The sequence below is a fragment of the Roseateles chitinivorans genome (genome assembly GCF_050632145.1).
In the GTDB taxonomy this organism is placed as follows: Bacteria; Pseudomonadota; Gammaproteobacteria; order Burkholderiales; family Burkholderiaceae_C; genus Roseateles; species Roseateles chitinivorans_B.
Map to the genome: position 1 here is coordinate 4,846,981 of NZ_CP192577.1, position 54,283 is coordinate 4,901,263.

General features: G+C 70.3%; 58 protein-coding genes (2 of these 58 running past the window's edge). 22 read left to right on the forward strand and 36 right to left on the reverse strand.

The features are described 5' to 3' along the window. On the reverse strand, positions 1-1,482 hold the 5' portion of the coding sequence (locus ACQ86G_RS22240) for a helix-turn-helix domain-containing protein (RefSeq protein WP_431257347.1). The gene continues 156 nt to the left of window position 1, outside the view; the window shows 1,482 of its 1,638 coding nt (coding positions 1-1,482); its start codon is at positions 1,480-1,482; the stop codon falls past the left edge of the window. A gap of 380 nt (positions 1,483-1,862) precedes the next feature. Between ACQ86G_RS22240 and ACQ86G_RS22245 the strand changes: the two genes are divergently transcribed. The 9 genes from ACQ86G_RS22245 (at position 1,863) to ACQ86G_RS22285 (ending at position 9,912) form a co-directional block, all read left to right on the forward strand. Next, positions 1,863-2,618: a GNAT family N-acetyltransferase gene (locus ACQ86G_RS22245; protein ID WP_431257348.1), complete on the forward strand. Its 756-nt coding sequence runs from the start codon at positions 1,863-1,865 to the stop codon at positions 2,616-2,618. A 3-nt stretch (positions 2,619-2,621) separates the two neighbouring features. After that, on the forward strand, positions 2,622-3,713 hold the full coding sequence (gene sctU, locus ACQ86G_RS22250) for a type III secretion system export apparatus subunit SctU (protein WP_431257349.1): 1,092 nt from the start codon (positions 2,622-2,624) through the stop codon (positions 3,711-3,713). After that, positions 3,710-5,776: a type III secretion system export apparatus subunit SctV gene (gene sctV, locus ACQ86G_RS22255; protein WP_431257350.1), complete on the forward strand. Its 2,067-nt coding sequence runs from the start codon at positions 3,710-3,712 to the stop codon at positions 5,774-5,776. The genes sctU and sctV overlap by 4 nt, the downstream gene beginning before the upstream one ends. A 28-nt stretch (positions 5,777-5,804) precedes the next feature. Further along, positions 5,805-6,581, forward strand: a complete 777-nt coding sequence (locus tag ACQ86G_RS22260; protein ID WP_431257351.1) for a type III secretion HpaP family protein — start codon at positions 5,805-5,807, stop codon at positions 6,579-6,581. 82 nt (positions 6,582-6,663) lie between these two features. Next, positions 6,664-7,674, forward strand: a complete 1,011-nt coding sequence (locus ACQ86G_RS22265) for a FliM/FliN family flagellar motor switch protein (protein ID WP_431257352.1) — start codon at positions 6,664-6,666, stop codon at positions 7,672-7,674. Further along, positions 7,652-8,311: a type III secretion system export apparatus subunit SctR gene (sctR, locus tag ACQ86G_RS22270; RefSeq protein WP_431257353.1), complete on the forward strand. Its 660-nt coding sequence runs from the start codon at positions 7,652-7,654 to the stop codon at positions 8,309-8,311. Before ACQ86G_RS22265 ends, sctR begins: the two co-directional genes overlap by 23 nt. A gap of 10 nt (positions 8,312-8,321) precedes the next feature. Beyond that, positions 8,322-8,585, forward strand: coding sequence for a type III secretion system export apparatus subunit SctS (gene sctS / locus ACQ86G_RS22275; protein WP_088404105.1), 264 nt, complete (start codon positions 8,322-8,324; stop codon positions 8,583-8,585). After that, on the forward strand, positions 8,582-9,460 hold the full coding sequence (locus ACQ86G_RS22280; protein ID WP_431257354.1) for a hypothetical protein: 879 nt from the start codon (positions 8,582-8,584) through the stop codon (positions 9,458-9,460). Before sctS ends, ACQ86G_RS22280 begins: the two co-directional genes overlap by 4 nt. Then, a complete protein-coding gene (locus ACQ86G_RS22285) occupies positions 9,457-9,912 on the forward strand; it encodes a CesT family type III secretion system chaperone (protein WP_431257355.1) in 456 nt (151 codons plus the stop codon). The genes ACQ86G_RS22280 and ACQ86G_RS22285 overlap by 4 nt, the downstream gene beginning before the upstream one ends. A gap of 8 nt (positions 9,913-9,920) precedes the next feature. Here ACQ86G_RS22285 and ACQ86G_RS22290 read toward each other — a convergent pair whose 3' ends face one another. Continuing rightward, positions 9,921-10,844, reverse strand: a complete 924-nt coding sequence (locus ACQ86G_RS22290) for a LysR family transcriptional regulator (RefSeq protein ID WP_431257356.1) — start codon at positions 10,842-10,844, stop codon at positions 9,921-9,923. A 270-nt stretch (positions 10,845-11,114) separates the two neighbouring features. Here ACQ86G_RS22290 and ACQ86G_RS22295 point away from each other — a divergent pair, with 270 nt between their 5' ends. Then, positions 11,115-12,011 carry a YeiH family protein gene (locus ACQ86G_RS22295; protein WP_431261468.1) on the forward strand — a complete coding sequence of 299 codons (897 nt, stop codon included), beginning with the start codon at positions 11,115-11,117 and terminating at the stop codon, positions 12,009-12,011. Between the two features lie 34 nt (positions 12,012-12,045). Here the strand turns inward: ACQ86G_RS22295 and ACQ86G_RS22300 are convergent, their stop codons facing one another. Next, the gene (locus ACQ86G_RS22300; protein ID WP_431257357.1) at positions 12,046-12,696 is read right to left on the reverse strand and encodes an NAD(P)-dependent oxidoreductase; all 651 of its coding nucleotides are present in this window, start codon (positions 12,694-12,696) and stop codon (positions 12,046-12,048) included. Positions 12,697-12,850: 154 nt separating this feature from the next. Between ACQ86G_RS22300 and ACQ86G_RS22305 the strand changes: the two genes are divergently transcribed. After that, positions 12,851-13,234 (forward strand): winged helix-turn-helix transcriptional regulator, encoded by a 384-nt coding sequence (locus ACQ86G_RS22305; protein WP_431257358.1) that lies wholly within the window; start codon positions 12,851-12,853, stop codon positions 13,232-13,234. On the opposite strand, the gene sctT is transcribed toward ACQ86G_RS22305, so the two are convergent. The 16 genes from sctT to ACQ86G_RS22385 form a co-directional block, all read right to left on the reverse strand. Further along, positions 13,224-14,141: a type III secretion system export apparatus subunit SctT gene (gene sctT, locus ACQ86G_RS22310; protein WP_431257359.1), complete on the reverse strand. Its 918-nt coding sequence runs from the start codon at positions 14,139-14,141 to the stop codon at positions 13,224-13,226. The genes ACQ86G_RS22305 and sctT overlap by 11 nt on opposite strands. Next, a complete protein-coding gene (locus ACQ86G_RS22315; RefSeq protein WP_431257360.1) occupies positions 14,138-14,671 on the reverse strand; it encodes a hypothetical protein in 534 nt (177 codons plus the stop codon). The genes sctT and ACQ86G_RS22315 overlap by 4 nt, the downstream gene beginning before the upstream one ends. Then, complete coding sequence (gene sctN / locus ACQ86G_RS22320; RefSeq protein WP_431257361.1) at positions 14,671-16,020, reverse strand: type III secretion system ATPase SctN; 1,350 nt, start codon at positions 16,018-16,020, stop codon at positions 14,671-14,673. Before sctN ends, ACQ86G_RS22315 begins: the two co-directional genes overlap by 1 nt. A 99-nt stretch (positions 16,021-16,119) precedes the next feature. Further along, positions 16,120-16,827 (reverse strand): type III secretion system stator protein SctL, encoded by a 708-nt coding sequence (gene sctL, locus ACQ86G_RS22325; RefSeq protein WP_431257362.1) that lies wholly within the window; start codon positions 16,825-16,827, stop codon positions 16,120-16,122. Continuing rightward, positions 16,821-17,462 carry a type III secretion protein HrpB4 gene (locus ACQ86G_RS22330; RefSeq protein ID WP_431257363.1) on the reverse strand — a complete coding sequence of 214 codons (642 nt, stop codon included), beginning with the start codon at positions 17,460-17,462 and terminating at the stop codon, positions 16,821-16,823. Before ACQ86G_RS22330 ends, sctL begins: the two co-directional genes overlap by 7 nt. Further along, on the reverse strand, positions 17,459-18,292 hold the full coding sequence (gene sctJ / locus ACQ86G_RS22335; RefSeq protein WP_431257364.1) for a type III secretion system inner membrane ring lipoprotein SctJ: 834 nt from the start codon (positions 18,290-18,292) through the stop codon (positions 17,459-17,461). Before sctJ ends, ACQ86G_RS22330 begins: the two co-directional genes overlap by 4 nt. 1 nt (position 18,293) lies before the next feature. Next, positions 18,294-18,686 carry a hypothetical protein gene (locus tag ACQ86G_RS22340; protein ID WP_431257365.1) on the reverse strand — a complete coding sequence of 131 codons (393 nt, stop codon included), beginning with the start codon at positions 18,684-18,686 and terminating at the stop codon, positions 18,294-18,296. Positions 18,687-18,695: 9 nt separating this feature from the next. Continuing rightward, a complete protein-coding gene (locus tag ACQ86G_RS22345) occupies positions 18,696-19,172 on the reverse strand; it encodes an HrpB1 family type III secretion system apparatus protein (protein ID WP_431257366.1) in 477 nt (158 codons plus the stop codon). A 199-nt stretch (positions 19,173-19,371) separates the two neighbouring features. Continuing rightward, positions 19,372-20,604: a hypothetical protein gene (locus ACQ86G_RS22350; protein ID WP_431257367.1), complete on the reverse strand. Its 1,233-nt coding sequence runs from the start codon at positions 20,602-20,604 to the stop codon at positions 19,372-19,374. Between the two features lie 55 nt (positions 20,605-20,659). Next, positions 20,660-20,875 carry a hypothetical protein gene (locus ACQ86G_RS22355; RefSeq protein WP_088404090.1) on the reverse strand — a complete coding sequence of 72 codons (216 nt, stop codon included), beginning with the start codon at positions 20,873-20,875 and terminating at the stop codon, positions 20,660-20,662. 69 nt (positions 20,876-20,944) lie between these two features. Then, on the reverse strand, positions 20,945-21,142 hold the full coding sequence (locus ACQ86G_RS22360) for a hypothetical protein (RefSeq protein WP_331613472.1): 198 nt from the start codon (positions 21,140-21,142) through the stop codon (positions 20,945-20,947). Positions 21,143-21,290: 148 nt separating this feature from the next. Continuing rightward, on the reverse strand, positions 21,291-21,716 hold the full coding sequence (locus tag ACQ86G_RS22365) for a hypothetical protein (RefSeq protein WP_331613473.1): 426 nt from the start codon (positions 21,714-21,716) through the stop codon (positions 21,291-21,293). Positions 21,717-21,735: 19 nt separating this feature from the next. Next, on the reverse strand, positions 21,736-21,999 hold the full coding sequence (locus tag ACQ86G_RS22370) for a hypothetical protein (protein WP_431257368.1): 264 nt from the start codon (positions 21,997-21,999) through the stop codon (positions 21,736-21,738). Beyond that, entirely contained in the window at positions 21,999-23,030 is a 1,032-nt protein-coding gene (locus ACQ86G_RS22375; protein ID WP_431257369.1) for a hypothetical protein, read from the reverse strand. The genes ACQ86G_RS22370 and ACQ86G_RS22375 overlap by 1 nt, the downstream gene beginning before the upstream one ends. A gap of 59 nt (positions 23,031-23,089) precedes the next feature. Continuing rightward, complete coding sequence (gene sctC / locus ACQ86G_RS22380) at positions 23,090-25,213, reverse strand: type III secretion system outer membrane ring subunit SctC (RefSeq protein WP_431257370.1); 2,124 nt, start codon at positions 25,211-25,213, stop codon at positions 23,090-23,092. A 29-nt stretch (positions 25,214-25,242) separates the two neighbouring features. Continuing rightward, positions 25,243-25,434 (reverse strand): hypothetical protein, encoded by a 192-nt coding sequence (locus ACQ86G_RS22385; protein ID WP_431257371.1) that lies wholly within the window; start codon positions 25,432-25,434, stop codon positions 25,243-25,245. Between the two features lie 252 nt (positions 25,435-25,686). On the opposite strand from ACQ86G_RS22385, the gene ACQ86G_RS22390 reads away from it, so the two are divergent. From ACQ86G_RS22390 to ACQ86G_RS22400, 3 genes are all read left to right on the forward strand, one after another. Then, positions 25,687-26,049, forward strand: coding sequence for a hypothetical protein (locus tag ACQ86G_RS22390; protein WP_431257372.1), 363 nt, complete (start codon positions 25,687-25,689; stop codon positions 26,047-26,049). Continuing rightward, entirely contained in the window at positions 26,034-26,492 is a 459-nt protein-coding gene (locus ACQ86G_RS22395; protein ID WP_431257373.1) for a lytic transglycosylase domain-containing protein, read from the forward strand. The genes ACQ86G_RS22390 and ACQ86G_RS22395 overlap by 16 nt, the downstream gene beginning before the upstream one ends. A gap of 94 nt (positions 26,493-26,586) precedes the next feature. Beyond that, positions 26,587-27,285, forward strand: a complete 699-nt coding sequence (locus ACQ86G_RS22400) for a winged helix-turn-helix domain-containing protein (RefSeq protein WP_431257374.1) — start codon at positions 26,587-26,589, stop codon at positions 27,283-27,285. A 111-nt stretch (positions 27,286-27,396) separates the two neighbouring features. Here ACQ86G_RS22400 and ACQ86G_RS22405 read toward each other — a convergent pair whose 3' ends face one another. From ACQ86G_RS22405 to ACQ86G_RS22455, 11 genes are all read right to left on the reverse strand, one after another. After that, entirely contained in the window at positions 27,397-28,545 is a 1,149-nt protein-coding gene (locus ACQ86G_RS22405; RefSeq protein ID WP_431257375.1) for a hypothetical protein, read from the reverse strand. Positions 28,546-29,262: 717 nt separating this feature from the next. Continuing rightward, complete coding sequence (locus tag ACQ86G_RS22410; protein WP_431257376.1) at positions 29,263-31,842, reverse strand: ATP-binding protein; 2,580 nt, start codon at positions 31,840-31,842, stop codon at positions 29,263-29,265. Positions 31,843-32,237: 395 nt separating this feature from the next. Beyond that, a complete protein-coding gene (locus tag ACQ86G_RS22415) occupies positions 32,238-33,137 on the reverse strand; it encodes a hypothetical protein (RefSeq protein ID WP_431257377.1) in 900 nt (299 codons plus the stop codon). A 92-nt stretch (positions 33,138-33,229) separates the two neighbouring features. After that, positions 33,230-34,519, reverse strand: a complete 1,290-nt coding sequence (locus tag ACQ86G_RS22420) for an ABC transporter substrate-binding protein (protein ID WP_431257378.1) — start codon at positions 34,517-34,519, stop codon at positions 33,230-33,232. A 59-nt stretch (positions 34,520-34,578) separates the two neighbouring features. Further along, a complete protein-coding gene (locus ACQ86G_RS22425; RefSeq protein WP_431257379.1) occupies positions 34,579-35,541 on the reverse strand; it encodes a carbohydrate kinase family protein in 963 nt (320 codons plus the stop codon). Next, on the reverse strand, positions 35,534-36,811 hold the full coding sequence (locus ACQ86G_RS22430) for an AGE family epimerase/isomerase (protein WP_431257380.1): 1,278 nt from the start codon (positions 36,809-36,811) through the stop codon (positions 35,534-35,536). The genes ACQ86G_RS22425 and ACQ86G_RS22430 overlap by 8 nt, the downstream gene beginning before the upstream one ends. A gap of 17 nt (positions 36,812-36,828) precedes the next feature. Then, complete coding sequence (locus tag ACQ86G_RS22435; protein ID WP_431257381.1) at positions 36,829-37,818, reverse strand: LacI family DNA-binding transcriptional regulator; 990 nt, start codon at positions 37,816-37,818, stop codon at positions 36,829-36,831. Positions 37,819-37,930: 112 nt separating this feature from the next. Continuing rightward, complete coding sequence (locus ACQ86G_RS22440) at positions 37,931-38,536, reverse strand: hypothetical protein (RefSeq protein WP_431257382.1); 606 nt, start codon at positions 38,534-38,536, stop codon at positions 37,931-37,933. Further along, on the reverse strand, positions 38,533-39,312 hold the full coding sequence (locus ACQ86G_RS22445) for a DeoR/GlpR family DNA-binding transcription regulator (RefSeq protein WP_431257383.1): 780 nt from the start codon (positions 39,310-39,312) through the stop codon (positions 38,533-38,535). Before ACQ86G_RS22445 ends, ACQ86G_RS22440 begins: the two co-directional genes overlap by 4 nt. Positions 39,313-39,406: 94 nt before the next feature. Next, the gene (locus ACQ86G_RS22450) at positions 39,407-40,411 is read right to left on the reverse strand and encodes a Bug family tripartite tricarboxylate transporter substrate binding protein (RefSeq protein WP_431257384.1); all 1,005 of its coding nucleotides are present in this window, start codon (positions 40,409-40,411) and stop codon (positions 39,407-39,409) included. Positions 40,412-40,471: 60 nt separating this feature from the next. Continuing rightward, the gene (locus tag ACQ86G_RS22455) at positions 40,472-41,545 is read right to left on the reverse strand and encodes a tartrate dehydrogenase (protein WP_431257385.1); all 1,074 of its coding nucleotides are present in this window, start codon (positions 41,543-41,545) and stop codon (positions 40,472-40,474) included. Positions 41,546-41,710: 165 nt separating this feature from the next. Between ACQ86G_RS22455 and ACQ86G_RS22460 the strand changes: the two genes are divergently transcribed. After that, the gene (locus tag ACQ86G_RS22460; RefSeq protein ID WP_431257386.1) at positions 41,711-42,667 is read left to right on the forward strand and encodes a LysR substrate-binding domain-containing protein; all 957 of its coding nucleotides are present in this window, start codon (positions 41,711-41,713) and stop codon (positions 42,665-42,667) included. Between the two features lie 48 nt (positions 42,668-42,715). Here the strand turns inward: ACQ86G_RS22460 and ACQ86G_RS22465 are convergent, their stop codons facing one another. Then, positions 42,716-43,264 (reverse strand): hypothetical protein, encoded by a 549-nt coding sequence (locus ACQ86G_RS22465; RefSeq protein ID WP_431257387.1) that lies wholly within the window; start codon positions 43,262-43,264, stop codon positions 42,716-42,718. Between the two features lie 301 nt (positions 43,265-43,565). Here ACQ86G_RS22465 and ACQ86G_RS22470 point away from each other — a divergent pair, with 301 nt between their 5' ends. From ACQ86G_RS22470 to ACQ86G_RS22480, 3 genes are all read left to right on the forward strand, one after another. Then, a complete protein-coding gene (locus ACQ86G_RS22470; protein ID WP_431257388.1) occupies positions 43,566-45,050 on the forward strand; it encodes a serine hydrolase in 1,485 nt (494 codons plus the stop codon). Positions 45,051-45,177: 127 nt separating this feature from the next. Then, on the forward strand, positions 45,178-45,420 hold the full coding sequence (locus tag ACQ86G_RS22475) for a hypothetical protein (protein ID WP_431257389.1): 243 nt from the start codon (positions 45,178-45,180) through the stop codon (positions 45,418-45,420). An 85-nt stretch (positions 45,421-45,505) separates the two neighbouring features. After that, on the forward strand, positions 45,506-45,841 hold the full coding sequence (locus ACQ86G_RS22480; protein WP_431257390.1) for a YnfA family protein: 336 nt from the start codon (positions 45,506-45,508) through the stop codon (positions 45,839-45,841). 79 nt (positions 45,842-45,920) lie between these two features. Here ACQ86G_RS22480 and ACQ86G_RS22485 read toward each other — a convergent pair whose 3' ends face one another. The 3 genes from ACQ86G_RS22485 to ACQ86G_RS22495 form a co-directional block, all read right to left on the reverse strand. Next, complete coding sequence (locus tag ACQ86G_RS22485; protein WP_431257391.1) at positions 45,921-47,030, reverse strand: S-(hydroxymethyl)glutathione dehydrogenase/class III alcohol dehydrogenase; 1,110 nt, start codon at positions 47,028-47,030, stop codon at positions 45,921-45,923. 160 nt (positions 47,031-47,190) lie between these two features. Beyond that, positions 47,191-47,871, reverse strand: coding sequence for a response regulator (locus ACQ86G_RS22490; protein WP_431257392.1), 681 nt, complete (start codon positions 47,869-47,871; stop codon positions 47,191-47,193). After that, on the reverse strand, positions 47,861-49,429 hold the full coding sequence (locus ACQ86G_RS22495; protein ID WP_431257393.1) for a sensor histidine kinase: 1,569 nt from the start codon (positions 49,427-49,429) through the stop codon (positions 47,861-47,863). Before ACQ86G_RS22495 ends, ACQ86G_RS22490 begins: the two co-directional genes overlap by 11 nt. Before the next feature lie 173 nt (positions 49,430-49,602). Between ACQ86G_RS22495 and ACQ86G_RS22500 the strand changes: the two genes are divergently transcribed. Then, complete coding sequence (locus tag ACQ86G_RS22500) at positions 49,603-50,568, forward strand: hypothetical protein (protein ID WP_431257394.1); 966 nt, start codon at positions 49,603-49,605, stop codon at positions 50,566-50,568. A 118-nt stretch (positions 50,569-50,686) separates the two neighbouring features. Here the strand turns inward: ACQ86G_RS22500 and ACQ86G_RS22505 are convergent, their stop codons facing one another. Further along, positions 50,687-50,893, reverse strand: a complete 207-nt coding sequence (locus tag ACQ86G_RS22505; protein WP_431257395.1) for a c-type cytochrome — start codon at positions 50,891-50,893, stop codon at positions 50,687-50,689. After that, positions 50,857-51,630: a c-type cytochrome gene (locus tag ACQ86G_RS22510; protein ID WP_431257396.1), complete on the reverse strand. Its 774-nt coding sequence runs from the start codon at positions 51,628-51,630 to the stop codon at positions 50,857-50,859. Before ACQ86G_RS22510 ends, ACQ86G_RS22505 begins: the two co-directional genes overlap by 37 nt. 71 nt (positions 51,631-51,701) lie before the next feature. Between ACQ86G_RS22510 and ACQ86G_RS22515 the strand changes: the two genes are divergently transcribed. The 3 genes in view from ACQ86G_RS22515 to ACQ86G_RS22525 are tightly spaced (each overlapping or abutting the next) and all read left to right on the forward strand, a layout consistent with a single transcriptional unit that may run on beyond the window. Continuing rightward, on the forward strand, positions 51,702-52,076 hold the full coding sequence (locus ACQ86G_RS22515) for a c-type cytochrome (protein WP_431257397.1): 375 nt from the start codon (positions 51,702-51,704) through the stop codon (positions 52,074-52,076). Then, positions 52,073-53,086, forward strand: coding sequence for a cytochrome c oxidase subunit II (coxB, locus tag ACQ86G_RS22520; protein ID WP_431257398.1), 1,014 nt, complete (start codon positions 52,073-52,075; stop codon positions 53,084-53,086). The genes ACQ86G_RS22515 and coxB overlap by 4 nt, the downstream gene beginning before the upstream one ends. Next, positions 53,083-54,283 carry the beginning of a cbb3-type cytochrome c oxidase subunit I gene (locus ACQ86G_RS22525; protein WP_431257399.1) on the forward strand. 1,376 nt of this gene lie beyond the right edge of the window, so the window shows 1,201 of its 2,577 coding nt (coding positions 1-1,201); the start codon lies at positions 53,083-53,085; its stop codon lies beyond the right edge, outside the window. Before coxB ends, ACQ86G_RS22525 begins: the two co-directional genes overlap by 4 nt.

Below are 54,283 nucleotides of genomic sequence, written 5' to 3' on the forward strand. Positions count from 1 at the left end.
GGTCGCGGCGATCGACGGCAGCTCGGCGAAGCTCGGCAGGCTGGCCGTGGCGCTCGGCGTCTCGCCGAACTGCTGACGGTAGTTGTGGGCCAGCGTCGAGCGGTTGGCCATGCCCCAGCGCGCCGCCACCGCCAGCACGCTGTCGCGTCCGGCCATCTGCTGCAGCTCGGTGCGGATGCAGGCCATGCGCAGCTTGCGGATCACCTCGGCCGGCGTCAGGCCGAGGTTGGCGCGGAAGGCCATCTGCAGCGCGCGTTCGGTGACATCGATCTCCGCGGCGATGCGGCGGACCGACAGCGCGCGATCGTGCAGGTGATCCAGGATGTATTGATAGGCGCGGCGATAACGCGGCGGCAGGCGCAGTTGATCGGCGTCGGCCTGCTCGGCGCGTTCCTGCTGCTCGAGGAAGCGCGAGTACGGCACCCGCGTCAGTTCGAAGCGCAGCCGCGCCAGCGACAGCTGCGCATGCTGGCGGTAGCAGCGCAGCGCGTCGGAATGGCGGCCGTTCATCGCATGCAGCTTGGACGCGCAGTAGCGCAGTTCGATCGCATGGCGGTGGTGGAGCTGGCGCGCATCGTCGATGGCCAGCGGCCCGAGGATGTCGTAGGCGGTGCGCGCCTGGCCGCGGTCGAGCAGCGCCAGCGCGGCCTCGACCCGGGCGCGTTCTTCCATCGGGGCCAGGCGGCGGTCACGGTACCAGCGCACGCCGTCGAAGAGGCCGTCCACGCCCTCGGTGCCCTGGCCGGCATGACCGGCATGACCGGCCTGCGCTGCCATCGGCGCGGGCTCCTGCGCCACGAGCGCCACCAGGAACTCGAGCCGCGCGACCACCACCGGCAGCGCCGACAGCAGCAGCGCCGACGAGCGCAGCGCCGCGCGCACATCGCGGTCACGCGGCAGCTCCGCGCCGGCCATGTCGTCGTAGTGCCGCAGCGCGCGGCAGACCTGCAGCTCCAGCTCGATCGCCGTCAGCAGCGGCATCATCAGCGACGGCGCCGGCGCCGCCTCGACGAGCGCCATCGCGAAGGCCAGCGTGCGCGCGGCCCGACGGTGCTCGCCCATCGACTGCATCGCCTGCGCCATGCCGGCCAGCGCCTCGACCCGCAGCGCCAGCGGCGCGTCGTCCGCGTCGGCGACCACGTTGAAGGTCTCGGCCGCGCGGCCGGGCTTGTTCAGGTGCAGGAACAGGAAGCCGCGGTCCATCGACGACAGCCAGCGCACCTGCGTCCGCGGCAGGCCTTCATACATGCGCAGCTGCTTCTGGAAGAGCTCCTCGGCCTGCTCGTCGCGGCCCGCGGCCAGCAGCGCCTGGCCGAGCACCTGGCCCAGCGCCGCGAGCCGCTCGGGATCGCCGCCTGCCCCACGATCGAGCCGACCCAGTCCCAGCCGCAAGGCCTCCTGCACATCGCCGCGCGCCACCGCGGCGGCGACGTCTCCATCCTGCTCGGCAAGCCTCAGGCTGCCCAAGGTCAGCAACAACATGTGAACTCCTCTTCCATGCGTATCGAGTGCGTTGTCGGATACATCCTGATGCGCCTGAACGTGCATTGATCACGGTTCCGTCGCGGAGGCATCACCCGCCGTGTGCGTTTCGGCGTGGGCTCATGCTAGGCAGCGGTCCGCGTCGGGAGGCTCATGTCTTCACGATGAAATCCTCAACAATCCTCAACACGAAGTGATCGGAAGGGGGCGCGACGGGGCGGTCCCACCTCCACCTCCGCTGGCCCTCACCCCCGACCTCCCCTGCAAGCGGGAGAGGGAGTCGGCCCTCCCGATTTCGCGTCCGCGCAAATCGCTTCGCCCCCTCCCCGTCCCCCGTCGACGCCCGCAGGGACAGTGCGCCTCAACCCCGAGGAGCCGACGTGTCCCTAGCCCTTCCTCTCGCGGAGAAGAACGCCAACGCGGTCTCCGATGTCATCGCGCTGCGTCCCGCCACGACGCAGGACGCTGCGTCGGTCGCGGCGATCTACAACGCCTCGCTGCGCACGCAGCCCTACCAGCCCGACGGCGTCAGCGAGACCGACGCCGCGCGGTGGCTCGCCGAAGAGCTCGCCAAGGTGAAGGACAAGGACGCGGTGCGCCACACCAACTACGTCGGCCCGATGAGCGTGCCGATGGCGAAGCTGCAGATCGAGCTGCACCAGTTCCATCGACGCCCGATGATGGTCGCGACGCAGCGCGGCGAGACGCTGGGCTGGCTCGGCTCGCTGGGCCTGCACGACCGGCCGGGACTGGGCGGGCTCTTCGAGCTGGCCTACTACGTCGCGCCGCGCTGGCGCGGGCGCGGCGTCGGCACGCGGCTGATCAAGTACCTCGTCACGAACGCGGCGACCTGGCGCGTGGACCGGCTGATGGCCATGGTCTGGAGCGACAACGCCGCCAGCCTGTCGGTGCTGCGCCGCGCCGGCTTCAGCACCTGGGGCGAGCTGCCCGGCGCGGTGACCGCCTTCGGCAAGCGCCGCGACATGGTGCTGCTCGGCATGACACTCGAGGACATCGCCCGCGAACCCGACGACGACCGCGAACTCGCGATCCCGGGCGCCCCGGTCGCAACACACAGGGCCGATCCAGCGGTCGCGGCGGTCGCGGCACACACCACGAACGCCGCGGCTTCCTGAGCCATGGGGGAAAAGACCGAACAGCCCAGCCAGAAGAAGCTGGACGACGCGAAGAAGAAGGGCCAGTCGCCCAAGAGCCAGGACATCAACGCCGCGGCCGGGCTGCTGGTGATCACCGTCTGCCTGAGCGCCGCCAGCGCGACCGCGCTCAGCCATCTGGAACGGCTGTTCTCGCTGGCCAGCGGCGTCGGGCTGCAGGCCAAGACCGACAGCGACATGTTCGCGGTCGCCTACGACATCGCGATCGAGGGCCTGTGGATCGTGCTGCCCTTCGTCGTCGCGGCGGTCTTCGTCGGTCTGATCGCGTCCTTCGCGCAGGTCGGCTTCAACATCACCTTCGAGCCGCTGACCCCCAACTTCGACAAGGTCAACCCGGGCTCCGGGCTCAAGAAGCTGATCTCGATGCGCTCGATCATCGAGTTCATCAAGACCGTGTTCAAGGCCATCCTGGTCGGCAGCGTGATCGCGATCATCACGATGGGCCTGATCCCGCTGATGGTCGGCGCCGCCACGCAGACGCCGGTGGGCGTGGCCACCGTGGCATGGACGGCGATGCTCAAGCTCTTCGTCGCGACGGTGATCGCGCTGGTCGTGCTCGGTCCGGTGGACTTCGCGCTGCAGCGCTGGCTGTTCATCCGCGACCAGCGCATGGACAAGGACGAGCTCAAGCGCGAGTACAAGGAAATGGAAGGCGATCCGATGGTCAAGGGGCAGCGCAAGCGCCTGGCCTTCGAGATGGCCAACAGCGATCCGAAGAAGACGGTGCCCAACGCGACCGTCGTCGTCACCAATCCCACGCACTATGCGGTCGCGCTGCGCTACCAGCCCGGCGTGACGCCGCTGCCGCTGATCGTCGCCAAGGGCGCGGACGCGCAGGCGATGGAGATCCGCCGCATCGCCGAGGCGTCGGGCGTGCCCATCGTCGGCGATCCGCCGCTGGCGCGCGCGCTGTTCAAGATGCCGGTCAACGAGACGGTGCCCGAGGCGCTGTTCGAGGCCGTCGCCACCGTGCTGCGCTGGGTGGCGATGCTGGACGGCGTGGGGACCAAGGGTGGTGGTGGCGGTGGCGGTAAACCAAGCGGGAGCAAGGCATGAGCAAGGCACTGGGTGACAAGAGCACCCTCGGCAACGACCTCGCGATGAGCTTCCTGGTGGTGGCGATCGTGGGGCTGATGATCCTGCCGCTGCCCACGGTGCTGATCGACAGCCTGCTGGCGGTCAACCTCGCGGTCAGCGTGCTGCTGCTGATGACCTCGCTGTTCATCCCGAACGCGGTGGCGCTGTCGTCCTTCCCGTCGCTGCTGCTGTTCACGACGCTGTTCCGGCTGTCGCTGAACATCGCGTCGACCAAGTCCATCCTGCTGCACGCCGACGCGGGCCACCTGATCGAGAGCTTCGGCGAGCTGGTCGTCGGCGGCAACCTGGTCGTCGGCATCGTGGTGTTCATCATCATCACGGTGGTGCAGTTCATCGTGATCTCCAAGGGGTCGGAGCGCGTGGCCGAAGTCGGCGCGCGTTTCACGCTGGACGCGATGCCCGGCAAGCAGATGAGCATCGACGCCGACCTGCGCGCGGGCCTGCTCACCGGCGACGAGGCGCGCCGCAAGCGCGCGCTGCTGGGCATGGAAAGCCAGATGCACGGCGGCATGGACGGCGCGATGAAGTTCGTCAAGGGCGACGCGATCGCGGGCCTGATCATCACGCTGGTCAACATCCTGGCCGGGATCGTCGTGGGCATCATGTACCACGGCATGACGGCCGGCGAGGCGGCCAACCGCTTCGCGGTGCTGTCGATCGGCGACGCGATGGTGTCGCAGATCCCGTCGCTGTTCATCTGCGTGGCCGCTGGCGTGCTGATCACCCGCGTGGCCGACGAGCACCAAAAGAAGCCGCGCTCGCTGGGCCAGGAGATCGTCGCGCAGATGACCGCCAACGTGCGGGCGATGTACCTCGCGGCCGGGCTGACCGTGGCCTTCGCGGCGGTGCCGGGCTTCCCGGCGATCCAGTTCCTGGCGCTGGGCATCGGCCTGGCGCTGGCGGGCCGCTACCTGGCGCGCCAGCGCAAGAGCGGCGAGGCGCAGAGCGTGTCCGCCCCGATCGCCGCGTTGCAGCGCGAGGGCGGCAAGGGCGACGCGCCGTCCATCATGCAGGAGGCGCCGCACTTCTCGCGACCGCTGGCGGTGCGCATGTCACCGGCGCTGGCCGATCTGCTGCTCCCCCACATGCTCGACCTGGCGATGGAGCGCGAACGGCTGCAGCTGCAGTCGATGCTGGGCGTGCCCTTCCCCGGCGTCTGCATGTGGGTCGAGCCGACGCTGGCCGACCTGCGTTTCGAGGTGCTGATCAACGACGTGCCGGTGCGCCACATCGAGTTGCCAGGCCGGCTGCTGATGATCCCGGCCGCGCTGGCGGTCGAGCCCTGGGCCGCCTCCGCCGCGACGCACGGCGCCCTGCTGGACCAGCCCGACTCGCGCTGGCTGCCGCCGGCACAGGTGCCCGAGGCCGAACGCGTGAAGTGCCTGGACATCGAGCAGGTGATGGCACGGCAGGTGATGCTGCTGCTGCGCCGCAACGCCCACCAGTTCATGGGCGTGCAGGAGATCCAGTGGATCGTCGACAAGGCCACCGCGGACTATCCGGGCCTGGTCGCCGAGGTGCAGAAGATCCTGCCGGTGCAGCGCATCGCGGAGGTGATGCGCCGGCTGCTCGAGGAACAGGTGCCGATCCGCAACGTGCGGACCATCTTCGAGAGCCTCATCACCTGGGGCCCGAAGGAGAAGGACATGCTGCTGCTGACCGAGTACGTGCGCGGCGACCTCGGGCGCTACCTCGCGTTCGAGGCCAGCGGCGGGCGCAACTACGTGTCGGCGATCCTGCTGGACGCGGGCGTCGAGCAGGCGATCCGCCAGTGCATCAAGCCGACGCCGACCGGCAACTACCTGGCGATGCCGCCGGAGAGTGCCGCGGCCATCACCGAGAAGGTGCTGCGCATCGCCGGCGAGACGCCCGACGCCGGCGTGGCGGTGATCACGTCGATGGACATCCGGCGCTACGTGAAGAAGATCATCGAGACGCGCATGGAAGGCCTGCGCGTCTACTCGTACCAGGAGCTGGGCAACCAGGTCGAGCTGCGGCCGCTGGGCCGCGTCGCGGCCTGAACGTGGAACCGCACGTGATCGGGCGCGCATGAGCGACGAGGAGATCCGCCGCATCCGGCGCCTCGTCGTCGGCGATCCGCAGATCCCGCCGCCGCTGCCGGACCTGCGCCAGGCGGAGCGTTTCCATCGCGCGCTCGGCGCGGTGAGACGCGTGGCGTCGGCGAACGACGCCGCACCGGAATCCGCGACGGCCGCCGCTGTGCCGCCACCGGAACCCGTGCCGCCGCCTCGCCAGGAAGGAACGCACCCATCTCCTGCATCCGCCGCCGCGCCGCCGTCGCGCGAGCGCGCGGAACGCCACGAACGGAAGGACACGTCCCCGTCTTCCCGGAAGAGGGACCCGTCCCGCCCCGAGGGCGCCCTCGTCGTCGACGGCCATCGTCCGCGCCCGCCGGTCCTCGCCGCGGCGGAGGCCGGTGCGCGCGAGGCCAGCGAGGCACAGGAGGCCGACGCCGACCAGGACGTCGCGCTCGATACCGTCACCGCGCCGCCGATGCCCATCCCGCACGTGGCGTGGACCCCACTGCCCGAGGGCTGGGAGCGCGAGCTCGCCGACACGGTCGCGACGCTGTGCCGCAGCAGCGAGCCCAACTTCCACAGCTGGACCATCCAGGTGCCGGTCGACGCCGAGACCCTGCCCCACACCGAGCTGCGCCTGTCGTTTTCGCCTCACCAACTGACGCTTCGCTTCAGTACGCAGTCGACACGCTCGCTCGCCCTAATTTCGGCCCACCAGTCACAGCTGCGCGCGTTGCTGGTCCGCGCGCTGCCCGGCGACCGGCACATCGAGATCGACATCACATGAACCGGCCGACCTCCTCCGCATCGATCCCCCGCCGAGCGCCGCCGTGGCCGGATCGGCGACGCTCGCCGGCCGACTGCCGTCGATGAGCGCCGACGACGCCGCGCTGTCCCGCGTGGCGCATGACGCGCGCTTCGCCGACTGGCTGCGATCGACGCTCCAGCATGCCGGCATCGGCATCGCGCGGCAGCGCCAGGCGATGCCGTGGCGACTCACCGTCGAGTCGGCGCACGGCCGCTTCCGGCTCGGCCTGGACGCGGTGGATTCGCCGGCCCTGCAGCTCGCCTGCGCGCACCAGCCGCGCGACACCGCCTGCGCGGTCGTCACGCTGCTGCTGGCCGGCTGGGCCGAGGCCTTCGCGCCGATGCTGGGCGCGCTGCGGGTGGTCGACATCACGCCGCTCACCGAGGCGCAGGCCGACGCGAACGCGGACGGCACGCCGCGCCTCGCACCGATCGTCCTCGGCGGCGCGATGCCGGTGGCGCTGCTGGAGGCCGATCCCGCCGTGCTGGCGCGCGTCGCCGCCACCGCGGCCGCGTCCGGCGTCGACCTGACGCCGCTCGCGCCGCTGCCGCTGCGACCGGTCATCCGGCTGTTCGCGCGTGCCTTTCCCTTGTCGGTGCTGCGCGGGCTGCGTCCGGGCGACACCGTGCTCGCCGGCGGCCAGCCGGCCCTGCTGCGCTGCGGCGTGGGCCGCGTGCTGCGGGCTTCCCTTCACATCGATCCCCAGGAGTTCACCGTGCACCTTGCCGAGCCGCCCGCCCTCTCCGACGACCCGGCCGCCTACGACGCCGGACAGATGGACGCCCCGATGTCCGGCGCGAGCACGGAAGCGCCGCAGTCCGCGGGCACGCTCGACGAACTGCAGCTGCCGGTGGCCTTCGAACTCGACACCGCCCGCGTCAGCCTCGGCGAGCTGGCCAGCATGCAGCCCGGCTATGCCGTCGAGCTGGACGTGCCGCTGCGCGAGGCGACGGTGCGTCTGGTCTGCCATGGCCGCACGCTGGGCCAGGGCCAGCTGATCGCCATCGGCGACCACCTCGGCGTGCGCATCACCCGGCTGGAGTTCGCGCATGACGCCGCTGCAGCACGCTGATCCGGTTGCGCTCTTCCTGGTGCTGCTGGCGCTGGCGGCACTGCCGTTCGCGGCCATGGTGGTCACCTCGTACACCAAGATCTCGATCGTGCTGGGCCTGCTGCGCAATGCGATCGGCGTGCAGCAGGTGCCGCCGAACATGGTGCTCAACGGGGTGGCCATCATCATCTCCTGCTACATCATGGCGCCCGTCTTCATCGAGGCGACCAAGGGCATGAGCGCCGCGTCCGGCGGCGGCGGTTCCAGCACGCAGACGCTGATGGAGGCGGCCGACTCGGCGCGCGAGCCCTTCCGCAAGTTCCTCGACAAGCACGCCGAGGAGCGCGAGAAGCAGTTCTTCCTGAAGTCCGCCGCGATCATCTGGCCCGCCGACAAGGCCGCGGCGCTGAAGAAGGACGACCTGATCGTGCTGGCGCCGGCCTTCCTGCTGAGCGAGCTGACGGCGGCCTTCCGCATCGGCTTCCTGCTGTACCTGGCCTTCATCGTGATCGACATCGTCATCGCCAACGTGCTGCTGGCGATGGGCCTGTCGCAGGTGACGCCGAGCAACGTCGCCATCCCGTTCAAGCTGCTGCTGTTCGTCACGCTGGACGGCTGGTCGCGGCTGGTGCACGGGCTGGTGCTGACCTACCGATGAAGGCCCGTCCATGAACTACGACGTGGTGGTGCAGCTGACCTCCGAGGCGCTGATGATGTGCGTGCTGCTGTCGCTGCCGGCGGTGGTGGTGTCGGCGCTGATCGGGCTGATCGTGTCCTTCTTCCAGGCGATCACGTCGCTGCAGGACTCGAGCATCTCGCAGGGCATCAAGCTGCTGGCGGTGACCGGGGTGGTCGTGGTGACGGCGCCATGGGCGGGCTCGACGCTGATGAAGTTCAGCGAGAACCTCTTCACCGCGGTGTTCCAGAAATGAAGCTCGACCGCGCGCGCCAGGGCGCCGAAGCCCAGCAGGCGCGGGAGGCGCAGGAGGCCGCGGGCAAGGGCCAGACGCGCGGCAGCGGTTCGTCCGGGTATGCGGGCGGGATGCACAAGGGCAATGCGTACCGGCATGCGCCGCGGGCGCAGGTGCCGGCGCGGCGCAACACCGGGCCGGCGCCCAGGCCGCGGCCGCGGCCGCCGTCCAACGGCGCACAAGGGGCCCACCACGAGGACGAGCATCCGCAGATGCCGATGGACGATCCGCGGCAGATGGCCCTGGGCGGAGCCGGCGCGAACACGATGCGGCCGGTGCAGGGCAGCGGCGGCAAGCCGCAGAAGCAGGACGTGGGCGAGCGGCAGGAGAAGGGGTCGATGAGCTCTCCACCGCGCGCGCGCATGCCGCCCCCGCCACCGGAGGTCCGCGAAGGCGCGGCCTTGCGGCGCAGCGCGCTGCCGGCCGCGGTGATGCTGCGCGCGACGCCGACGCCGGAGGGCAAGCCGCCGACGACGCTGCTCGACGCCCTGGCGTCGCTGTATTTCAAGGGCGGCGGTGCGGGCATCGCGATCGGCGCGGTGCGGCTCGCGGCGATGACGGCGGTGGCCCGGCACCTGCCGACGGACGCGACGCCGTCGTTGCCGGTCGTCAAGGCCGCGGCGGTGGCCTGGCGCGAGGCCAACGGCCCGCCGCCCTCCGCGACTGAGGCGCAGCAGAACGCCAACCTGCTGTTCCCGCTGAACGGGCTGCGCGCCCTCTTCCGCCCGCTCGACGCACTGCGCGAGGTCGCGGAGGTGCGCAGCACGCAACTGCAACGCGCGCTGGCGCCGCTGCCGTCCGCCGTCGCGCCCCGCAACCAGGATCCCCAGCCATGAGCGTCGAGCACTACCAGCACCTGATCGTCGGCCTGTGCGAGGCCGTCGGCCTGCCCGACGCCGAGACCGCGCTCGCGCGCAACGCCATCGAGGTCGAGGGCTTCGAGGTGCTGCTCGGCTACTACGACAACGATCCCGAGGCGATGTACCTCAACTTCACCTTCGGGAGCGTGACGTCGGGGCGGAGCCTGCGGGTCTACCGGCTGATGCTGGAGGCCAACCTGAGCCTGTACGCGCAGGACCAGGCGCAGCTCGGCCTGGATGCGGACTCCGGCGTGGTGCTGCTGGTGGTCCGGGTGCCGATGATCGACGGCGTCGACGGGCCCTACCTCGCCGACACCATCAACCACTACATCGAGCACGGCCGTTATTGGCGCGAGAACATCCTGCTGGCGGAGGACGAGATGTTCGAGAGCCTGTCGCTCGGCGAGTACACCTGGATGCGGGCCTGAGCGACAGGCTACGCGCCGGCGCGCGAGCCCCAGGTATTCGCCATCTCCACGAACCTCGCCATCGCCCGCGTCGGCTGTTTCCTCGCCTGCGTCACGAGGTAGCACTGCCGGCGCATGACCGGAAGCGTGGTCGTCAATGCCACCACCTTGCCGCTGCCCAGCGCATCGTCGACCACCCAGCGGGACAGGCAGGCCACACCGATCCCGGACGCGGCCGCGCCGAGGATCGCTTCCGAGCTGCCCAGCTCCAGCGTGCGCCGATACCCGCGCAGATGGGGCAGCAGCAACTGATCGGTCACCTCTCGCGTGCCTGATCCCGATTCGCGCAGCAGCCAGACCATCGCCTCCAGCCGTTTCGGCGTGAACGCCCGCGTCGCGTCCTCCAGCAGCGACGGCGAAGCGACCAGCACCATCTCGTCCTGCAGCCACGGCGTCAGGACCAGCTCGCCGATGCGCGACGGCCCCTCGACCAGCCCCGCGTCCAGTTCGAAGGCCGCCACGGCCTCGCAGATCGCTTCCGTGTTGCCGATGCGCACCTGCGCCAGGCGCGACGGCCGTTCCCTCGTCAGATGGTCCCCGAGGAACTGCGGGAGCAGACGCGGCAGCACGTAGTTGCCGATCGTGGTACTCGCGCCGAGCCTCAGCGCCAGCGACAAGGGACCGTCCTCATCCAGCAGCCGTTCGATCGCCCCGGCCCCGTCGAGCTGCGCCAATGCCCTCGGCAGCAGCGCGCGGCCGTTGTCGTTCAACAGCAGCCGCTTGCCGGCGCGGTCGAACAGACGCAGGCCCAGCAGGCGCTCCAGTTCGTTGAGCGCCGAGCTCGTCGCCGACTGCGACAGCGACACCACGTCCGCCGCGGCCGAGGTGGATCCGGTCTGCGCCACCGCCGCAAAGATCTGCAACTGGCGCAGCGTCAGTCGCAAGGTCGACATCGTGGACGCGTAAGAGATTGAATCGCTTGATCCTACAAGGATTACTCGTTGGACGCATAAACAGCCAGTTCGTAATCTGACGGCCAGATAAGCCTCCGCCCTCGCCATGACCGTCAGCCTCCCCCTTGTCCACCCGCAGATCAGGCCTCGCCCGTCCATCCGGCATCGGCCAGCCGGCCGCTGCGCCCGCTGCCCCGCCTCTGCGCTCTGCCACCGCCGTTGCCACTGCTGCCGGGCCTCGCGACCTCGATCGCGTTGGCCGGTGCCTCGATGCTGCTCGGCAGCCGGCCCGGCATCGATCTCGCGAAGAAGCGGCTGCTCCGCCTCGGCGTCGTGCTCTACGGCTTGCGCCTCACGGTCCAGGACATCGACCATGTGGGCCATGCGGGCGTCCTGGTCGACGCGGCGATGCTGGGCTCGACCTTCCTCATCGCCTGCTGGCTGGGCCGTCGCTGGCTGGGTCTGGATGAGAAGACCTCGATGCTGATCGGCATCGGCAGCGCGATCTGCGGCGCCGCCGCGGTGGTGGCCGCCGAGCCGGTCGTCCGCGCCCGCGCCGAACAGGTCACAGTCGCGGTCGCCACGGTGGTCGTCTTCGGAACGATCGCGATCTTCGTCTACCCGCCGATTCACGCGGCGTTCGCTTCTGCCGGATGGGCACTTGCGAGCCCTGCGCATTTCGGCCTCTTCATCGGATCGACCGTCCATGAGGTCGCCCAGGTCGTCGCCATCGGCGGCAGCATCGGGGACGCCGCCGCGGACACGGCAGTCATCACCAAGATGGTCCGCGTGATGATGCTTGCGCCCTTCCTGCTCGGCCTGGCCGCATGGCGGTCGCGCGATCAGGGCGGCATGCGCTCCGGACACGCCGGGCACGACGGGCACCCTCCCCTGACCCGCGAGATGGTCCCGTGGTTCGCACTCGGCTTCGTCGCGGTCGTGCTCCTCAATTCGCTCGGCGTCGTGCCGGACGCGGCGCGACCGTTGCTCAACACGGCCGACACGATGCTCCTGGCCACCGCGATGGCGGCGCTCGGGATCTCGACGCGCGCAGGCGCCCTCCGGCAGGCGGGCGTCAAGCCGCTGGTACTCGGACTCGCGCTGTCCGGCTGGCTGACGATCGGCGGCGCGGCCGTCAACGCCGCGCTGATCCGGGTCATGCATTGACCGGACGCGCGGGGTTCAACCGGTGATTCGCGGGTCAGCCTTTCCCGATCGTGAGCACCTGCCCCACGTCACGGCGATGCAGGGCGCAGTCCGCGAGATACGCAGCCACCGAACGTTTCGATGCCGTCTCGAACGACGTCCACCGATCGCTCTTGTCGACCAAGGGAACCTCCTCCGGATCGTCGGTCAGGCCAGGCGGCCGGAGGATGGTCCACGTCGCGCCGGACGCCTTGATCACGGCCTCCGCCGCCGCATGATCCGCATAGGCATCCTTGAGACTGGTCATGCGCAGCACCGCGCGAAACAGCAGCGCATGCTTGGGAAGGTCGTCACCGACACCGAAGGCGCTGAGGTAGATCAGGTGCTGCCGTCCTCCGGCGATCGCGGCCACCGTCGCGGCGGCGGCCCGCTGAAGCAGATCCGGCGGCGATACGCGGGCCGCAAACAGGCTCTTGCTGCGGCGCCGTTGGCCGAGGCAGGAGATGACCGCATCGCAGTCGGCGAGGGCCTGCCGGAGAAATGCCGGACTGGTCACCTCCCCCACCCGTTCGACGACGTCTCCGTGTCCCGTCGCGTCCTGGCTTGAACGTCGAACCACACGCACGACCTGCGCGCCATCGCGGAGCAGGCGCTCCACCACCAGACGCCCTGTGGAGCCCGATGCCCCGATCACCGCGACTTTCATGCGCGACGCCAACCCACTGCTCATGCCACTGTCCTCAGGAACAAAATGTTCGTGGAAGTTAGCATCCGGTCCATCGAGGCCGCAAGAACGCATCAGAAGGTGCGTCACGCACATCGAGGTGCGTAAACAGCCTTGGCCCGTCCAGGAGTCAATGATGAAGAAGGAAACGAGTGCCGCCCCTCCCACCCCGGTCGAGGAGTGTCGAGGTCTGGCGCAGATCATCGATCGCGTCGGGGACAAGTGGACCGTGATGGTCGTCGGCCACCTGTCCAGCGGCACCTTGAGGTTCAACGAATTGATGCGATGCATCCCGGGCATCTCGCACCGGATGCTCACACTCACCTTGCGCGCGCTGGAGCGGGACGGACTGGTCGACCGCACCAGCTATCCGACCAGTCCACCGCGCGTGGACTACGCGCTCACCGCGCTCGGTCAGTCGCTCACCGAGCCGCTGCGGCTGCTGGCGGTATGGGCCTCGGATCGGCGCGAGGACATCGCCGCGGCCCAGCGCGCGTACGACGCCAGACTCAAGGGCTGAGTTCCGGGGCCGAGGCCGGCACGGAAGCCGGGGCCGGCTCGGCGGTCACCGTCGGTCCCGAGGCCGCCTGCGGCCCCGCCTTCGCCGCCTCGGCCTTTCTCGCCCACTGCGCCAGCTCCGCCGACAGGCTCTGCATCGACAGCGCCGGTCTCACCTGCTCGAAGAACACCGCCACCAGCAGCGACAGCATCGCGATCGCGACCGCGCCCTTCACCGGCTGCGCCAGGTTGTTGGGTTCGAGCTTCTCCGCCGTCTTCGACAGGATGCCGAAGCCCAGGTCGATCAGCATCAGCACCAGCAGCGCCGGCGCGGCGATCTTGACCATCAGCTCCAGGTAGTGCCCCGTCTGCACGCGGACGAAGTCCTCCAGGATCGTCGACCACGCCGGCGACAGGCTGCCGATCGGCCACCAGTGGAAGGAGTCGAACAGGATGCCCGTGAGCATCAGCATCCCGCCCAGCAGGTAGAAGCCGCTGATCGCCAGCTGCGACAGCAGGTTGCCCACCGGCGTGCTCTGCTCGCCGCTGAGCGGGTTGGTCTGCTGGACGTTGTTGTAGCCGGCCTGGTTGTCGATCAGCACGCCGACCCCCTCCGCCACCCAGAACACCGTCGACGCGGCGAAGCCCAGCACCACGCCGATCAGCGCCTCCTTGGCGATCGTGGCCACCAGCTGGACCATGTCCATGCCGTGCACCAGCCCCGCCGGCTGGCCCCACGCGATGAACAGCGCCAGGCAGATGCACACGCCGTTGCGGATCGGGCCCTGCAGCACCTGGTCCGTGGTCGCCGGCAGCACCAGGAACACCGCGTAGACGCGCAGCAGGCAGACCGCCAGCAGCATCACGCCGTCCTGCAGCGTCGTGCCGAAACCGATCACGCCCGCGAAGGTGTTGAACATCTCGTTCATGCGCCGGCCTCCGCCCTCGACGCGGCCGCCGCCGCTTCGGTCGCGCGCCGCTGTGCGACGCGGCGCGCGACCGCGGCCTCCTCGCTCTCTTCGTCCTGCGTGTCCTCGGCTTCCTGGTCGATCTCGACGAGGCGCTTGCGGCGCCGCTCCTCGAGCTGCTCGATCTGCTGCTCGGCACGCTGCAGCGCCTGTCTGGCCGCCACCAGCCTGGCCTCGGCCTGGGTCACCTGCGCCACGGCCGCCTGCACGCCCGCCTCGGCCTGCCGGACCAGTTCCTGCAACCCTTCGCGGACGTAGCTCAGCGTGACCGCATCCTGGGGATTGAAGGACACCGACGTGGCCAGCCCGTCGATCTTGGCCGCGCAGGCCTCCTCGTCGGCCACGCAGCCCTGATGGCGCGCCTGCGCCGCCTGGTGGGCCGCCAGCGCGGCGTCGCGCTGCGCGGACTCGGCCTTGACCTGCTGTTCCAGGGGTTCGAGCCGGCGGCGCTTGGCCCACAGCAGCAGCTTGAGCGAACGCAGGTCCTTCATCAGCCGTTCACCAGCGCCTGCAGCTCAGCCACCGTCTGCTCGATCGGCCGCAGGTCCGAGGTGGCCTGGTTCAGGAACTCGCGGATCGCGGCATGCTTGCGCACCGCCTCGTCGGCGAAGGGATCGTTGCCAGGCTTGTACTCGCCCATCTGGATCAGCAGCTCCATCTCGTCGTACTTGGCCATCAGCTTGCGCAGCCCGCCGTTGGCGGCCTGGTGTTCCTTGGGCACGATCTGCGACATCACCCGGCTCAGGCTGCCCAGCACGTCGATCGCCGGGTACTGGTTGCGCGCCGCGATCTTGCGCGACAGGATCAAGTGGCCGTCCAGGATGCCGCGCACCTCCTCGGCGATCGGGTCGCTGCCGCTGTCATCCTCGGCCAGCACCGTGTAGAGCGCGGTGATCGACCCCTTCGCGCCCATGCCGGTGCGCTCCAGCAGCCGCGGGATCTCCGCGAACACCGACGGCGGATAACCGCGCCGCGCCGGCGATTCACCCGCCGCCAGGCCGATCTCGCGCTGCGCGCGGGCGAAGCGGGTCAGCGAGTCCATCATCAGCAGCACCCGCAGCCCGCGGTCGCGGAAGTACTCGGCGACCGCCGTCGCGACATGCGCCGCCTTGGCGCGCTCGATCGAGGAGCGGTCCGAGGTCGCGCACACCACCACCGAGCGGGCCATCCCCTCCTTGCCCATGATGATCTCGATGAACTCGCGCACCTCGCGGCCGCGTTCGCCGATCAGCGCGATGACGCTGATGTCGCACTGCGTGCCGCGCGCGAGCATGCCCATCAAGGTGCTCTTGCCGACGCCCGCCGGCGCGAAGATGCCCATCCGCTGGCCCTCGCCCAGCGTGATCATCCCGTCGATGATCTTCACCCCGGTCGGCAGCGGATGCTCGATCATCTCCCGGTCCATCGGACTGGGCGGCATCGCGAAGACCGGTCGCCGTTCCTCGCAGACGATTGGCGGACCGCCGTCCACCGGCTGCCCGAGGCTGTCGATCACGCGCCCCAGCAGCTCGTCGCCGACGGCGATGCTCTGGATCTCGCCGAGCCCGACGACCTGCGTCTGGCCCGCCGCCACGCCCAGGATGGAGCCGAACGGCGACAGGATGGTCTGGCCGTTGGAGAAGCCGATCACCTCCGCCACCTGCAGCAGCCCGCCGTTGGCGTCGAGCAGGTGGCACATCTCGCCGAGCTTGGCCGACAGCCCGCTCGCGCGCACCAGCGTGCCGATCACCTCGACGACCTTGCCGGTGCGGTTCAGTGTCTCGGCGCCGGCGAGCTCGAGCTCCATCCAGCGACCCAGATCGTCCAGGTTCAGCGGTGCGAGGCGGTCAGGAGCGTTCATCGGGGGCAGTCTCTGCAGGAAGCACTGGGGATGAACTCGGAATGAGCCGGGGGAGTGAGCCGGGGAGTGAGCCAGGGATGAACGACGGTCGGCGCCCGGTCAGCTCTCGGCGACGGCACGCTTCACGGCGCGCGACATCGCGGACCGCAACGCGTCGAGCTGCGTCTTCAGGCTGGCGTCGACGACGCCCATGTCGGATTCGAAGAGGCAGCTGCCGGCGGGCAGCGCCGGATCGACGATGACCTCGACGGACAGTCCGGCCGATTGAAGTTCGGGCACCGCGGCGATGCCGTCTCGCGCGGCGTCGAAGTCGGCGCTGCTGACCTTCAGCGTCAGCGCCGTCGCCGAGCGCGACAGCGCCTGCACGCTGCGCAGCGCGCGCTGGTACAGCGCGGCCCGGCCCTCGGTCTGCACGATGCGCTCCACGGCGCTCGTCACGACCTCGGCCATGCGTTCATGCAGCCCGCGCACGGCATCGGCCTGGTCGACCGCGCGGCCGGCCTGACGCTCGTGCCAAGCGACCGCGGCTTGGCGTTCGCCCTCGGCGTGGCCCGCCTCGCAGGCAGCGTCGATCTGGGCCTGCGCGTCACGCAGCAGCGCCTCCGCCCGCGCCTGCGCGTCGGCCACGATGCGCTCCGCTTCCGCCTGCGCCTGCGCGAGCAGCGCCTCGGCACGGGCGGTCGCCGTCTGGCGGATCTCGTCCTCGTGCCGCAGCAGCGTCACCTCGCCGGCGCGCAGGATGCCGTGCGGCGCGCCCGCGGCAACGCCCTCGTCGGCGTGCGTCGATGTCTTCCACCAGATCAGCATGGCCACTCCACCTCGGCTTCCGCCAGGGCCGCGATCGACACGGCCACGTTCCGTTCCGCCGCGACCGGCGTGGCGGCCAGCACCTCATCCACCGCCGCGCGCGGCAGCGACCAGCGCACCATCTGCCGCACCGGGGCGTCGTCCGGGGTCAGCGCCGCGGACCAGTCCGAGAAGCCGACGCAGGCCCATTGCACCGGTGTCCATGCGGCCTGCTCGGCCTCGACCGGCCGGCCGCGCGCGCTCATCGCCACCAGCGGCGCGAAGTTGTCGCCGAGCGCGCGTTGCAAGGGCGCGCGCACGGCGCGGTCGATGCAGCAGCGCAGCACGCCGGGACGGCGCGCCAGCGCCAGCGTGCACAGCCGCTGCAGCAGTTCGCCGCGCGGCAGCAGGCCGAGCCGCGGCAGCGGGTCGGCGAAGCGCCCCAGCGCGGGCAGGCCGCCTTCCGGCGCCATGCGGTCGCGCCACAGCCGAGGCCACAGCGCCGCGGCGTTCTCGGGCGGCAGCGCCTCCAGGAAGCGCCACGGGCCGAGCAACTCGTCCTGCCAGCTCGCGTCCAGGTCGTCGACCAGACCGCGCAGCTTGCCGTCGAAGCTGACGGCCCAGGCGGCGAGCTGATCGGGCGCGGCCATCGTCATGCGCCGGCTTCGGCCACCGGCACCGCGGCCGCCCCCGGCGCGAGCCGTCGGGACAGCGCCTGCGGCAGCAGACCGGGCTTCTTCCAGGCGATCACGCCGATGGCGCCGCCGGCCAGCAGCAGCACCGCCAGCAGCCCGCCGGCGACCCAGGCCCAGGTGGCGTCGGCCACCGCGTGCCGCGGCGAGGTCGGCAGCATCGCGCCCGGCACCAGCGTCACGGTCACGTTCTCGTAGGTGAGGCCTTCCACGCTGCGCGCCACCATGCTCTTGATGGACGGCGCCAGCTGCGGCACGTCGATCTCCGGCCGGTACTTGACGAACACCGACGCACTGGACGGCTTCACCGTCGTCGCCATCGGGTCGTTGTTGGGCAGCACGATGTGCACCTTGGCCACGATCACGCCGTCGATCTTGGACAGCGTGCTGGAGAGCTCCTGCGACACGCCGTGGATGAAGCGCACCCGCTCCTCCGTCGGCGTGGAGATCAGCCCTTCCTTCTTGAACATGTCGCCCAGCGACACGTACTTGTCCGACGGCAGGCCGTTGGCGCGCAGGATGTCCAGCGCGTTGACCACCTCCTGCTCGTCGACGGCGACGTTCCAGGTCTTGCCCCCGTCGCCGCTCTTCTTCTCCGCTTCCACGCCGCGCTGCAGCAGCGCCGCGACCATGTCGTTGGCCTCGGCCTCGGTGCGCTTGGTGTAGAGGTCGGTCTTGCATCCGGCCAGCAGCGTGATCAGCAGCACCAGTGCCAGCATGTACAGCACGTGCCACGAGGCCCGCGACCGGCCGCCCGCATGCGCGCGCGGATCTGCAAGAGGATGGGCGCTCATGTCACTGGTTCTTCATCAGCGTCTGCAGGCCGTTCTTGCTGCTCTGCGCGACCGAGGTGCAAGCCGAGAACTGCAGGCCCTGCGTGGCCACCTGCAGGTTCAGCTCCATCGAGCGCGCGGTCAGCTCCTGCAGGTTCATGTTGGGGGCGTCGGCGACGTAGCGCTGCATGTCCGAGGTCACCTGGCGCGACGCGTCGTCCAGCGTGTGAAGCGTCTTGGTCATCGTCGAGTCCGTATGGCCGATCGCGTTCGCATGTGCCGCCGCCGGATCGGGCTGCGGCTCGCGCGCCATCAGCTGCTCGAATTTCTGCGTCTGCGCCTGGAGGTCGGGCGTCGGCGTCGCCGCCTGCCGGATCATCTCGTGAGCGGAAATGGCCTGGATGGGATCGGTCATGGCTGCTCCTCAGGCCCGCATGTAGGCCATCTGCGAGAGGTCGATCGTCAGCGCCGGCGGCGTGGTCGAACCGGACTCGTCGTCGGTGCCTTCCGAAGCCGCGGCGTCCTCTTCCGGATGCAGCAGCGAGCGCACCATGTCCAGCGCCTCGGCATTGGTGGAGGTGTGCAGCACGTCCTCGGCGGTCGCGCGCCATCCGGCGTCGCCAGTGGCGAACTGGCAGTAGGCGAGGAAGGCCTTCGCCGTCGACCATTCCGGTGCGGTGGCGTCGAGGTTGCGCAGCGTGCGCATCGCGTCGGCCCAGTGACCGCGTTTCATCGCGATCCAGGCCTCGAAGAAGTCCAGCTGGGACACCTTGGGGCGCAGCAGGCGCACGGCGCCCAGCAGCGTCTCGGCGTCGTCCAGCAGCTCGCGGTCCACCGCCAGGCTCACCAGGCCGACCAGGCCGGAGACGAAATCTTTGCGTTGCAACGAGGAATCGATCATGTCTGCTCCATGGCTGTGTCCAGCACGGCCGGTCTCAGGAAAGCATTGGGGCTCGGAGTTGAAGGATGCTCGGTAACCCATGGCGGACGGGGCCCCGACTGGGGATGCGGCGCTAGGCGCAGACCGGAGCCATAGCAGCGCTATGGCGAGGATCTGCAACGACGCGCCGCGCCCCAGCCGGGGCCCCGGCGGCCGTGGGTTAGCCGCGCTTGAGGGTCTTTTCCAGGTCAGCCATGCTGTACTTGTTGTCGCCCTGCTGGTCGAACTTGCCTTGAGAGGTCTGCAGCGCGACGTCCGTGCCCTTGTTGAGCGCGGTGTCGTTCACGAACTTCTGGGCGGCCTGTTGCAGCTCGAACGACGGCAGGATGCCGTTGGGCATCTGCTTGCCCTGGGCGACGTCCTTCATCGTGTCCAGGTCGAAGGTCTTGCCGTCCTTGGACAGCGCGTCGAAGTTGTTCTTCAACGTCGAGATCGTCGAGTGCTGGTCGGCGTTCAGACCCTGCTTCTGGATGGAAGCGGTCAGGTCGCCGATGCCGATCTTGTCGTCGCCGCCCTTGTGCTTCAGGGCCAGACCCATCTTGCCGAGCGCGTTGTCACGGTCGGCCGTGTCCAGCTCGCCCATCTTCTTCTCGCCGGCTTCGCTGCGCAGGAACTTCGCGGCCTGCTGGAATTCAGGCGTGAAGTCCTGGGGACGCATGCCCTTGGGGCAGATGCCGTTGGCGGCGTCGTCCAGTTCCTTGCCGCTGATCATCTTCATGCCGGAGTCCGACATGGCCTTGAACAGCGCGCGTTCCGCACGATTGCCGTCCATCGGACCGGTCTCGCCCTGCGGGCTGATCGATCCGCCCAGCGGGGCCGCGCCGCCGCCGGCACCGGCGCCGACCAGCGAGCCGGCCGCGCCCAGCGCATTGCCCAGGCCGCCGATGGCCTGGCTCAGGCCGCCCAGCAGCTGCTGGGCGCCAGCGCCCTGCCCACCCAGACCGCCCAGACCGTTCGCGGCCTGGCCCAGACCGCCGAGGGCCTGGTTCAGTCCGTTGAGGCCCTGCGACAGGCCGCCCAGTGCGCCCAGCGCGCCGGCGAGCGGGCCGCCCTGGCCGCCCTGCAGCGCGTTCAGGCCTTGCGTCAGGCCGCCGAGCGCCTGACCCAGGCCGCCCAGGCTCTGGCCGATGCCGCCCAGGGCTTGGCCCAGGCCGCCCAGCGGCGAATTCTGTGCTTGACCCAGCTGACCGATGGCCTGGCCGATGGCCTGCCCGGCGCCGCTCATCGCGGCCTGGATCGGGTTCTGCATCAGCTGCTCCAGCGGCCGCAGCAGCTGGGTCAGGCCTTGCAGACCTTGTTGAAGTCCTTGCAGCGCCTGCTGGATGCCGGCCAGGGGGCTCTGTGCCCCTTGCAGCATGTTCAGCGGCGATTGCAGCAGTTGTTGAATGCTCATGTATGTCGCTCCGACAGAGGTTGGATGCGGTGACGCGTCGTGCGCGCAGCGCGGGTCACACCAGTCCCTTGACGCTATCGCCGCCGGCCTTGAACTTCTTGCCCAGCGCTTCCGACATGGCGGCCTGCTGGCTCATGCGGCCCATCTCCAGGTTGTTGGCGATGGTCTGCTTGCTTTGAGCCTTGAGCTCGTCCATGAACATCCGCGACGACGCGGAGGCTTCGGCCGACTGGGACTGAACCAGGGGCGCTCCCGGGAAGGTTGCGGACATGGGGTTCTCCTTGCGGGGCACGGAGCGGCCGCGACGGACCTTGGCAGGCCCGAAGCGGCCGCCGCGGCGTCAGACCAGGCCTTTGACGCTGTCGCCGGAAGCCTTGAACTTCTTGCCCAGCGCTTCCGACATGGAAGCCTGTTGGCTCATGCGGCCCATTTCCAGGTTGTTCTTCATCTGCTCGGCGTTCTGGGCGCGCATTTCGCCCATCATCTGGTTCATGTCAGCCGACGAACCAGCGCCTTGGGTGCTCACGTTGTTTGCCATGGTTTCTCTCCTGTTGAATCCGGAAGCTCGCTTCCGGAATGAAAGTGCACGAGGCACCGTTTGCCCGTGGGACGAACCCTTCGTCCCATCGGATCCTGGGATCGACCGCCTCGCGTCCTGCGAGCCGGTCGACGTCAATGGGGATGTGTCACTGCAGCGTGGCGGCGTACTCGAGCACGCCGTTCGCGGCCTGTCGCACGTTGTGGTCGGCGCTCGTCGCCAGCACCTCGTCGAGCACGCCCTTCCAGCGCGCATCGCGCGCCAGCAGGAAGGCCGTGGCCAGCGCCACCTTCGCGCCCTCGTCCTGCGGGTGGTCCTCGACGTGCTGCACGAGCGTGGCCGACGCGTACTCGGCGTCGCCGCCGATGCTGTGCGCGATGGCGCGGCAGATGCGGAACGGCGACGGATCGGCCATCGTCAGCTCCACCGCCGCGCTCACCACCGCGGCGTCGTCGCGGGCGCGGTACACCGCACCCAGCAGCCCCACCGCCATGAGGTTGCGGTAGACCAGCGGGTAGCTTGCGGTCGCGCCGGCGGCGTCGGACGTCGAGGCATCAATGGGCAACGCGGACATACGGGAGCTCCTTGTGCGGTCAGGCCGGCAGCGACGCGGTGTGGATGGTTTCCCACACGTGACGGACGATGCGCTGCGAGGCGCGGAAGCCCTCGATCAGCTGCGAGCTCAGCTGGCGCTCGGCATCGGGCAGCGGCGTCTGCATGTGCGCCTCGGTGCTCTGCGCGACCTGGTCGAAGTAGCTCAGCATCGCGCGGGTGCGCTCACCGCTGAGGTCGTCGGTCAGGGTCTTCTCGATGTGCGCGAGATCCGCGAACACGGTCTGTTCCAAGGGGTTGTCCATCACGGTTCTCCGGTGGGGGATGAGGAAGACGGATCCCCGGCGGCGGCGGTGCCGTCGTCCACGGGAGTCCGGAGCGAAAGGTGCTTGGTGCCGTCGGCCGTCTGCACGTACTGCAGGCCGTCGTCGCCGGCCAGCATCGAGCCGACGCGCACGCGCGCGGTGGGGAGCGTCTGCTCGACGGCGACGTCGATGCGGCGCACCAGCGGGCCGATGTCGGCGGCGATGCGCCGGACCTCGTCCTGCAGTTCGGCGGGATCGAGCGCCTGGCCTTCGACGGCGAAGACGCCCTGGCCGCGGTGGACCACGCGCACGCCGGGCCGGTTCAGCGCGTCGCCGATCTGGCGGACGATGTCGCCGGCCGAGGCGTAGCGGTGCAGGAGCTGGCCCTCGCCGAACGGCTGCAGCGCGGCACGGGCACGGGCCATCTCGGCGCTGCCGGGCAGCAGGCCCTCGACCAGCAGCCGGCGGTCGACGCGGCGCACGGTGAGGCCCTCGACGCCGGCCTGGCGCAAGGCCACCAGGACCTGTTCCATCGGGCTGACCGGCGGCGCGGTCGACGCCGCGGTCTGCGTGCTGAGCACCGACGCGAGTCCGGCGATCAGGGCCGCGGCCGCGACCAGCGCGCTCAGCTTCAGGCCGAGTGCCGCCTTCGTCTGCGGGGCCGCGTCGGCCACCGCGGCGGCGGTGGCCTTGATCTTGGCGACGGGCCGCATCAACGCGTCCATCAGCGCCATGTCGCTGGGCCAGGCCGCGGCATCGGGGCCGGCGCACAGCACGATGTCGCCGAAGCGCCGCGGCAGGAAGTCCTCCAGCAGGCCCTGCGGATTCGCGGGCGTTCCGTCGTCGGCGATGAGGTGGAGCGCGGGAGACACGTCGGAGCCTTCTTCCTCGAACGTCAAAATCAGCGGAGCGTGGGCCCAGTCGCTGATCTGGAGGTCGGCGTCCTCATCGCTGGCGATGCGGTACTGCCGACGGGTCAACCGTAGCTGGACCCCGGCATGCAAGCCTGTGAGGATGCGAAGCTGCTTCATGGTTTGCGAATCCCGAACTTCTTTGTCGCTTCGTGGTGGATCGACAGGGGCGTCGCGGCTCAGCCGCCGCCGCTGCCCTGCAGGAAGGAATCGGTCGGCGGCGCCGATGCGCGGGACGGCCCGTTCAACGCCGGTTGCGATGGCGCCTGCGCCGGCAATGGCGAACCCGGCGACGAGCCCGATGCCGACGGGGCTTGCGGCCCGCGGCCGTCCGCCGTCATCGCCACCGCGCCCGACGTCGCGGCGCCATACGGCCCCGCCGGGAACGTCGGCTCGCGGATGATCCGCGGCGAGATCAGGAACAGCCGTTCGGTCTGCCCGGCGCTCTCGTTGGTATGTCGGAACAGCCCGCCGAGCAGCGGCACGCGGCCGAGCACCGGCACCTCGTCGCGCTGCGAGGACTGGCTGGTCGTGGTGATGCCGCCGATGAGCAGGCTCTCGCCTTCGCCCACATGGGCCTCGGTCATGATCTCGGTGCGCTTGACGATGGGCACCGTGTCGACGACGCGGTCCTCGAAGCTGCCGTCCTCGATGTAGAGCGACAGCTTGATGCGGCGCGACACGCCGCCGTTGTCGGGCACCGAGGTGATCTGCGGCGTGACCTGCAGCAGCGTGCCGGCCTCGACCTGGAAGAGGTTGGCCTCGAGGTTGCCGGCGACCTTGACGGTGACGACGCGTTTCTCGCGCATGACCGCGGGCCGGTTGGCCACGCCCAGCACCTTCGGCTTGGCGATCACGCGGGCCTTGCCGCGCGCGCTGAGCGCGTCGATGCGCGCCATCAGTTCGCGGCCGGCGTTGGACCACAGCGTGCTCAGCGTGAAGGTGCCGGGGTTGCTGCCCGGCGGCTGCGTGACGCCGAAGCTGCCCTTGCTGCCGCGCACGCTCCAGTCGATGCCCAGCGAATCGATGCTGTCGCTGCTGACGTCGATGATGGTGGCCTCGAGCTCGACGAGCACCGGCTGCACGTCCAAGCGGCGGATCAGCTCGACGTACTCGTCCATGCGCTGCGGCCGGCCGTGGATGATGACGGTGTTGGTGCCCTCGTCGGCCTGGAAGATCGGCGGCGCGTCGTCGTCGACGGGGCTCTGCAGGCCGCGCGCGCTGCCCTGCGGGGCGGCACCCGACCCGGGCTTGGCCGACTGGCCGGCCGTGACCTGCGACGGCTTGCGCGCGACGATGTCGGCGAGCCGCGTGTCGCGGCCCATGACGCCTTGCAGCGCGGTGAGCTTGCCCGGATGGATCTCGCCCGCGGACGCCGGGGTATCCTCGTCGCCCTGCGCGCCGCTGTTGGTGCCGCTGTAGAGCGAGGTCAGCACCGAGGCGACGCCGCGGATGCGCGTCTGTCCGAAGACGCGATCGCCGGCGGAGGCGAAGCGCAGCGGCACCACGCGCACCGACTTGCGGTTGCGCTCCATCGCGCCGACGTCGAGCGACTCGACCGCGGCGGCGATCAGCTCGACGTGACGCGGCGGGCCGTAGACCAGCAGCGTGCTCTCGGCCGCGTTGAAGCGCAGCGGGAAGCGCGCGTCGCCGAGCTGCAGCGAATCCAGCAGGTCGGTGACCTGCTCGCGACGGAAGCCCTTGAGCCGGAAGAGCCGGCTCTGCACCGCGCCCGCCGGATAGAAGTACAACGCGGTGCCGTCGTGGTACCAGATGACGCCGTAGGCCCGGTTCATCGAATCGAGGAACTTGTCGGGCGTGGTGTCGAAGTTGGCCTGCACCATGCCGTCGATGCCTTCGGCGAGCACGGCCGGCAGGCCCTGGCTCGCGGCGAAGTCGAGCAGCACCTCGTTCACGCGCTTGCCTTCGGCCTTGTAGACGAAACGCGGGCTGCGCCATTGACGCGAGACGTTCTTCGTCGGCACGCGGTCCGACCTGACGACCTTCGCCGCCGGTGGCGTCGACGAAGTCGGCGATGTCGCCGATCCGGCCGGCGTCGACGTCGACGTCGGTGCAGTCTGCGTCAAGGTCCTGGCCGGCGGTGCCGCCAGCGGCGCGGCGATCGGACTCACGCCGGATCCTGCAGCAGCACTGGCGCCCGGTGTCGACGACGGCGACGGCGACGGGGCGGACTCACCGACACGCGCCGACCAGCTGAGCGGCGCCGCGGCGCACAGCATCAGCGCAACCGGCAGGCGGCCGACCCGCATCGCGCGGCCCGGGGAACGAAGACGACGGGACATGAAGTTCACAGCGCGGGATGTCGATCGGCTTACTCGTCGTCCTGCATGGACGCCTTGATCTGGTCCGACACCTTGGTCATGGACTTGCTCATCGCCTGCTGACCCTGCTGCATGTTCATCATCATTCGCTGCGCCATCATCGATTCCATCTGCTGCATGTCGGTCGGCCCGGTGGCGGCGGCAGGCGTGGACGGGGCGTTGGCGGCGATGGGAGTGGTCATGGCAGGGCTCCGTGGATGGGATGGAGCGGAACATAGGGACCGGACGCCGGGCAGCATTGAGACCATGCGAAGGCGATGCGCGCCATGCGAAGGTGAGCGGCCAATGCCGCCTGCAGAGGCCGGGGCGTTGGATCTCGACAACTACCTCTGAAGAGTGGATTCGTTCGGTCGTCGCGCGCTTCGCGTCGCGCAGCACCGCCCTCTCCATCAAGACCTAGCGTCGCGCCCTCGCAGTCATCGATGGAGCGCCACATGAACGATCGTTCGTTCGTTTCCTTCCTCCGCACGTTCGTCGTGACGACCCTTGTCGTCCACGCGGCGGGCGCGATGGCGCAATCGATCGGCGCCACCAGCGTGGCCAGCGCCGCCAGCTTCAGCACCGCGAACGAGCGACCCGTGGAACAGGTGAGCCGCTATCGCTGCACGCTGATCGACGGCAGCACGCGACTGCTCATCGAAGATCCCCGCGAACGCCATCCCGGCCTCGCGGAAGACTGCACCGTGGTGCGCGTCGCCGTCGCACCGCTGCGCCCCGGTGCCGCGGACGACACGCCCCCTGGGTCGGCTTCGCCGCCCGTCTCATCCAGGGCCCGGGCGGCATGGCACCGGACCTGACCTCCTTCCTCCGCGAGGCCACACGGCCGATGCCGCCCGAGATGGCCGAGATGGTGCGCACCGCCAGCAATCGCCATCGTCTGGATCCGGCGCTGGTGTCGGCGCTGATCTTCGTCGAGTCGCGTTATCGCGCCGACGCCCGCTCGCCCAAGGGCGCGATGGGCCTGATGCAGCTGATGCCGGCGACCGCCGCGCGTTACGGCGTGTACACGCGCGCCGACCTGCTCGACCCGCGCGTGAACGTCGACATCGGCGTGCGGCATCTGCGCGCGCTGCATGACCGCTACGACGGTCGCGTGGACCTGATCCTCGCCGCCTACAACGCCGGCGAAGGCGCCGTCCAGCGCTTCGGCCAGCGCGTTCCACCCTTCCCCGAAACCGAAGACTACGTTCGCCGGATCACGACTTTGGCTGGCGTGCCTGAAACCGCTTTCACCCCCTGAACGAGGGGTCATAAATGAAAATGAATGTTCCGTAAAGGACATGAAATGCCGGCGTTGGCGACAGTGCGTCCGTCCTCCGGTTTTCAAGGTCCACGTGAAAGTCGCCACCCTCTGCCCTTCCCGTTCGCTGGAACACTTCGCCGCAGCCGCGCTGCGCGATGCCGGCTACGACCCCACCCCCCACACCCACCTGAGTTCGTTGATCTCGGCGTTGCGCACGCCAGGCGCCGACGCGGTGCTGCTGGAGGACCATGACACCCACATCGACGGCTGGCTGGCCGCGCTGCGCCTGCACGCGGGACGCGGCGTGCCGATCGTCGTGCTCGGACTGGGCGACTCGGTGGGCATCTCACGGGCGCTGCAGCGCGGTGCCGATGACTACGCGGTCATCTCGGACGGTGCCGGCCCGCTGATCCATCGGCTGCGCGCGCGCATCCAGACGCGCACCGACGGCGTGCGCGCCACGTCGCTGCGCGCGGGACCGTACGCGCTGCACGCGCCGACGCAGAGCCTGTCCACCGGCGTGCGCGAGGTCAGCCTGACGGCGCGTGAATTCGCGCTGGCGTGGACGCTGTTCGAGAACCTCGGCCGCGTCGTCAGCACGCACACGCTGTCGACCGAGATCTGGGGCCGCTCCAGCGACATCGGCAAACGCACGCTCGAGCAGCACGTGTACAAGCTGCGGCTCAAGCTGAACCCGGGCGGCCCGCGGTCGCGCGCGCGCACCATGGACGGCACGCCGGTGCCGCGCATCCAGACGGTGTACGGCGTGGGTTACCGACTCGACGTGTGAGAGGGAAGGCTTGGCCGCGGACTGCCGCGGCCGCCGGCCCTCACCCCTGCCCTCTCTCCGGTCCTCTCTCCCGCCCGCGCCTGCAAGCGGACAGGGCGCAGGAGGCAGCGATCAGGGCTGCGCGCGTTGCGCCGCGGTCCGCTGCGCGGCATTGCGGCTGCGCACCGTGTCGTTGAGCTGATACGACGCGACCGTCAGCGCGAGCAGCGTGCCGCCCACCAGACCGGCGACCAGCGCGTGCACGCCCGCCTGCGCGGCCTGCCGCTGGTCGGTGCTGACGCCGGGCTGGGTCAGCGTCGATTGCAGCGCCTGCACGACGCCCAGCGCGATGAGGCCCGGCACCATCGTGTTGAAGACGCGCGCATCGGCGCGCTCCGCCTGACGGCCCAGCTCGTTGCGGGTGAACGGGTTGCGCAAGTCGACATGCAGATGCCGCACGTGGGACGGATCGGTCTGCTGCATCCGGCGCGCCGAGGCGGTGTCGACCAGATGGTCCTCGACCGAGGATGTCAGCATGTTGCCCACGCCCGCGATGGCACCCGCACCGACGGCCAGGCCCCGCGCGGCCTGCCAGGCGGGCTGACCACCCAGCGTGCGCTGCATCAGCAGTTGCGCGCCCATGTCGATGGCCGCGGCAGCGGCACCGAAGGTGCCACGCATGGCGCCCGTGACATCGGCCGGGCGCAGGTTGCGCCCTTCCGGCGGCTGCGCGACGTTGCGGTCGCCGTTGCCGACGTGCACCGTGTTGATCGCGGGGCGGAGCGCCTCGCGGAACTGCGCCTGCAGATGCGCGACCACCTGGATCGCGGCGGCGGACTGCGCCACGCCCGCCAGCGCCGGGTGGCTGCGGGAGGCGATCGTCAGCGCCAGCGCGGCGAAGTCGCCGCCGGCGATGCCGGCCGACTGCACGCCTTGCCACAGGCGGCGCGGCAGGTTGTTATCCCGCTGCGCGACGTCGCCGCTGAACGCCTGGTTGGCCACCTGCGCGCTGCTTTCGCTGTGGATCTGCGAGACCACGCGCCGGCCCAGCGAGTAGGCCGTCAACGCGGTCTGCGCCGCCAGCGCGACGTCCGGGTGCGAGACCACGGCGCGCGCGAGCTCGGGCGCGATGACGCCCTGCACCACCGTCCGCACGGCTGCCACCGGCACCGCGTGGCGCACGTTCTGCGCCACGAAGAACGACAACGCGCCGGCCTCGCGCGGCGCGTGGCCATGACCGGTCGCCGCAGCGGTTGCGGGCCCCGTCGTGGTGGGCGCCACGGCAGTGGGTGCCACTGTGGTCGGCGCCACTGTGGTCGGCGCCACTGTAGTTGCCGGCATTGTGGTTGCCGACACTGTGACGGTCGGAACCGTGACGGCTGGAACTGCGGTGGTCGGGACTGTGGCAACCGGCACCGTGGGCGTCGGGACTGGGGACGCCGGGCGTGTCGATGGCGTCGTGGTCGGCGTGGCGTCTCCGCTGGCTGCCGCCGGTCGGCGCAGTTGCTCGAGCGGGCGCCGCGGCGCGAGCGCCGCATCGGTGCCCCGCGAGGGTCCGGGGTCGGAGTTGCGCCGAGCGTTCAGGCCGCCGAGTTCGGACGACATCCGGCGCGGCGGCGTCGCGCCGCCCTGCGAAGCACCTGGAGAGGCCGGCGACGTGGGCGTCGTCGGCGCACGCTGCAGCCGGTCGAGTTCGATGGCGCCGGCGTTGGTCGACAAGGCGGGCAAGCCGGCGGGCGGCGTCGTGATCGTCATGGGAGCGGTCCTGCAAAGAGCTGCCGCCACTCTCGACAGCCCGCATGACCCAACCGTGACGGTGGGAGCCGTGCGGAACGTGGTCCCGCCCGACCGCTTCGCACGGGCGCGAGCCGCTTCGCACGCCCCGGGGACCCCGGCCGTCCGCACGCGTCCCGGTCGATTCAGCCGCTCGATGCAGCCGCCGCCCTCAGCCGATCGTCCCGATCGTCCCGATCGCTCGCGCTGGCCGCGCCAGCCGCGTCAGCCGCCCCGGCCGCCGAACGACGCCGCGACCCCCGCCGTCCGCGCCAGCGCGGCGACCATCGCGCGCGGCTCGTCCCAGCGGTTGCCCTCGTCCTGCAGTCGCGCCATCGAGAAGCCGTCCAGCCGCGCGCGCATCCGATGCACCAGGCTGCCCCACGGCGGCAAGGGATCCGCCCGGATCGGCGAGTACGCCTGCCCCGCATACCCCGTCAGGCGCGCCGCGTCCTGATCGCGCCCCTCCTCGAACGCCAGCCAGGCGAAGACCGGCAGCAGCCGGTCGAAGGCATCGCTCTCGCACTCGCCCGGGCTGTCGGCCGGCCCCTCGCTCCGGCTGTCGCGATAGAGGCCGCGCGACGGCTTCGGCGTGACGATGCCGGTCAGCACGTCCCGTGCGTCCTCGGTGCATCCCTCGGCCAGAAGCACCGCGGCCAGGCACCCCAGCACGCGCTGGAGGAACTCGCCGTTGGCGGTGTTGATGCCGCTCGCGCGACTGGCACCGTCCTCCCACTGGCGCACCAGCGCCGCGGATCGCAACGGCTGGCCATGTCCGACCTGAAGCTCCATCAGCCGGTGCAGATCGTCCAGCACCCATCGGGACGCGCCGATCTCCTGCGCCAGCTGCAGCGAGGCGCACATCGCCTCGTCGGCTTCGGCCGCCTGACCCTCGACGCGCCACACATGCGCCCGCGCCGCCAGCCCCCACAGTTTCAGGCGCGCCGCATGCGCCCCCTCGCAGCGGCCCGCCAGCGCGACAAGCTCGCCCATCGCGTAACGCATCGCGGCCTGGCTCAGTTCGCGGTCCTCGACGACCTGGCGGCACAGCGCCAGGTAACGCAGGGCCGGATCGTCCGCCGTCCGCGACACCGTGACGCCGCGCCGGTACCAGATCGCGGCGCGCTTGGGATCGTGCGGCGCGAGCAGGCCCGCGTGATCGATGCAGTAGCGCGCCAGCACCGCCGGTGGCAGCTCCGCCGGCAGCTCGGCCTCGTAGGCGGCGTGCCGCCACGCGGTCTCCTGGGCCAGCTGCAGCAGCTCGAACAAGGCCCTCGAATGCGCGAGCAGTCCGAGCCCCCGCACCGGCTCGTGCTCCAGGCACCAGTCGAGCGCGGCCCGCACGTTGCCGAGCTCGGGCGAGAACTCCGCGATCCAGCGCGCGTCCGGCATCATCTGCAGCGCCCGCTCCGCACGGTCGAACAGCTGGCTCATCGCGCGGGCATGCTGGCACCGCGCGATGTCGACCTCGCCGGTTTCCTCGAGCAGCAGCAGCCCGTAGGCGCGGATGCCGTCGAAGAGCCGGTAGCGCGGGCGATCCTCCGCGTCGACCTGGACCAGCGAATGGTCCACCAGGCCCTCCAGCGCCTCCGCCACGGTCCACGCGTCGAGCTGCCGGTCCGACAAGGCGGCCGTCGCCATCTCCAGCGTGAAACCGCCCTCGAACGGCTCGAGCCTGCGCAGCACCAGCTGCTCCACGTCGTCGAGCAGCGCGAGGCTCGCATCCATGCAGGCCCGCAGCGACTGATGCCGGCGCGGCCCCGCCTGCGTGCCGCGGGTCAGCAGCCGATAGCGGTCGCTGAGGCGCTCGCACAGCTGGTCGATGCCGAACATCGCCAGCCGCCCCGCCGCCAGCTGCAGCGCCAGCGGAATGCCGTCCAGCCGGCGGCACAGCGCCGTCACCTGGGCCACGTTGTGCAGGCCGAGCGCGAAGGGCTGACCCAACGCCCGCACCTGGTCGACGAACAGCGCGACGCTGCCGTGCATCAGCGACTCGTCCACGCCCGCGCCGGCCGGCGGCACCGACAGCGGCGGCGTGCGCAGCACGCGCTCGCCCGGCACGCGCAGCACCTTGCGGCTGGTCACCATCAGCGCGACGTCCTCGGTGTTCTCGAGCACCGCGTGACAGAAGGTGGCCGCACGGGCGCCGGCGATCTCCGCGTTGTCCAGCACCAGCAGCAGCGACATCGGCCGCAACAGCGCCAGCAGGGTCTGCAGGTCGGTGCCGGGATCCAGCCCGAGCGCACTCGCGACCGCGGGCAGCGGATCCGACGGATCGTCCCCGCTCAGCAGGTCCACCCACACGGCACCGTCGCGGGCCGCCTGGCGGCGTTCATGCGCGCAGGCCAGCGCGAGCGTCGACTTGCCGACACCCGGCGCGCCGACGACGGTCACCAGCCGATGTCGCACCAGGCGGCTCAGCAGCGCCTGCAGGTCGGCGCCGCGACCGTGCATCGCGACCGGCACCGACGGCAGCGCCCGCGGACGGACGATGGGGGACGGCGGTTCGACCGGCCGGTCGGTCGAGTCGAGCGACGTGTCCTCGTCCTGCCGCAACGGCAGCGCGAACCGGTACCCCTGCCCGGCGACCGTGGCGATGGCTTCGCGACCCAGCGCGCGCCGCAACGCCGACACGTGCACGGCGGCGTTGTTCTCTTCCACGGCCTGCCCTGGCCAGACCCGGTTCAACAGCTCGTTCTTGGACACCACCGCACCGCGATGCGCGACCAGCACGCCCAGCAGATCCAGCTGCCGGCCGCTGAGCGGCACGGGCACGCCCTCCGACAGGAGGACGCGCGAGGCCATGTCAAGCACGAACCCTTCGAAGCGAAAACGACTCGTCACTTCAGCTTGCCCTTCATGGCTGTCACCGACGGCAGGACCCTGCACGCCGTACGCCATCGCACCCCGGAAATCCTCGCCGTCTGCGAGGAAGGGGTCACGAAAGTGGGCGCGAGTTTAAGGGTGCGTCATGACAACGTCCAGGGAACTCGGGACGTACCCGAAGGGGTCAGGCCTTGACAGCGCTGACTGTCGCGCACATGTCCGCGGCGTGACGATCGAGGCCGCAAAAGGCGTGCGGATTCCCGCACAGCTGTCAGGAGGATGTCAGAGCGCTGCCACGCAGAACGGCCGGGATCTGCGTGTTCATGGGGCATCCGGGCGATCGCGTGCGCAGACATGGTGCGACTTTGGTCATGTCAGCGACGGGCGCCCAGGTCGTAGTTCCAGCGCAACTCACGACCTGCGGGAATGTCCTCCGACGCGCGGAACGCGTGGATGCGCGCGGTCCAGCCATGACGCAGACGGACAGGGAACGACTCGCCGCGCACGTTGTAGCCACTGGTCGGATGACCGTCCGGCCGCCCTTGCGCATCGAAGAGAAACAAGGTGTTCATCAGCGACAGCAGGTTCTCGCCATTGACGGCCACCTGACCGATCGGATCGGAGGCCGACATCAGGTAGCGGTCGTCGTCCAGCAGGAACAGGTCGACCTCGTCGAGCAGCTGGCCGCCGTACACGCCGAGGCAGGTGCCTGCCGCGATGTCGTGACGCGCGAAGAGCCCGCGCTGCCCGATGAGCGCGGCCTCCTGCGGCGAGCGCAGGTCCGCGGCCTCGATGCGACGGGGCTCCAGCAGCCGCAGCGCCTGCGCGGCGCGGGTGCGTCGACCGATGCCGGCGTCGGTGTAGGGGGCGACGTCCGCGAACGCCTCCGCGCGATCCAGCACGTCCACCACGTGGACGACGCCGTGATCGGCATCGCGGAACGGCGGGTCGCCAGCGGACTCGGCGGCGTACTCGCGACGCGCCACGCGCTCGCGATGGCGCAGCCGCACCTGCGCGAGCAGCGCGAGCCAGCGCTCGGTGCCGTAGGACATCAGCGCGAGCTGGCGCGCGCGCTCGTCGGTCGGCGTGGCCGCCTCGTCCGTGGGCATCAACGCCAGCACGCGGTGCTGGCAGTCGAGCACGTGGGTCATGTGCGCGCGGCGCCGCTGCGGCGAATCCGGCATCGTATCGATGCGACGGTAGCCGTCCCACAGCCAGCGGTCCACGTCCGCGCGGTCGTGCGGCCGTACCGTATCGATGAGCACCTCGTCCATGGGGCCTCCGGAGGATGGAGGACCGAGTCTGGTCCTCCCTCCGCCGAAGACCCCGTCGCAGGCGAAGCGAACGCCTCGCCCGCGAAGCGCGCTTACTGCGTCTTCGCCGCCGAGACCAGCCGATCCATCGCCTGCGCCGGCGTGATCGAGTCGCTGTTCCAGAACTGGCTGACCACGTCCTTCATCGCGCCCTCCGCCGATGCCCGGACCGCCATGCCATGGGCGATCGACGGCAGCAGCGTGTTGGCCTTGCCGGCTTCCGCGAAGTCCGCGGCCGAGGCCTTGGCGCAGTCGTCGTACTTGGCGAGGCTGACGCCCTTGCGCACCGGGATCGAGCCCTTCTCGAGGTTGAAGGATTCCTGCACTGCCGGCGACAGGATGGCCGAGGCCATGTCGCGCTGGGCCTGCTGGTTCGCGTCGCCCTTGACCTTGAACATCGCGAACGAGTCGACGTTGAAGGTATAGGACTTGGCCGTGCCCGGCGCGGGCACGCACAGGAAGTCCTTGCCCGCGGTCTTGCCGGCGGCCAGGAACTCGCCCTTGGCCCAGTCGCCCATGATCTGCATGGCGGCCTCGCCCTTCATGACCATCGCGGTGGCGAGGTTCCAGTCGCGGCCCGGCGCGTTGCGGTCGGTGTAGGCCTTCAGGCGGCGGAAGGTCGTCAGCGACTTCTCCATCGTCGGGCTCTTCAGGCTGGCGGGGTCGAGCTGGATCAGCGCCTTGCGGTAGAACTCCGGCCCGCCGGTGCCCAGCACCACGGTCTCGAAGGTGGTGAAGTCCTGCCACGACTGGCCGCCGTGGGCCAGCGGCGTGACGCCGGCCTTCTTCAGCGCGTCGGCCGCGACGAAGAACTCGTCCCAGGTGGTCGGCGGCTTGACGCCGGCCTTGCGCATCACCTCGGGGTTGATCCACAGCCAGTTGACGCGGTGCACATTGACCGGCACCGCGATGTAGTGGCCCTTGTACTTGACGATGTTGCTGATCACCGGCAGCAGCAGGTCGTCCCAGTGCTCGGCCTTGGCGACGTCGTCGATGTTGGCGAGCATGCCCTCGGCCGCCCAGTCCTGCAGCAGCGGGCCCTTGATCTGCGCGGCGGTGGGCGCGTTGCCCGAGATCGCCCGGGACTTCAGCACCGTCATCGCCGCGTCGCCGGCGCCGCCGGCCACGGCGAAGTCCTTCCACTTGTGGCCCTTGGCCTGCAGCTGGTCCTTCAGGCCGGAGATGGCCTTGGCCTCGCCGCCGCTGGTCCACCAGTGCAGGACTTCCAGGTCGCCCGCGCGGGCCGGTCCGGCCGCGACCGCCAGCGTCGCCATCGCGGCGGCGGCCAGCAGGCCTCGGCGGGTCCACGGGGTGGTCGTTGTCTTCTTGATCGATGTCTTCATCGTTGTCTCCTCTTGTCTCCGGGGATGGAGTGGTTGTCGTTGATCGACGGGATGGAAGGTCAGGCAACCCCTTCCGCTTGAAGCTGGTCGTACAGGCGCGAGACGGTCGCCGCCTCCGGCGGCGTGGCGCCCCGCTGCAGGCAGGCGGCGGACCCGGCCGCCAGCGCCGCATGCAGATGCGCGCGCAGCGGACGGTCCGGGTGCCGGTGCAGGCTGTGAAGCAGCCCCGCGACCGCCGCGTCGCCCGCGCCGACGGTGTCGGCCACGGTGACCGCCGGCGCGCGCGCCATGCAGGCCGCGTCGCCGCGGGACAGGTAGGCCACCCCGCCGCCACGCGTCAGCAGATAGAGCGCGTCGGGATTGAAGGCGCGCAGCCGCGTCATCGCGTCGTCGAGCCCGAGTCCGGGGAACAGGCCGCGCAGATCGTCGTCCGACACCTTGATCACGTCGGCCACCGCGCACATGCGGCGCAGCGTCGGCTCGTAGCCGTGTGCCATCAGGTTGCGGAAGTTGGGGTCGTAGCTGATGGCCACGCCCTGCTCTTTCAAACGCTCGGCCAGCGCGATCAGCCGCGACGCCAACGGCTCGCGCGCCAGGCTGATGCCGCCGAAATGCGCGCGGCGCGCTTCACCGGACCAGCCCTCGGGCAGCGCGTCCGGATCGAAGTGCAGGTCGGCGCTGTCACCACCGACGAAGAAGTAGCGCGGCGGTTCCCCCTGCTCGACGATCGCGAGCAGCGGCGCACGATCGACCTGCTGCAGCAGCCGTGTATCGAGGCCCACCGCCGCGCTGGCGCGCACGAGTTCATCGCCGAACAGGTCGCGGCTCACCGCGCCGGCGAAGGCCGTGCGCGCGCCCAGCGCCGCCAGCGCGCGTGCCACGTTCCAGGTCGAGCCACCGACGCGGCTGATCCATTGGTCGGGCGCCTGCTGCAGCATGTCGGTCAGCGCCTCGCCGATGCACAGCAGTTCGGGCGCATCGGGCATCGCGCCCGTCGCCGTTCCGGACACCACGTCACGCATGGCGGGCTCCCGGATCGACACCCCGCATGCCCACGCCGTCCAGCACGTCGACGATGTCGTAGCACGCGCCCATCGTGTGGTAATCGACCTTGCCCGCCGGACTCTTCTCGTCGCTGTACTTGCGGTTCTCGCCGTCGAGGATCCGATACCACGCGCCGTGCGCGTGATCGACGAAATGCGTCCAGCTGTAGCCCCACAGGCGCTGGTACCAGTCCCAGTAGACGCCGTCCCCGGTCCGCGCGGCCAGACGCGCCGCGGCGGCGGCGCTTTCAGCCTGCACCCAGAAGTACTTGTCCGGATCGCACACGCTCAGGTCCGGCGCCAGGGAGTAGCAGAGCCCGCCGTGCTCGGCATCCCAGCCGCGCCGCACGGCCACGAGGAACAGCCTGCTCGCGGTGGGCAGCACCCAGTCCAGGTCCTGGTCGAGGTGCGCCGCACGCGCTTCCAGCTGGAGCAGCAGCTTGGTCCACTCGGTGAAGTGGCCCGGCTGGTAACCCCACGGGCGGAAGAGATTGGCCGGATCGTCGCGGTTGAACAGCCAGTCCGGCTGCCAGTGCGCGTCGTAGTGCTCCCAGACCAGGCCGCCGCAGCGCTCGGCCTGGCGGCGGGTGATGTTCTGCGCCAGCAGCGCGGCGCGCGCGAGGTAGCGCTGCTCGCCCGTCGCGTCGAAGGCCGCCAGCAGCGCCTCGCACGCATGCATGTTGGCGTTCTGGCCGCGGTACGGCGACAGCTCGTGCCACTGTGGGCTCGCTTCGTCGGCGTAGAGGCCGCCAGCCTCGTCCCAGAAGTGTTCCTCCAGCTGCGCGAAGGTCTCGGCAATCCACGGCCGCGCCTCCTCCACGCCGGCCATGGCCGCATGCGCGTAGGCCAGCAGCACGAAGGCCAGGCCGTAGGCGTGGCGCGTGGCGTCGAGCACCTGCGCCTGGCCGTCACGCCAGTCCAGCAGCCAGGCGTAGCCGCGCAGCGCGTCGTCGTAGTGCGCCTCGCGCAGGAAACGCACGCCGTGGCGCACGCCGTCCAGGTAGGCCGGATCGCCGAAGCGGCGGTAGGCCATCGCATAGGTGAACACGTAGCGTGTGCTGCTCACCAGGTGGCGCTGATGCGCGTCGTAGACGGTGCCGTCGTCCTTGAAGAAGTGGAAGAAGCCGCCGCTCGGATCGATGCAACGCGGGTGGTAGAAGTCCATCGTGTGCCGCGCATGCGCGAGCAGCACGTCGCGGGAACGGAAATCGGGCAGGTCGCCGGTCACGGAGGAAGTTGTCTGTGTCATGCGATGGAGGGATGGGGTCAGTCGTTGCTGCTGGTGCTGTCGCGCACGACCAGTTCCACCGGCAGGGTCAGTTCTTGAGGCTCGTCCGCCGATGTGCCGAGCAGCAGCGCCACGCCCTTGGCGCCGAGCGACTCCTTGTCGACGCGCACCGTGCTCAGCGGCGGATGGGCGACGGAGGCGCCGCCGATGTCGTCGAAGCCGACCACGGCGATGTCCTCGGGAATGCGCAGCCCCTCGTTCAGGCACTGGCGCATGGCGACCAGCGCCGCGCTGTCGTTGAAGCAGACGACCGCGTCGGGCCGCTTGCGGCGCCCGAGCAGCTGGCGCATGGCCTCGATCACGCCGGCCTCGCCGTCGCCGAGCTGCGGCGCGATGACCTCGAGGTCGGGATCGGCCTGCACCTGGGCTTCGAACAACGCGCGGCGGTAGCCGCAGGCGCGCTGCTCCAGGCTGTAGTGGGCCGGCGATCCGGAGATCAGCCCGATCGTGCGCCGCCCGCTGCGCAGCAGGTGGCTGGTCGCGAGGAAGCTGCCGTGCTGATGGTCCGGATTCACCGAGGTCATCCCGCGGCGGTGCATGTCGACGAGCACCGTCGGCTTGCCGCTGCGCTTGAGGGCCTCGAGGACCTCGGGCTCGAAGTAGCCGACGCACAGGAAGGCGTCGAGCTGGTGGCCGCGGGTCTGTTCCACGATGGGCTGGCCCGGGCCCGCGACGATGAAGGACAGCGACAGGCCTTCGCGCCGGCAGACCTGCTCGGCGCCGTGCAGCACGGCGGAGAAGAACGGGCTCGATGCGAGCGTGTTGTGCTGGCTGTGCAGCAGGAAGCCGATGCGCCGGATCTTGTTCTTGCGCAACTGCGTGAAGTCGTAGCCCAGGCGCAGGGCGGTGTCGCGGACGACCTGCCGGGTCTCCTCCGACAGGCCGGACTGGTTGCGGAGACCGCGCGACACGGTGCCGATGGACAGGCCGGCGGCCTTGGCGATATCGCGGATGGTGGTGCTGCTCATGGGTGGGGACGATTCTTGAAGTGCCCTTTTCAGGGGTCAACAAAGTCCCGCGAGTTTCCCAAGTGTTTAGGCCGCCGCGCTAAACACCCCTTCCCGACCTCGACATCCGTGTTCAGCGCCCCTGCCCTGGCGCCTCCGGCAGATAGGGCCACGCCACCACGATGGCGATCATCATGGGCGCGGCGACCAGCGCGGCCGCCAGCGGCGGCTCGAAGCCGACCGCCAGCAGCCCCGTGGTCACGAGCGCGCCGCCCGCGCCCGCGAGGCCATAGACCGCCCGGAGGGCCGGCGTGCAGCTCCGGCGGATCGACACGGCGAGCGCTTCCGCCGACGCCTGCATCGCCACGTCCAGCGCGCCGCCGGCGACACCGGCGGTGAACAGGCCGGCGGCCAGCAGCGCCGGAGATCCCGCGAACGCCAGCGTGGGCGGCAGCAGCGCCGCCCCCAGGCCCGCGACGAGCACCTGCCGCCGCGCACCGGTCCGGGACCATCCGGTGCCGAGGCCCCGGGCGCCGAGCCAGGCGCCCGCCATCAGCGCGAGCACGGCCGTGGCGAGTTCCATCGCGTCGAGTGCCAGGTGATGCGCCAGGCAGGGCAGGAGCGCCAGGACGCAGGCGATCCCGCAGCCGGCGACGATGAAGGCCAGGCGCACGGCCAGGCGAGCCTCCGGCCGGTCCGCGGCGGGATCGAGGGACCAGCCGTCGTCCAAGGCGCTCACTCCGCCGGATCGACCGGGAGGACCTCGGCCCCGGTCTGGCGTAGCGCGTCCAGCACGCTCGCGCCGACGTCGCGCTCGATGACGACGGTGTGCAGCGCCTCGAGGCCGGCCACGCGATGGGCCGCCCCGGCCTGCAGCTTGTCGCGGGTCACGAGCCCGACGACATGGCGGCTGCGCTCGATGAGGGTGCGCTTGAAGGCGGCCTCGCGGAAATGCGTCGTGAGGATGCCGTCGCTCATCGACAGCGCGCAGACGCCGACGAAACCGCGGGCGATGCGCAGGCGCGACAGGCTGTCCACCGCGGCCGCGTCGACGCAGCCGCCCAGGTGCGGATCGACCTCGCCGCCGATCATCAGCAGGCGCAGGTCCTGGCGCCGCAGCACCGCGGCGGCGACGTCCACGGCGTTGGTCGCCACCGTCAAGTCCGCGTCCTCGGGCAGGAACTCGACCAGCGCGAGATTGGTACTGCCGGTGTCCAGGAACAGCAGCTCGCCCGGCCGGACCGTGGCCGCGCCGGCGCGCGCCAGGGCGGACTTGCGATCGGGCGCCTCCTTCATCCGCGCCGCGAGCGGCCGGTCGTTGGCCGCGATCGGCACCGCGCCGCCGTAGACCCGCCGGCACAGGCCGTCCGCGGCCAGCGCACGGAGGTCACGCCGGATGGCGTCCTCGGACAGGTTGAACTCCGTGGCGAGGTCGGCGGCGACCACCGCCTGACCGGCGGAGAGCCGGTCCGCGATGACGTGCCGGCGGGCGTGAGGAAGATCGGACTGCGACATGACACCCCAGGGAGCGAGTCGCGATTGTGCACGTTATTTCATGTTCATGCACGATCATGCACAGCCCGATGAACGATCGGTGGGCCGATCGCCCTCACTCGATCTGCACGTTCGCCTCCTTCACGAGCTTGGCGAACTTGCCGGTCTCATTGCGGATCTGCGACGCCAGCTGCTCGCTGGTGCCACCGGTCGTCTCGGCGCCGATCTCCTCCATGCGCTTGCGGAATTCCGGCGCCTGGAGGACCTTGACCATCTCCGTATTCAGCTTCGCGACGATGTCCTTGGGCGTGGCCGCCGGCGCCAGCACGCCGAACCAGGTGCCGATGTCGAAGCCCTTCAGGCCGGACTCCTCGAGCGTGGGGACATCGGGCAACGCGCTGGAGCGCCGGGCCGTCGTCACCGCCAGCGCGCGCAGCTTGCCGGCCTTGACGTGCGGCAGCACCGGCGTGACGGTGTCGAAGGACATCTGGATCTGCCCGCCGAGCAGGTCCGTCGCCAGCGGCCCGCTGCCCTTGTAGGGCACGTGCAGCAAGGTCGTGCCGGTGAGGTTCTGGAACTGCGTGCCGATCAGGTGCTGCGCCGTGCCGTTGCCGTTGGAGCCGTAGGTCCACTGGCCGGGCTTGGCCTTGAGTTGCGCGACCAGTTCCTGCACCGTCTTGGCGGAGGTCTGGCTGGCGTTGACGACCAGCACGTTGGGGACGAGCGCGATGCCGGTGATCGGCACGAAGTCCTTCTGGAAGTCGTAGGGCAGTTTCTTGTAGACGCTGCTCGCGATGGTGTGGTGGACCGCGCCGATCAGCAGCGTGTAGCCGTCGGGCTTGGCCTTGGCGACGTAGTCCGCGCCCAATGTCGCGCCGGCGCCGGGCCGGCTCTCGACGATCACCGGCTGGCCCAGGCTCTGCTGGAGTTTCTCGGCCAGCGCGCGGGCCAGCACGTCGGTGGTGCCGCCGGCGGGGAACGGCACGATCAGGGTGATGGGCTTGGCGGGCCAGGGTTGGGCGGAGGCCGGTGTCGCGATGCCGAGGGCGGCGATGCCCACTGCGATCGCCGACACCGCGATCAACGACCGGCGGCCCGAAGAGGTCGGAACTTGACTCATGGTTTGTCTCCTGGTCGATGGCTCTGACGGCCATTCGAAGGGTGGTCCTGCGTGAGACCGTCAGTCGGTCTGGCGCAATGCGGCGATGACCGCCGCGGTGACGTCGGTCGTCTTCGCCTTCCCGCCGAGGTCGCCGGTGTGCAGCGACGGGTTCGCCGTCACGGCTTCGATCGCCCGCATCAGGCGCTGGGCGGCGTCGGGCTCGCCGAGGTGTTCCAGCAGCATCACCGCGGACCAGAAGGTGCCGACGGGATTCGCCAGGCCCTGGCCCATGATGTCGAAGGCCGAGCCGTGGATCGGCTCGAACATCGAGGGATAACGGCGCTCCGGATCGATGTTGCCGGTCGGCGCGATGCCCAGGCTGCCGGCGAGCGCGGCCGCCAGGTCGCTGAGGATGTCCGCGTGCAGGTTGGTCGCGACGATGGTGTCCAGCGTCGCCGGCTTGTTGACCATGCGGGCGGTCGCGGCGTCGACGAGTTCCTTGCCCCAGGTGACGTCGGGGAAGTCCTTGGCCACCTGCGCGGCGATCTCGTCCCACATCACCATCGCGTGGCGCTGCGCATTGCTCTTGGTGATCACCGTCAGCAGCTTGCGGGGCCGCGACTGCGCCAGCTTGAACGCGTAGCGCATGATCCGTTCGACGCCGGTGCGCGTCATGATGGACACGTCGGTCGCGGCCTCGATCGGATGCCCCTGGTGGACGCGGCCGCCGACGCCGGCGTATTCGCCCTCCGAGTTCTCACGCACGATGACCCAGTCCAGGTCCTTGGGCCCGCAGCGCTTGAGCGGCGCGTCGATGCCGGGCAGCACGCGGGTCGGGCGCACGTTGGCGTACTGGTCGAAGCCCTGGCAGATCTTCAGCCGCAGGCCCCACAGCGTGATGTGGTCGGGGATGTCCGGATCGCCGGCGGAGCCGAACAGGATCGCGTCCTTGTCGCGCAGCGCGGCCAGGCCGTCGGCCGGCATCATCTCGCCGTGCGCGCGATACCAGTCGCCGCCCCAGCCGAAGTCCTCGAACTCGAAACGGAAGCGGTCGGTCGTCGCGGCCAGCGCCTCGAGCACCTCGCGACCCGCAGGGATCACTTCCTTGCCGATGCCGTCACCGGGGATGGTGGCGATGCGATAGGTCTTCATGGGGGTCTGTCTCCAGGTGATGTCGGGAATGGCCTGGTCCGACTCTAGGAGCGCCCTGCCCTGCGGATCGCAGCTAAAGTCAATCCGTCTTCAACCTGGATTCAACAATCGGCAGGGTTCCTCCATGGCTTCAAAACCTCGCAGCGCGCTTCGGCCGCTGGCGCCATGAGCAAGATCGTCACCACGAAGGCGCCCAAGGCGTCGACCAACGCTGCGGCGATCGCACCGGCCGATCTGGGCTTCTTCTCGGCGCTGTGCAGCGCCGGCAGCCTGAGCGCGGCGGCACGCGAGCTCGGCATCACGACGGCGGCGGTCAGCAAGCACCTGACACAGATGGAGAGCCGGCTGGGCACCGCGCTGCTGAGCCGGACCACGCGCCGGATGAGCCTGACGCAGGAAGGCGAGCTCTACCTGGAGCACGCGCGGCGGATCCTTGCGGCGATCGATGACCTGCAGGAAGTGATGAGCGCCAGCGGCGGCACGGCGAGCGGTCTGCTGCGCGTGAACGCGACGCTGGGATTCGGGCGGACGCACATCGCGCCGCTGATCTCGGGTTTCGTGCGCCAGCATCCGAAGCTGCAGGTGCAGTTGCAGCTGTCGGTCAATCCGCCGCCGCTGAACGAGGATGCCTTCGACGTCTGCATCCGATTCGGTCCGCCGCCGGATGCGCGGGTCATCGCGCGGCGCATCGCCGCGAACCGCCGGTTGCTCTGCGCCTCACCCGCCTATCTGCGCTCGCACGGCTCGCCGAAGACGCCCGCGGAACTCGTGCGGCACGACTGCATCGGCATCCGTCAGGGCGAGGAAGCGTACGGCCTGTGGCGGCTATCGTCCAAGCGCGGTCGCAAGACGGTCACCGAGGCGGTGAAGACCCGCGGTGCGTTGACGACCAACGACGGCGAGATCGCGGTGAACTGGGCGCTCGACGGTCACGGGATCCTGATGCGCGCGGAATGGGACATCGCGCGTTACCTCGCGACGGGACGATTGGTCCAGGTCCTGCCGGAGTGGGAAACGCCCGATGCAGACATCTATGCGGTGTACCCGCAGCGGGTCCAGGGCACCGCGCGGGTCAGGCAGTTCGTGGCGCATCTGGCCAAGGCGCTGGGGAAGACGAGTTGATCGGTCTCATGCCGGCCCATCGAAGCGGCTTCGTCGCCTTCACCGTCGTCAGTGCGACTTGATGAAGGGAGACACGGCGGCGAACACCGTGGCCGCCAATCCGATCAGACCGAACACGAAGCCGACGGACCACTTGATCGCGCCGAAGATCACGCCCTGAGTCGCCAAGTGATGGTCGCTGGTCGTCTTGTGCATCTCCGCCCGGCCCGCTCCCAGCCCCTCCTTCATTTCCGCACGCAGTGCACCGATCGTCTCGTTCACGGCCGCAGTGCCATCCTTCATTTCCGCACGCAGCGCGCCGATGGTCACGTTGACGGCGGCAAAGCCGTCCTTCATCTCGGCGCGCAGACCGCCGATCTCCGCTTTTGTTTCGGTGCGGAGCGCGCCGATCTCGGTGCGCAGAGCTCCGGCCTCTTCCTTCAGCTCCACACGGACCGCACCGAGACCTTCCTTCATCTCTCCGCGGAGCTGCTCCAGCTGGGCTCGCGTGGCGAGCGTCGGCAGGACCGTCTCGATCGCTTGCACCCGGGCGATCAGCTCCGGATCAGACCGAGCGGCGCGCTCGGCCGTGCTGCTCTCATAGGGATTCACTGGCATCGTCTGTTCCTCGATAACGGCGGGCCCCTGCCCGCCATGGAGAGCGACTCTGCCACCGCAGACGCGGCCCGAAATCGAATTCGGCCACCGTTCCCCCATCAGTCGGTCTCAATCTCGGCGCTCATTGCGGCGCGTCAAAGGTCAGCAAGAAAACTTCATCCCGATGGGGGTGACACGACCGCACAGACAGCCTAATGAGGGATGGAGGCAAGACCCGACACCGTCCTACACTTTGCTGGCACCCGGTCCTCGGCGGCAAGAAGTGACGTTGACGCGACCGGTATTCTGGGAGTCTTTTCACATGCGCAAGATCACCCGTCGCGCCAGCCTGACCGCCTCGGCGGCGCTGGCCACCGCGAGCCTCTCGTCGCCGTGGCGCGCGTTCGCCCAGCCCGCCGCGCCGGCCGCCAGCGGCGCATCGGGTCCCGCGATGAGCGACGCCGCGTCATCGCCTGGGCCATTGCCATCTGCCGCATTGCCGTCCCGCGAGACTCCCCTGCACGACGGACCGCAGGGCGCTCTGCTCGCCGAGCGCCTGAAATACGAGGGCGTCGCCCTCGCCGCCATGCGCATCCGCGACGGCGCGACGGCCTTCAGCGGCGCAAGCGTCCGCGGTCCGGTCCCCGATCCACAGGCGCTGTTCGAGCTCGGCTCGATCACGAAGACCTTCACCGCGCTGCTGCTGGCGGATGCGGTGACGCGCGGCCTGATCAAGCTCGACGACCCCGTCGAGGCGGTATTGCCCGATCGTCTCCCACTGCGCGACAGCCAGGATGCACCGCTGCGCTGGGTGGACCTGGCGACGCAACGCTCGGGCCTGCCGAGACTGCCCTCGAACCTGGCCGTGCGTCCGGAGCTTACCGATCCCTATGCCACCTACGACTGGACGCAGATGGCCGCCTTCCTGTCCGGATGGAGGGCGGACAAGCCGCGCGACACCGCCTACGAGTACTCGAACCTCGGCTTCGGTCTGCTCGGCCAGGCCTTGGGCTTCCTGCAGCAGCGGGACTATCCCGCGCTGCTCCGCGAGCGCGTGCTGGTGCCGCTGGGTCTCGCCGACCAGATCTTCCTGAGTCCACCGCCCGGCCGGCGCTTCCTCGACGGGCATGACAAGGCCGGCAAGACGGTCGACCACTGGACCTTCCGTCCCGCCATGGCGGGCGCGGGAGCCTTGCTCGGCAGCACCCGCGGCATCGCGCGTTATGCGCAGGCGGCGCTGGGGCAGTTCGACCATCCGTTGAAGGAGGCGTTCGCCCTCTGCCTGCGTCGCCACGGCGCCCGCGACATCCCGGGCGCCAGCATCGGCCTCGCATGGAATGCCGGCGTGCTGCCTGGGCGTGTCGCGTTCAATCACGACGGCGCGACCTTCGGCTTCAGTACCTCGCTGTGGCTGGATCCCTCGAAGGGCAATGCCTCGGCGGTATTCGCCAACGCCGGTGTCGGCGTCGTCGATCTGGCGCTGCATCTGCTGGAACCTGCGATCCCACCGTCAGACATGTCCCTGACGCGCCAGTCGACGGTCACGCTGTCGGCAGGACAGCTGAAACCCCTGGTCGGCGTCTACGTGCTGTCGCCGTCGATGAAGATCACGGTGCACGCGGACGGCAACCGGCTGTTCGCGCGGGCAACGGGCCAGCAGGGGTTCGAGCTCTTCGCGAAGTCTCCGCTGACCTTCTTCGCCAAGGTCACGCCGCTGGAGATCGTCTTCGAGCCGGGTGAGGACGCCGCGCCGGCGCTGACCGTCAGGCAGGCGGGCAGGAATACCAGAGCTCCGCGCGAGCCTTGACCGCTGGCGGTCTCCTGACGCCGGCAGTCGGGCCATCCCCGGCGCATGCATCCTGTCGACCCCGCAAGCCGGTCTGTCGCCTGATCGACGCGTCGACCCGCCACGCGCGCTAAGGTGCCGATGTGCCGTGCCAACCGATCACGGCCTCACCAAGGAGTGCGTCATGGGCTTCGTCGGCCTGCTGTTCTGGTTGGTCCTCTTCGTGCTGTGCTGGCCGCTGGCCCTGCTGGCGCTGGTCCTGTGGCCGATCGCCTGGCTGTTGACGCTGCCGTTCCGGCTGATCGGACTGAGCGTGGAGGCGGTCTTCGCGCTGCTCAAGGCCCTCCTGTTCCTGCCGGCCCGGGTGCTGGGCTGGAAAGAGTCGCGCTGACCGGGCGCCTGGCGCTGGTCGCGCCGGGCCGGTCGTCGTCGATCGGTCGTCGTCGATCGGTCTTGTCGGGCGCGAGAATCCGCAGATGGACCTGCTCAAGACCTTCCTGCTTTTCGCCTTGACCGCACTGGCCGAGATCGTCGGCTGCTACCTGCCCTACCTCTGGCTGAAGCAGGACAAACCGGTCTGGCTGCTCGTGCCGGCGGCCGGCAGCCTGGCGCTCTTCGCCTGGCTGCTGTCGCTGCACCCCACCGCCGCGGGCCGCGTCTACGCCGCCTATGGCGGGGTGTACATCGGCGTGGCGATGGTCTGGCTGATGCTGGTGGACAAGGTGAAGCCCTCCACCACCGATTGGATCGGCGTCGCCGTCAGCCTGGTCGGCATGGCCATCATCATGCTGGGGCGGAGGACGCCGGGCTGAGCTGAGCTGAGCTGAGCCGGGCCAAGCCCGGCCGGGCCGGCGCCTCCGCCAGCCGCCGCGTCCCGCAACGGCCTCCAGCTCAGTAGTGCACCACCGAGCGGATCGACTTGCCCTCGTGCATCAGGTCGAAGGCCTCGTTGATGCCGGTCAGCGGCATCGTGTGGGTCACGAACGGCGCGAGCTGGATGTCGCCGCGCATCGCCTCCTCGACCATGCCCGGCAGCTGCGAGCGGCCCTTGACGCCGCCGAAGGCCGTGCCCTTCCAGGTCCGGCCCGTCACCAGCTGGAACGGCCGCGTCGAGATCTCCTGACCCGAGCCCGCGACGCCGATCACGATGGACTGGCCCCAGCCGCGGTGCGCGCACTCGAGCGCCGCGCGCATCACATGGATGTTGCCGATGCACTCGAACGAATGGTCGACGCCCCAGCCGGTCATCTCGACGATCACCTGCTGGACGGGCTTGTCGAAGTCCTTCGGGTTCACGAAGTCGGTGGCGCCGAAGACCTTGGCCAGCTCGAACTTCGACGGGTTGGTGTCGATCGCGATGATGCGGCCGGCCTGCGCCAGCTTCGCGCCCTGGATCACCGCCAGGCCGATGCCGCCGAGGCCGAACACCGCCACCGAGTCGCCCGGCTGCACCTTGGCCGTGTTCTTCACCGCACCCAGGCCGGTGGTCACGCCGCAGCCCAGCAGGCAGACCTGCTCCGGGTTGGCGTCCGGGCTGATCCTGGCCAGCGACACCTCGGCCACCACGGTGTACTCGCTGAAGGTCGAGCAGCCCATGTAGTGGTAGATGGGCTTGCCCTGGTAGGAGAAGCGCGTCGTGCCGTCCGGCATCACGCCCTTGCCCTGCGTCGCGCGCACGGCCACGCACAGGTTGGTCTTGCCGGACTTGCAGAACAGGCACTCGCCGCATTCGGCGGTGTAGAGCGGGATCACGTGGTCGCCGGGCTTGACGCTGGTGACGCCCTCGCCCACCTCGACGACGATGCCCGCGCCTTCATGGCCGAGCACGGCGGGGAACAGACCTTCCGGATCGTCGCCGCTGAGGGTGAACGCATCCGTGTGGCACACGCCGGTGTGGGTGATCTTCACCAGCACTTCGCCCTTGCGGGGTGGCTCGACGTCGATCTCGACGATCTGCAGCGGCTGGCCGGCTTCGAACGCGACGGCGGCACGGGATTTCATGGGAGGGCCTTTCGGAACTGTCGGAGGAATGGAAACGGGGCGCGGGCACACGGGAACCCGGGAACCCGGCGGCGGCGGCGAGGCGGGCGTGCGGATGCGCCCGCCGGGGCGCGCCGTTCCGGGTCAGTCTATCCCGATGGACCGGGCGCGTGCGCGCTCCTCAACCGGTGCGATCGTCCCTGTCTGTCCGGCCGCCGAGCCCGGTCTCGCCGTGGCGGCTGGCGAGCAGCGCCGCCTCGACGCGACTGCGGACCTGCAGCTTCTGCAGGATGTTGGTCACGTGGTGCTTGATCGTCTTCTCCGACAGGAACAAGGCGTCGTCGATCTCGCGGTTGGTCCTGCCCGCGCCGATCAGCGACAGGATGCTGCGCTCGCGGTCGGTCAGCTCCTGCAGCGGATCCGGCGCCTTGCGCTGGGTCAGGGACACCAGCATCTCCGCGGCGATCGACGGCGACACGTACACCTCGCCGGCCACCGCCGCGCGCAGCACGCCGGCCAGTTCCTTGCCCGACACGCCCTTGAGCACGTAGCCGCGCGCACCGGCCTTGAGCGCCGCGAGCAGCTTGTCCTTGTCCTCCGACATCGTCAGCATCACGATCGCCGTCGCCGGGCAGGCCATCGCGATGCGCTCGGCCGTCGTGATGCCGTTCCAGCCCGGCATGCTGATGTCCAGCAGCACGGCGTCGGGCAGCAGCGCCTGCGCCAGCGCCAGGGCCTCCTCGCCGGAGGCGGTTTCCCCCACGACCCGGAAACCCGGATCCAGCGCCAGCGAATGCACCACGCCCTGGCGGAACAGCGGATGGTCATCGACCACCAGCACCTCGATCGCATCAGCGCTCATCAACCGTCCTTGTCACGTTCATGCCGTCCTCTCCGCCAGGGCGCGCCGTCAACGGCAGGTCCACGCGGATGCTCGTGCCCGCCCCCGGCGCGCTGGTCACGCCGAAGGTCCCGCCCTGCGACTCCACGCGCTGGCGCATGCCGCTCAGGCCCAGCCGCCGACGGGCGCTCGCCTGCGCGGGATCGAAGCCCGGGCCGTCGTCGTCCACGGCCAGCCGGATGCCGGACGCATCGGTCCGCAACGCGACGCGGCAGCGGCTCCCGCGCGCATGCCGGAACACGTTCGCCAGCGATTCCTGCAGCAGCCGGTACAGCGTCGTCTTGATGCGCAACGGCGAAGGCAGCGCCGGATCGACGGCGGTCTCCAGCGTCACCGGCACGACGCCCTGGGTCTTCGCCTCGAAGTCGCGGACCACGCGCGCCGCGACGGCGTCGAGCGACAGCGGCTCCAGTTCAGGCAGCTCCAGGTCCGCGGAGATCGCCCGCAGGTCGCGCATGGCGGCCTGCACGGCGTCGCTGATGCGGTCCAGATCGCCGGCCAGCGCCGCACCGGCGCTCGTCCCCGCCGCCGCCGCGCCGACCTTCGCGACGGAGGCCGCATCAGCCATCGCATCGTCTATCGCATCGTCTATCGCATCGGACGTGCGAGCCGCCTGGGCGTCGCGCAGGTTCTTGATCTGCATCAGCGCGAAACCGAGGTCCTGGCTCGGGCCGTCATGCACATCGGCGGAGACGCGCTGCAGCAGCGCCTCGTTGATCGAGATCGCATCCTCCGCCGCGCGTCGGACACGGGCGTTCAGGGCATCGTTCTGCACATGCATCGCGGTCAGTTGCGCCAGCTTCTCGCGCAGCTCGTTGCGCTGCGCGACGATGGTGAGGCTGCCCCGGCGCACGAGCAGGAACAGCAGCAGGTAGGTCGCCAGCATCGTGCCCGCGACGATCAGCCAGCCGCGCCGCTGCGCGCTGCCCGCTTCGCGGTCGATCTCGTCGGGCATCTGGTAGAACTCGGCGATCGCACCGATGTGCCCGCGCCCGGCGGTGTGGATCGGCGTGTAGGTCTCGATCATCCGCTCCAGCGGCTGGCCATGATCGGCCTGCTGACGGCCCCGTCGCACGGTGATCTCCGAATAGACGCTCCCGGCCGCGGCCACCTCCAGGCCTTCGTCGACCTCGAGCTTCTGGCCGACGCCCTCGCCGTCGCTGCTGAACAGCACGACGCCGTCCGGGCGCCAGATCCGCAGCGACACGATGCGACGCGCCCAGTCCGCGTCGACGACCAGCGCTTCCAGAGCGCGCCGGTCCGCATCGCCGATCTGGCCCGTGCGATTCAGGCCGTCGAGATGCGGCGCGATGAAGCCGTCCACGTACAGCGCCGTGTCGCCGCCGATGCGGTGGACGACGCTCTCCTCGACCTGTCTGCCGACCCACCAGCCGATGACCAGCGTGGACGCGAGCAGCACCGGGAAGCTGACCAGCAGGAACTGCTGCGACAAGGACAGGGACGACGACAGGGACGACGACAGGCGCCGTGGCGTCTGGAGCGGGGCCGGTGAGGTCATCGGGCGGCACTGTAACAGCGTGCTTCCGGCCCGCCCATGGACCAAGGTCCCGACCGGTCGCGACCTTCGTCCCATCGCGATCCCGCCCTTGTGCCCTGGGCGCGGAAGCGACGGATTCCTAGCATCGCGCTGTCTTCAGACACCCTTTGCGCACAACCTCCCGGGAGCACTCCATGACCTCGACCCGTTCCTCCTCTTCCCTGCGTCGCGGCCGCGCGCTGCTGACGGCCCTGGCGCTGACCGCCGCGAGCGGCCTGGCGATGGCCGCCTCCTCCAAGGGCTGCGACGGCGGCGGCTTCCGCGTGCTCGGCCTGAGCGGCAAGGCCAACCAGACCGTGGCCGCGGGCAGCGTGCCGGCGCGCTTCCTCGTGCAGGGCAAGTACGTGCAGTTCGAGGTCGACGCGGCCAGCTTCGGCATCCGCGACTACGTCCTGACCGGCGCGGCCAATCCGCTGGACATGACCGGCGGCGTGCCCACGCCGGTGTTCGCCTCGAAGCTGCCCGACCACCGCGGCGCCGCGCTGACCGGCGGTGTCGACGTGGAACTCGACACCACCGACATCGTGCTGATGCGCGAAGGTCCGCAGGTCGCGATGAAGATCCAGGCCAAGGACTGCGCCAACGGCGGCGTGTTCCAGATGGAAGTCGCCCGCACCGACGGCACCTCGACGGTCTTCACGCACGTGCTGGCCACGCACCCGTCGAATCCGAGCCTGAACGCCTTCTACTTCGACAACCGCAACTTCCGCAACCTGGAGGGCGACGCCCTGCCCTACAAGGACACGACCGTCGTCGTGACGCCGCGGGTGAACTTCGGCAACGACTACTCGTCGCGCTTCGTCGGCCGCGACAGCCCGCAGGTGGCGACGCGCATCAGCGATGCGGCCTGCGTGAACCCGATCGTCAAGCGTGACGGCACGATCGCCAAGGTCAGCCATTGCGGACTGACCTCGCGCTGGGACGTCAGCAGCGGCGGTCGCATGGGCATGGTCTTCGGCGAGGACGCGACCGAAGTCGCGCCGCCCGCGACCATCTGCACGCACAAGTGCCAGGCGCAGAACCAGGTCAAGGGCCAGGCCCGCTCGCTGGGGTCGCCGTTCCCCGTCGCGCCCGCCGACCGGTTGCTGCCGCGTCAGTGAGGCCTCGTCCGTGATGCCTCGTCAGTGAGGCCTCGTCAGTGAGGCTTCGTCCGTAAGGTTTCGTCCGTGAGGACGTCCTGAAGCGACATCGGCGACCCACCTCGCGCGGTCGCCGATGTCAGTGCGTCAGCAGATAACGCGCCATCAGCCGCGCCTGCGTCTCGCTGACGCCGAGCGTCGGCATCGCGTTGTGCGCATCGATCGCCTGCGGATCGCGGATCCAGGCGGTCAATCCCTCCTCCGTCGGCGCCGCCTTGCCGCCGATGCGGTCGCGTCCCGCGAGGCCGCTCAGGCGCGGACCGTTGGACGTGTCCGGCCCGACCACGCCGGGGATCGTGTGGCAGGCCGTGCAGCCGTGCTGGCGGAACGCGCGCTGGGCGAGCTCGACGGTCGGCAGCGGCGGTACCAGCGGCGCGGGCGCGTCGACGAGACCGTCGCATCGTGCCGCCGTCGTCGAGGTCGCGGTGCGCTTCCCCCTTCCGTCGTTGCCCCGCCCGTTTTCCCGACCTCGACCGGAGACTTTTCCGTCGATGCGGTCAACACCCGGTACTGGTCCGGCGTCATCAGCGGCAGCGCATCGAGGAAGGCGACGATGCCCCAGAGTTCGCCCTCCTCCAGCCGGTATTCCCAGGCCGGCATGCCGCTCATCTTGATGCCGTTGCGGGTGATCCAGTAGAGGTCCTGCGGGCGCCAGTGGCGGGTCGCCTCCACGAGCGAGCTCGGCACCGGCTGCATGCCGAGCGCGAACGCCTGCGGCGCCACGCCCGGCGCGCCGTGGCAGGCGACGCAGCGGTCGCGGAAACAGGCGGCTCCCTGCATCACGCGATCGCGGGTGAGCAGGTCGGGCGGCGGCGGGTGGGCGTCCGCGCGCCGCTGGACCGCGCGCTGCAGCGCGATTTCCAGCAAGGAATGCACCGGCTGCAGATGCGGCCCGGTCGCGGACACGTCGTAGACGCCGAACCAGACGAACGCTGCCGCGCCCGCCGCCCCGATCACGCCGGCCGCGGCGCCGGCGGCCAGGAGGGCCTTCACAGGGGAGAGGCGACGCGGCGGTTCGGTCATGGTCGCAGCAAGGCAAGCGCGATGCCGGGGCCCGACAGCAGGGCGGGCACTTCGTGTGCCGGGGAGCGCGCATGACGCGCCCCTGCCTCCTGTCGATCGCCCTGGGTCTGCTGCTCTCGGCCTGCGGCCCCGCCCCGGACGAGCCGCTGCGGCGCTGGCAGGTCGAGGCCGCCGACCTCGAGCGGGGGCGCCACCTGATGGCGCAGTTCCAATGCGGCAGCTGCCATGCCGTGCCGGGCGTGCCGGGCGGCGGCCAGCGGGCACCCGCGCTGGAGCGCTTCGGCCGGCGCGCCTACATCGCCGGACAGCTGCCCAACTCGCCCGAGATCCTGCAGCGCTGGCTGCTGGATCCGCCGGCGCTGCTGCCCGGCACGACGATGCCGCGACTCGGCCTGTCGGAGCGCGACGCGCGCGACATCGCCGGCTACCTGCTGTCGCTGCGATGAGCGCGGGCGGCATGCTCCGGCCCGCCGGTCCGCAAGCGGAGGCGCTGGCCGGCGTCATGAACACGACGCTGATCGTCTGCGCCTTCGCCTTCGTCTTCGCGATGGCCTGCCTGGCCGGGGCGCTGTGGTGGCGGGGCCGTCGGCCGGTGTCGACCGCGCTCTGGCTCTGGGGCGGCGGCCTGGTGCTGCCGGTCCTCGTCTTCGGCGGCCTGCTCCTCCACGGCGAACGGAGCGCCTACGGCCTGGACGATCCGTCGCCGCCGGGCGCACTGCGCGTGGCCGTCACCGGCCACCTCTGGTGGTGGTCGATGCGGTACGAGGCCGAGCCGGACGCCCCCGCGTTCGCGACGGCCAACGAGTTGCGCGTGCCGGTCGGCCGGCCCGTGACCCTGACGCTGGCGTCGGACGACGTGATCCACAGCTACTGGGTGCCGGCGCTGGGCGGCAAGGTCGACATGGTGCCGGGGCGGCTCAACCGGTTGACCTTCACCGCCTCCCAGCCGGGCGTGTTCCGCGGGCCGTGCTCGGAGTACTGCGGCACCCAGCATGCGGCGATGGTGCTGCAGGTCGTCGCGATGCCGCCCGACGACTTCGCGCAATGGCGGCGCGCACAGGCCGGCGCCGCGCCGGAACCGGCCTCGCGCCAGGCGCTGCGGGGCGCCGCGCTCTTCCGCGAGAACGGCTGCGCGACCTGCCATGCGGTGCGAGGTCCGGCGCGACAGGCCGTGGCGGATGCACCGCCGCTCGGGCCGGACCTGACCCACGTGGCGAGCCGCCTGTGGCTGGGCGCCGGCGCGCTGCGCAACCGTGATCCGCTCGGTGATCCGCGCACGGCGCTGCGGCAATGGATACGCGACGTGCAGCAGGTCAAGCCGGGCGCGCGCATGCCGTCGTACCAACACTTGCGCGCCGACGAGATCGACGCGATGGTGGAGTTCCTCGCCGGCCCGCCGGTGGCGGGCGGCGGGTCGGATCGCCCGCTGGTCGCGTCCACCGTCGACGCGCCATGAGTGACGTGACCGACACCATCAACGTCATCGACGACCGCCGCGCGGGCCCGGCGGACGCCGCATCGCCGCCAGACAACCCCCGCCCCTCCAACCGGCTGCCGAGGCCCTACGGTGAACTCGATCGCCTGCGCGCCGCATGGGATCCGCCCAAGGGCTGGCGCGTGATCGGCAGCGTCAACAACGTCTTCATCGGCAAGCTCTACATCGCGACGGCCTTCGTGTTCCTGCTGCTGGGCGGCGTGCTGGCGCTGCTGATGCGCGCGCAACTGGCCGCGCCGGACCAGACGCTGTTCAGCGCGCCGGTCTTCCAGCAGCTGTTCACCATGCACGGCACGGTGATGATGTTCCTCTTCGCCGTGCCGATGGTCGAGGCGATCGCCGTCTTCCTGCTGCCCAACATGCTGGGCGCGCGCGACCTGCCCTTCCCGCGCCTGTCCGCCTACTCGTTCTGGATGTACGCCATCGGCGGGTTGGCCTTCTACGCCACGCTGTTCTGGCAGCTCGCGCCCGACTCGGGCTGGTTCATGTATCCGCCGCTGAGCAGCGCGAAGTACTCACCGGGGCTCAACGCGGACTTCTGGCTGCTGGGCATCGGTTTCATCGAGATCTCCGCCATCGCCGGCGCGATCGAGCTGATCACCGGCGTCCTGATGACGCGAGCGCCCGGCATGACGCTGAGCCGCATGCCGGTCTACGCGTGGTCCATGCTGGTCGTCGGCCTCATGATCGTGCTCGCGTTCCCGGCGGTGATCGCGGGCACGGCGTTGCTGGAGATCGAACGCGCCTTCGACTGGCCGATCTTCGATGCCACGCGCGGCGGCGACCCGCTCTTGTGGCAGCACCTGTTCTGGTTCTTCGGCCACCCGGAGGTCTACATCATCTTCCTGCCCGCGGCGGGGCTGGTCTCGACGATGGTGCCGGCGCTGGCGCGCACCACGTTGATCGGCCGCCACGCGGTCAGCACGGCGCTGGTCGCCATCGGCGCGGCGAGTTTCCTGCTGTGGCTGCATCACATGTTCACCGCGGGTCTCGGCGGACTGGGGCTGAGCCTGGTCTCGATCTTCAGCGTCGCCATCGCGATCCCGGGCGCGCTGCAGGTCTTCGCCTGGATCGGCACGCTGTGGCGCGGACGCCTGCAATGGACCACGGCGACCTGGTTCCTCATCGGCTTCCTGGTCACCTTCGTCGTCGGCGGCC

Excerpts from the sequence above, each read along its gene's own strand:
- sctU (WP_431257349.1), top strand. The coding sequence starts at position 2,622 with ATGGGGGAAAAGACCGAACAGCCCAGCCAGAAGAAGCTGGACGACGCG.
- sctV (WP_431257350.1), top strand. The coding sequence starts at position 3,710 with ATGAGCAAGGCACTGGGTGACAAGAGCACCCTCGGCAACGACCTCGCG.
- ACQ86G_RS22260 (WP_431257351.1), top strand. The coding sequence starts at position 5,805 with ATGAGCGACGAGGAGATCCGCCGCATCCGGCGCCTCGTCGTCGGCGAT.
- ACQ86G_RS22265 (WP_431257352.1), top strand. The coding sequence starts at position 6,664 with ATGAGCGCCGACGACGCCGCGCTGTCCCGCGTGGCGCATGACGCGCGC.
- sctR (WP_431257353.1), top strand. The coding sequence starts at position 7,652 with ATGACGCCGCTGCAGCACGCTGATCCGGTTGCGCTCTTCCTGGTGCTG.
- sctS (WP_088404105.1), top strand. The coding sequence starts at position 8,322 with ATGAACTACGACGTGGTGGTGCAGCTGACCTCCGAGGCGCTGATGATG.
- ACQ86G_RS22280 (WP_431257354.1), top strand. The coding sequence starts at position 8,582 with ATGAAGCTCGACCGCGCGCGCCAGGGCGCCGAAGCCCAGCAGGCGCGG.
- ACQ86G_RS22285 (WP_431257355.1), top strand. The coding sequence starts at position 9,457 with ATGAGCGTCGAGCACTACCAGCACCTGATCGTCGGCCTGTGCGAGGCC.
- ACQ86G_RS22290 (WP_431257356.1), bottom strand. The coding sequence starts at position 10,844 with ATGTCGACCTTGCGACTGACGCTGCGCCAGTTGCAGATCTTTGCGGCG.
- ACQ86G_RS22295 (WP_431261468.1), top strand. The coding sequence starts at position 11,115 with ATGCTGCTCGGCAGCCGGCCCGGCATCGATCTCGCGAAGAAGCGGCTG.
- ACQ86G_RS22300 (WP_431257357.1), bottom strand. The coding sequence starts at position 12,696 with ATGAAAGTCGCGGTGATCGGGGCATCGGGCTCCACAGGGCGTCTGGTG.
- ACQ86G_RS22305 (WP_431257358.1), top strand. The coding sequence starts at position 12,851 with ATGAAGAAGGAAACGAGTGCCGCCCCTCCCACCCCGGTCGAGGAGTGT.
- sctT (WP_431257359.1), bottom strand. The coding sequence starts at position 14,141 with ATGAACGAGATGTTCAACACCTTCGCGGGCGTGATCGGTTTCGGCACG.
- ACQ86G_RS22315 (WP_431257360.1), bottom strand. The coding sequence starts at position 14,671 with ATGAAGGACCTGCGTTCGCTCAAGCTGCTGCTGTGGGCCAAGCGCCGC.
- sctN (WP_431257361.1), bottom strand. The coding sequence starts at position 16,020 with ATGAACGCTCCTGACCGCCTCGCACCGCTGAACCTGGACGATCTGGGT.
- sctL (WP_431257362.1), bottom strand. The coding sequence starts at position 16,827 with ATGCTGATCTGGTGGAAGACATCGACGCACGCCGACGAGGGCGTTGCC.
- ACQ86G_RS22330 (WP_431257363.1), bottom strand. The coding sequence starts at position 17,462 with ATGACGATGGCCGCGCCCGATCAGCTCGCCGCCTGGGCCGTCAGCTTC.
- sctJ (WP_431257364.1), bottom strand. The coding sequence starts at position 18,292 with ATGAGCGCCCATCCTCTTGCAGATCCGCGCGCGCATGCGGGCGGCCGG.
- ACQ86G_RS22340 (WP_431257365.1), bottom strand. The coding sequence starts at position 18,686 with ATGACCGATCCCATCCAGGCCATTTCCGCTCACGAGATGATCCGGCAG.
- ACQ86G_RS22345 (WP_431257366.1), bottom strand. The coding sequence starts at position 19,172 with ATGATCGATTCCTCGTTGCAACGCAAAGATTTCGTCTCCGGCCTGGTC.
- ACQ86G_RS22350 (WP_431257367.1), bottom strand. The coding sequence starts at position 20,604 with ATGAGCATTCAACAACTGCTGCAATCGCCGCTGAACATGCTGCAAGGG.
- ACQ86G_RS22355 (WP_088404090.1), bottom strand. The coding sequence starts at position 20,875 with ATGTCCGCAACCTTCCCGGGAGCGCCCCTGGTTCAGTCCCAGTCGGCC.
- ACQ86G_RS22360 (WP_331613472.1), bottom strand. The coding sequence starts at position 21,142 with ATGGCAAACAACGTGAGCACCCAAGGCGCTGGTTCGTCGGCTGACATG.
- ACQ86G_RS22365 (WP_331613473.1), bottom strand. The coding sequence starts at position 21,716 with ATGTCCGCGTTGCCCATTGATGCCTCGACGTCCGACGCCGCCGGCGCG.
- ACQ86G_RS22370 (WP_431257368.1), bottom strand. The coding sequence starts at position 21,999 with ATGGACAACCCCTTGGAACAGACCGTGTTCGCGGATCTCGCGCACATC.
- ACQ86G_RS22375 (WP_431257369.1), bottom strand. The coding sequence starts at position 23,030 with ATGAAGCAGCTTCGCATCCTCACAGGCTTGCATGCCGGGGTCCAGCTA.
- sctC (WP_431257370.1), bottom strand. The coding sequence starts at position 25,213 with ATGTCCCGTCGTCTTCGTTCCCCGGGCCGCGCGATGCGGGTCGGCCGC.
- ACQ86G_RS22385 (WP_431257371.1), bottom strand. The coding sequence starts at position 25,434 with ATGACCACTCCCATCGCCGCCAACGCCCCGTCCACGCCTGCCGCCGCC.
- ACQ86G_RS22390 (WP_431257372.1), top strand. The coding sequence starts at position 25,687 with ATGAACGATCGTTCGTTCGTTTCCTTCCTCCGCACGTTCGTCGTGACG.
- ACQ86G_RS22395 (WP_431257373.1), top strand. The coding sequence starts at position 26,034 with ATGGCACCGGACCTGACCTCCTTCCTCCGCGAGGCCACACGGCCGATG.
- ACQ86G_RS22410 (WP_431257376.1), bottom strand. The coding sequence starts at position 31,842 with ATGGCCTCGCGCGTCCTCCTGTCGGAGGGCGTGCCCGTGCCGCTCAGC.
- ACQ86G_RS22415 (WP_431257377.1), bottom strand. The coding sequence starts at position 33,137 with ATGGACGAGGTGCTCATCGATACGGTACGGCCGCACGACCGCGCGGAC.
- ACQ86G_RS22420 (WP_431257378.1), bottom strand. The coding sequence starts at position 34,519 with ATGAAGACATCGATCAAGAAGACAACGACCACCCCGTGGACCCGCCGA.
- ACQ86G_RS22425 (WP_431257379.1), bottom strand. The coding sequence starts at position 35,541 with ATGCGTGACGTGGTGTCCGGAACGGCGACGGGCGCGATGCCCGATGCG.
- ACQ86G_RS22430 (WP_431257380.1), bottom strand. The coding sequence starts at position 36,811 with ATGACACAGACAACTTCCTCCGTGACCGGCGACCTGCCCGATTTCCGT.
- ACQ86G_RS22435 (WP_431257381.1), bottom strand. The coding sequence starts at position 37,818 with ATGAGCAGCACCACCATCCGCGATATCGCCAAGGCCGCCGGCCTGTCC.
- ACQ86G_RS22445 (WP_431257383.1), bottom strand. The coding sequence starts at position 39,312 with ATGTCGCAGTCCGATCTTCCTCACGCCCGCCGGCACGTCATCGCGGAC.
- ACQ86G_RS22450 (WP_431257384.1), bottom strand. The coding sequence starts at position 40,411 with ATGAGTCAAGTTCCGACCTCTTCGGGCCGCCGGTCGTTGATCGCGGTG.
- ACQ86G_RS22455 (WP_431257385.1), bottom strand. The coding sequence starts at position 41,545 with ATGAAGACCTATCGCATCGCCACCATCCCCGGTGACGGCATCGGCAAG.
- ACQ86G_RS22460 (WP_431257386.1), top strand. The coding sequence starts at position 41,711 with ATGAGCAAGATCGTCACCACGAAGGCGCCCAAGGCGTCGACCAACGCT.
- ACQ86G_RS22465 (WP_431257387.1), bottom strand. The coding sequence starts at position 43,264 with ATGCCAGTGAATCCCTATGAGAGCAGCACGGCCGAGCGCGCCGCTCGG.
- ACQ86G_RS22470 (WP_431257388.1), top strand. The coding sequence starts at position 43,566 with ATGCGCAAGATCACCCGTCGCGCCAGCCTGACCGCCTCGGCGGCGCTG.
- ACQ86G_RS22480 (WP_431257390.1), top strand. The coding sequence starts at position 45,506 with ATGGACCTGCTCAAGACCTTCCTGCTTTTCGCCTTGACCGCACTGGCC.
- ACQ86G_RS22485 (WP_431257391.1), bottom strand. The coding sequence starts at position 47,030 with ATGAAATCCCGTGCCGCCGTCGCGTTCGAAGCCGGCCAGCCGCTGCAG.
- ACQ86G_RS22490 (WP_431257392.1), bottom strand. The coding sequence starts at position 47,871 with ATGAGCGCTGATGCGATCGAGGTGCTGGTGGTCGATGACCATCCGCTG.
- ACQ86G_RS22495 (WP_431257393.1), bottom strand. The coding sequence starts at position 49,429 with ATGACCTCACCGGCCCCGCTCCAGACGCCACGGCGCCTGTCGTCGTCC.
- ACQ86G_RS22500 (WP_431257394.1), top strand. The coding sequence starts at position 49,603 with ATGACCTCGACCCGTTCCTCCTCTTCCCTGCGTCGCGGCCGCGCGCTG.
- ACQ86G_RS22510 (WP_431257396.1), bottom strand. The coding sequence starts at position 51,630 with ATGACCGAACCGCCGCGTCGCCTCTCCCCTGTGAAGGCCCTCCTGGCC.
- ACQ86G_RS22515 (WP_431257397.1), top strand. The coding sequence starts at position 51,702 with ATGACGCGCCCCTGCCTCCTGTCGATCGCCCTGGGTCTGCTGCTCTCG.
- coxB (WP_431257398.1), top strand. The coding sequence starts at position 52,073 with ATGAGCGCGGGCGGCATGCTCCGGCCCGCCGGTCCGCAAGCGGAGGCG.